This window comes from Comamonas odontotermitis (genome assembly GCF_020080045.1).
GTDB lineage: Bacteria > Pseudomonadota > Gammaproteobacteria > Burkholderiales > Burkholderiaceae_C > Comamonas > Comamonas odontotermitis.
Map to the genome: position 1 here is coordinate 4,380,143 of NZ_CP083451.1, position 42,654 is coordinate 4,422,796.

The window sequence follows — 42,654 nt, forward strand, 5'->3', positions numbered from 1 at the left end:
CGTATCCCACTCCGAAACCAGGACATCCGAGTGCCAATGCACCACCCAGGGAATGCGGCGTGCGCTTGGAATGATCAGCGGCCAGAACGCTGCATTGTTGGGCATGTGCAAATGCAGAGCTTCGGGCTTGAAGCGCTGAATGGCTTTCCACAACGCAAACGGAAAGCCCAGTGCGATGGGCGCGAAAACAAGGGTCACCTGTACCGGCACACGGATCAGCCACTCGGGATCATCAGGCAGCGGATCACCGTGCACCACCGCACGCGCGTCGATACCACTGGCCCGCTGCTGCTCGATCAGGTCTGCCAGGAAGGACTCCATTCCTCCGCGATAGGGCGGGTAGTACTTGCCTACATGCAGAACGCGCAGGGGCGCCTGTTCAATCTTGTCAGGAGTGTTGCGGTTTTTCCCTCGCAGCCATCGGTGCAGCATGTTATTGGCCGGCCTTTGCCTTCATCTGTGCAAGCAGATTTCTGTAGACCGGGTTGGCGGGGTCCATCTCGCTGGCACGCTGCATGGCTGCGTATGCCTTGGCGGCATCGCCTTGCTCCCTGTATGCCAGCGCCTTGCCATAGAACGCAGGCGGATTGGGACGCCGTGCCAAAGAGGCATCGAAGATCTGCATGGCAGCCGCGAAATCCTTTTTACCGATCAAGGCAATCCCCAGGCCCACTTCAAAGCGGGTGTTGTCTGGCGCGCCCTTGAGCAACTGCTGGTAGTTCGCAATGGCGGCGTCATAGTGCCCGGTGGGAATGGCGACCTCGGCTTGCTCCAACCATATCTGGGGAAGCAGTGCAGATTCAGGCTGCAGGCTCAGTGCCTTGGCATAGCTTTGGTAGGCTTGCTCCAGTTGCTGTGTCTGCTTGTAAGCCGTTGCCTGGTGGTAGGCCAGCGCTGCGTTTTGAAAGCCTTGCTTCTCGGCCTCGGCAAATGCCTGCAGCGCTTCCGGATAGCGCTTGAGCAGCTCCAGAGCCATGCCGCGGTTGAACTGCGCAGAACCTAGCGGCTCCTTGAGTGCGACGGCCTTCTCGAAATCCTGCAGCGACTGCTCGTAGTTCAGGTTTTCCAGCAGATACGCACCCCGGTTGTTGAACGGACGCCAGCGACCAAAAGCGTTGAACGGCGCCTGCATGTCCACTTTCTGCGCTGCATCCGTCCAGGCGGTATAGGCGTTCTTGAAGGTGAGGTTGCGCTCCACCGCGAGGCCCGTCAGGCCCATGCCCACGACAAAGGCCACGGCCACCATGGCCTTGCGCGGGAGATGCAGCAGCACCAGCGCCAGCAAGGCTGGCAGGAACATCGCCCAGATGTAGCTGCGATACAGAACAAATGGATCCTGCAGCCAGGCGGTGACGAATTCGGTGCTGAACAGAATCGCGGTGCACAGCAGCACCAGGCCCACCAGGCCCCAGCCATCACGGCGGCGCAGCAGCAAGCACAGACTACCAACCAGCACAGCCAGATAACCCACCGCCCCCAGCCAATGGGGCCAGCTGGAATAGCCAAGCGGGAACACCGGCCGCAGATCAATTGCCATCCACTGCACATTGGGCAGCAGCCACAGCAGCCCGTAATTGAAGAAGAGCGTTGCCTGGTTCATCAGGCTCAGGGGATAGATGGATGGCGTGATACCGGGGTACAGCTTTTCCAGCAGATGCACATAGGCCCACGATGTGTCATCGGTTGCCACTGCGCCCACAAAGGCGCCCAGTCGCGGCCACAGAACTACCGTGAACACGCCCATCACTACGGCGATGGCGACCACGGTACCCGCGATCACTTTCCAGGAGGGTCGCTTCACAAAAATATAGAGCGGCAGGGCCAGGGCGGGCAACACCACGGCATGCTCCTTGCTAAGCAGTGCAAACACGGTGCATAGCAGCGCCAGCAAGGCCCATTTGATGCCTCCGCCGGCAAGCGCCCTGACAAAGGTCCAGCAGGCCAGCGCGGCAAACAGGGTCATCATCACCATGCTGCGCTGAACCAGGTAGCCCACGGCATAGACGGCCATGGGATGCACCGCAAACAAGGCCACCGCCGCAAAGATGGCAATCCGGCGATTGGTATCGAAACCGGGTTCTGCCAGGGTTTCTTCAGAAAAGCGAACGTGCTTGAACAACTCGGTCACCAGCAGCCAGATCGCATAGCAGCTTGCCAGGTGCAGCAGCACGTTGACCGCGCGCTGCACGACAAAGCTGTCTCCGAACAGAGCCTGCACCCACACAAAGCTGCCATAGGACAGCATGCGCACTTTCAACTGTGCCAGGTTGCCATAGGCGCCAAAGATGGTGCCGTCGGTGAAGCGGTTGTCATCGAACACCAGGCCGTTATGGAGCCCGACCCCATAGATGACGCCCACGGCCAGGAGACTCGCCACGATTCCCAGAAACCAGAACAGTTTTGTTTTTTGCATCGTCGATACGGCTAAGAAAATGCCCCATGAGCAAGCCCTGGGGCAGTTTGGACCAGCACCACCATGTGCCTTCAAACCATTTTAGAGGACTTCTGCGCGCGCCTTGCATCCAGGCTGACCGCATGCAAACACAGTCCTAGCCCAGATTTTTGTTACCGTATGCGCAAAAACCCGGCTTGGGACCCTTCTTGGGGTGCAGGCGGCAGGTTTCGGGGCGTTTTTCATACACCGTGCACATGCGCGTGGTGGGGTGCAGAAAATTGCAATCTCCCCCTGCCCGCCGCGCCATGGTGAAAATATTGTGCTTGGGGTTGTAGTGGTCAATCAACCTGGCCTTGAGCAGGCGCTTGGCTATCAGCTTGTGGTCGACATTGTCCACCTCGAACGGGTCCACCAGTTCCAGCCGCACCAGGTCCGGCAGTTGCACTTCCAGCGGCATGGTGCAGCAATTGGCCGCGCAACTGTCACACATACCGGGCTTGTATTTGCTCCAGGTATCCAGCCGGTCCACATCGACTACGCGGATGGAAGATTTCATCGCGCCGCCCCATTCGCCTGCAACCAGATCTGTCCATCCCGCTCCTCCACCGGCACCGCATCAAGGTGCGAGCCACGGCATGGCCCGCCCACGCAAGCGCCGGTGTTGGGCTGGTAGATCGCACCATGGTAGGGGCAGAGAATGAACTGGCGACCGCTTTCGAGCACATCGCCATCAAAATCCATAGGGACGCTGGCGTGCTGGCATTCGTTGATCCAGCCATGCAAGCTGCCCTGCCAACGAATGACAAAGGCCTTCTGGCCATTGGGCAGTTGAAAAAGGATTGGTTTTCCGTTGTCCACCAGATCGGCACTGCTGCCAATCGGGTCGGTGGCGTCAAAAAGAATCGTGGCGTCGCTCATGCTGTTGAGAAGGTGCGGGTCTGATATGGCAAAAAACATCCCGGCCAGGTTCACACTGCGCCGGGAGATGTTGCCTCAAAATAGATAGCAAATTGCGCATACTCTGCCTGCGCCAGCCCGCTATTTTAAGAAAATTCAGCCCTGCACCTCCGCAGGCATGCTGGCAATCACCTGCGCCACTGCGGCCGTCAGTTTTTTGGCATACGGCACATGCAGGAACTCATTGGGGCCGTGGGCATTGCTCTTGGGTCCGAGCACCCCGCACACCATCATCTGCGCCTTGGGGAAACCTGCGCTCAGCATGCCCATCAGGGGAATGGAGCCCCCCTGGCCGATGAAACCGCAGTCAGCGCCAAAGTAGGAGCGGCTGGAGCGGTTGAGCGCGTTCAGGAACCATTCATCGGTACTGGGCGCATTCCAGCCGTTGGCACCGCTGGCACCTTCCCAGGTGACCTTGGCCTGGTACGGCGCATTGTCTTCCAGCAGGCCCTTCAGCTCCTGCATGCACTGCACCGCATCCACCAGTGGAGGCAGGCGCAGGCTGAGCTTGAATGCGGTGTAGGGACGCAGCACATTGCCCGCGTCCTGCAATGCTGGCAGGCCTTCTGCACCGGTGACCGACAGCGTGGGCTCCCAGGTGCGCTTGAGCAGTGCCTGCGTGGGGTCGGTCGTGGTGGGCAGCGCAAACAGGCTGGAGCCATTGCAATCAAAGTGCGCCCAGGGGAAGCGCTTGTACAGTTCATCGCCCAGAATGGCAGCGGTGGCCTGTGCCTGGGCCAGACGCTCGGCAGGTACCTGGCAATGAAAGCTCTCGGGCAGCAGACGCCCGGTCTTGCTGTCTTCCAGACGGTCGAGTACCTGTCGCATGATGCGGAATGACGAGGGCACCACGCCCGACGCGTCTCCCGAGTGCACGCCTTCGGTCAGGATCTCGACCTTCAGAGTACCGGCCACCATGCCGCGCAGGCTGGTGGTGAGCCACAACTGGTCGTAGTTTCCGGCGCCGCTGTCCAGGCAGATCACCAGACCCACATCGCCCAGGCGCGGCTTGAGCATGTCGATATAGGCGGGCAGATCACCCGAGCCGCTTTCTTCGCAGGTCTCGATCAGGCCGACAATGCGCGGGTGCGGCACATTCTGGCGCTTGAGCTCCTGCACCGCAGCAATGCTGGCGTAGGTGGCATAGCCGTCGTCGGCGCCACCTCGGCCGTACAGCTTGCCGTCTTCATACTTTGGTGTCCAGGGGCCCAGATCGCTGCGCCAGCCCGAAAACTCCGGCTGCTTGTCCAGATGACCGTACATCAACACCGTCTGCTGGTTGCCAGCTTGTGTAGCGGGTACTTCGAAGAACAGCACCGGCGTGCGGCCTGGAATGCGAACCACTTCCAGCTTCAGGCCGTCCACCTTCTGTGCCTCGACCCAGGTGGCGGCATTGCGCACCACGGTGTCGAGGAAACCGTGCTTTTCCCATTCGCCGTCGAAACCGGGCGACTTGGCCGGAATGGCGATATAGTCGGTCAGCTGGCGCAGAATATCCTTGTCCCACTGCTCGCTGATATGGCTGAGCGCGGGATCGGCCTGCAGGTTGGAAGCGTCAATGCGGGCATTCATGGGGTGGTCTCCTGATCGTGCTGCGCTTGCTGGCGCATGAAGGCCTCAAGGGTACCAGCCCTGGCGCGGAAAGATCGCTTTTCCCCGGCAAACCCCTGCTTTGGAGGCAAGCAAATGGCGATTGGGGCCACCAGCCCTGGCTCAAGCCCGGCTTTCCCGCCAAAGCGGCGTACTGCTTTCCGCGGGCGGCACCGGCAGCTGGCGGTGCATGACAACGCAATTGCGCCCGGACGCCTTGGCACGGTACATGGCACTGTCCGCCGCCTCCAGCAGTGTCTCCCATGGAGTATGTGCTCCCACGGCGCCTGCAAAACCGCCAATGCTGACCGTCACCTGCAGCGCATGGCCTTTGATGAGCACGCTCGATGAGCGCACGGCCAGAATCAGTCGCTCAGCAAGAATCTGTGCCTCCTCCATGCCTGTGCCGGGGCAGACGATCACGAACTCTTCCCCACCGAAGCGCCCGAGATACACATCCGAGCGCACATTGCTGGCCAGCACCCGGCTGACATGGCGCAGCACCTTGTCGCCGGAGATATGACCATGCGTGTCATTCACCCGCTTGAAATGGTCCACATCGATCAGCAGCAATGCCAGAGGATGGGCCTGGCGGCCAGCATCCTTAATGCAATGCTCCAGCGCCCTCACCAGAGCGCGGCGGTTGAGCATACGGGTGAGAGGGTCCCGCAGCGCAGCGCGGCGGCTTCGGGCTTCGCGCCGATCCTGCACCATGCGCATGAAGCCCAGGGTCAGTAGCAACATCACCACCACGTTCAGCGCCGTGCGCGCCCAGTACCACAGCAGAGGCTGCTCCATGGGCGCCGCCTCCTGCGGCAGACCTTGGCTAGGCCCGCATTGCAGATAGAGCACGCCAGCCAGGAAAACCCCCAGCGCCACACACAGCATGCGGTAACCAGTGCCCAGGCGCAAAGCCCGCATGCGCCACAATTCCAGCGCCAGCCAGCCCAGTTGAATGGCAAACACTGCGTGCATGGCATAGAGCAGCACAGGTGCCAGCTCTGCCCCCAGCGTCAGGCTGCCAAGCGGCAAGACAGCGGCAGGCGCCAGCATGAGCCAGCGCCAATCGGTGTCGAGTTGGCGAAACTGGCGCAGCGCCATGACGAGGCAGCCCAGCACGGCACTGAACAGGCAACTGACCAGCAGGCCGCTCCACCGTGCCGCCGGTGGCGACAGCATCTGCACAGCGGCCAGCAAGCCCACCAGCAGCATGGCCAGCGCCACTGCCCCCAGGCCCTTGCGCCAGCCCTTGCGCCCCAGCACGACAATAGAGGTCACCGCCGACAAGGCGGTCATTCCCACCATCAGCCACATCAGCGCAACACTTACCAAGCCCCAATCCATAAACCAGAACAAATAATTGTCGTTATTAATAAATTGTAGCTATTAATAATTTACCGTGACATTGCTCTCGCTGTGAATCGTGCTAAGCGGCCTCAAAAAAAAATGTCGTATCTCCCTCGCACCGCTGCAATGGCTTTGCGGTACGGGGGACAAGGGGAGTGCATCGCGGTGTAGCGCCAAACCGATAGCTTGTAGTCGGCAAGGGCTGCCACAGCTCAGGCGTGCTCGAAGTGGAACACCGCCGTGCCCGCCAGCGCATTGGGCAGCAGGCGCTGCACATGGCCGTTTTGCAGACCGAAGCTGTCCAGAATGCGCAGCTTGTTCTTGATGGCCAGCACCTCGAAGTCCTTGAAGGTGCCGACGCGGATATTGGGCGTGTCGTACCACTGGTAAGGCAGGCGCTTGGTCACCGGCATGCGGCCCTGCAGAATCGAGAGGCGGTTGGGCCAGTGCGCAAAGTTGGGAAAGGCCACCACGCCCTGCTTGCCGATGCGCGCGGTCTCGCGCAGCATCACTTCGGCATTGCGCAAGTGCTGCAAGGTGTCGATCTGCAGCACCACATCAAAGCTGTTGTCCTCGAAGATGGCCAGGCCGTCTTCCAGATTGAGCTGCAACACATTGACGCCACGGCGCACGCAGGCCAGCACATTGGCATCGTCGTACTCAATGCCGTAGCCGGTGCAACCGCGCTCTGCCTGTAGATGGGCCAGCAGGCTGCCGTCGCCACAACCCAGGTCGAGCACGCGCGAGCCTGGGGGTATCAGTGAGGCAATGGCGCGCAGGGTGGATTTTTCGGTCATGCGGCCTCCTTGGTGGCTGGTGCCGTGTTCAGTTCGTTGGCAATGTTCTCAAAATAGGAGCGCATCACGCCCATGTAGCGGGCGTCATCGAGCAAGAACGCGTCATGGCCGTGCGGGGCGTCGATCTCGGCATAGCTCACGGTACAGCGGTTGTCGAGCAAGGCTTTGACGATTTCTCGGCTGCGCGCAGGCGAAAACCGCCAATCCGTCGTAAAGCTCACCAGCATGAACTTGGCCTTGGCCACGGCGAGCGACTGGGTCAGGTCGCCACCATCTGCCTTGGCGGGGTCGAAATAATCGAGCGCGCGGGTGATCAGCAGGTAGGTGTTGGCGTCGAAGTAGTCGCTGAACTTGTCGCCCTGGTAGCGCAGATAGCTCTCGATCTGAAATTCCACGTCCTGCGTGCTGTACTTCAGGTCCATGCCCTCGCGCAGCTGGCGGCCGAACTTCTGGTTCATCACGTCGTCGCTCAGATACGTGATGTGGCCGATCATGCGTGCAATGCGCAGGCCGCGCTTGGGCACCACGCGGTGCTCGTAGAAGTGGCCGCCGTGAAAATCCGGGTCGGTCACGATGGCGCGGCGCGCCACTTCGTTGAAGGCAATGTTCTCGGCGCTCAGGCACGGCGCACTCGCCACGACCACCGCGTGGCGCATGCGTTCAGGGTGCTGCAGCGTCCACGACAGCGCCTGCATGCCGCCCAGGCTGCCGCCCAGCACGGCTGCCAGCTGCGTGACGCCCAGGCGATCGAGCAGACGCGCCTGGGCGTTGACCCAGTCTTCCACCGTCATCACCGGAAAATCTGCCCCGTACACCTTGCCGGTATCGGGGTTGATGTGCATGGGCCCGGTCGAGCCAAAGCAGGAGCCGAGGTTGTTGACGCCGATGACAAAGAATTTGTTGGTATCGACCGCCTTGCCCGGTCCGATCATGTTGTCCCACCAGCCCTCGCTCTTGGGCTGGCCTTCATAGCTGCCAGCCACGTGGTGCGATGCGTTGAGCGCATGGCACACCAAAATGGCGTTGGACCTGTCGGCATTCAACTCGCCATAGGTCTCGAAAGCCAGGTGGTAATCGCGGATGGAAGCGCCACTTTTGAGGGGGAGCGCCTCCGGGAAATGCATTGATTGAGGTGTCGCAACAAATGACATAAGAAAACCCGGCAACGCTAAAAACGAGGCCGGGTCGATGCTTTTCTGTCGCCTACCGAGTCTTTAGCTGGATTTATAAAGCGCCCGCAAGCTGAAGCAAATCGGCGCCGTGAAGCACAAAGTGTACTACCAATCGCTCGCAAGCGGCACCTGTCAAAACCCGCCCAGGTACAGCCGACTCGAGCTTTTCACCTCTTCCATCACCGCATATGTCCGCGTCTCGCGCACGCCAGGCAACTGCCACAGCACTTCTCCGGCAAAGGTGCGGTAATGGTTCATGTCGGCCACACGGATCTTCACCAGATAGTCGAAGCCGCCCGCCACCATATGGCATTCCATGATTTCGGGCCGCACCTGCACGGCAGCCTTGAACTCCTCGAACACATTGGGGGTGGTGCGGTCGAGCAGGATTTCGATGAACACCAGCATGGCCGCACCCAGCTTTTGCGGGTTCAGGCGCGCTTCGTAACCGGCGATGTAGCCGTCCTTGGTCAGGCGCTGCACCCGCGCCAGCACGGCGGTGGGCGAGAGTGCCACGGCTTCTGCCAGCTTCAGGTTGGAGATGCGGCCATCGCGCTGCAGCACGGCGAGGATACGCAGGTCCATGCGATCAAGGTCTTCGGGCGGGGCGATCATATCGGTCATAAGCGGCCTGGATGCGGAATCTTTCTCTATGAAATAGAGCAATTATGGAGAGAAATTCATCGCACAAACTCGCACACTGGCGATATTCACTACCCCGGTATTCCCAGAGGCCGCCATGACCGCACCCACCCTGTCTGCTGTTCGCTCCATCGATTTTGAGCAAAATACGGCTCCAGCGCACAACCATCAAGCGCAGACAGCTACTGTTTTTGATGATTTCACTCCGGCATTGCAGCCAGCCACGCTACTGCGCGCAGCCATTACCGCCGCCTACCGCAAGCCCGAGCCTGCCGCATTGGCCGACCTGCTGCCCCAGGCCACGCCGCCCGCCGCCATCGCGCAGGCGGGGGACGCGCTGGCGCTGGAGCTGGCCAAAAAGCTGCGCGAGCGCAAGGCGGACGCTGGCCGCGCGGGCCTGGTGCAGGGGCTGCTGCAGGAGTTTGCGCTGTCGTCGCAGGAAGGCATTGCACTGATGTGCCTGGCCGAGGCCCTGCTGCGCATCCCCGACGCAGCGACGCGCGATGTGTTGATCCGCGACAAGATCGCCCACGGTGAATGGAAGGCCCACGTGGGCAAGAGCCCGTCGATGTTCGTCAACGCCGCAGCCTGGGGACTTGTGCTGACCGGCAAGCTGGTGGCCACGCACAGCGAGGGTTCGCTCGGCCAGTCGCTCACGCGCCTGATCGGCCGTGGCGGCGAGCCGCTGATCCGCAAGGGCGTGGATATGGCCATGCGCATGATGGGCGAGCAGTTCGTGACTGGCGAGACCATTGGCGAGGCGCTGCAGAACGCCGAACGCCTGGAGGCCAAGGGCTTCCGCTATTCGTATGACATGCTGGGCGAAGCCGCGATGACGGCTGACGATGCCAAACGCTATCTGCGCGACTACGAAAACGCCATCCACGCCATCGGCAAGGCCAGCAACGGCCGTGGCGTGTACGAAGGCCCGGGCATCTCGATCAAGCTGAGCGCCCTGCACCCGCGCTACAGCCGCGCGCAGCACGACCGCGTGATGGCCGAACTCTACCCCGTGGTGCTGCAGCTCACCTTGCTCGCCCGCCAGTACAACATCGGCCTCAATATCGACGCCGAAGAAGCCGACCGCCTGGAGCTGTCGCTCGATCTGCTGGAAAAACTGTGCTTTGCGCCCGAGCTGGCAGGCTTTGCCGGCATCGGCTTTGTGGTGCAGGCCTACCAGAAGCGCTGCCCCTATGTGCTCGATTTCATCATCGATCTGGCGCGCCGCAGCCAGCACCGCCTGATGGTGCGCCTCGTCAAGGGCGCGTACTGGGACAGCGAGATCAAGCGCGCCCAGGTCGAAGGCCTCGAAGGCTACCCGGTCTACACCCGCAAGGCCTATACCGATGTGTCGTACATCGCCAATGCGCGCAAGCTCCTGGCCGCGCCCGATGCGGTCTACCCCCAGTTTGCCACCCACAACGCGCACACGCTGGCCACCATCTACCACCTGGCCGACCCGGCCACCTACCAGCCGGGCCAGTACGAATTCCAGTGCCTGCACGGCATGGGCGAGCCGCTGTACGAGCAGGTGGTGGGCCGCAATGCCGCAGAAAACCTGGGCCGCCCCTGCCGCATCTACGCGCCCGTCGGCACGCATGAAACGCTGCTGGCCTACCTGGTGCGCCGCTTGCTCGAAAACGGCGCCAACACCAGCTTCGTCAATCGCATCGCCGACCAGGACATTCCGCTCTCCAAACTGGTGGAAAACCCCGTCGCCACCGTGCAGCAATGGGCGCAGAGCGAAGGCCAGCTGGGCCTGCCCAACCCGCACATCGCCCAGCCGCGTGAACTGTATGGTGACAGCCGCGCCAATTCCGCCGGGCTGGATCTGGCCAATGACGACCGCCTGCGCCAACTGCAGGGCGACCTGCAGGCCAGTGCAGCCATGGCGTGGCACGCCGAGCCCATGCTGGCACAAGGTGCACCGGCCACCACCAACGCACCGGAAGCCGTCGTCAACCCGGCCGATCACCGCGACACGGTCGGGCAGGTGACGAACGCCTCGGCCGAGCAGGTCGAGTTCGCCCTGGGCGCCGCCCAGGCCGCCGCTGCCCGCTGGCAGGCCACACCGGTGGCCGAACGCGCCGATTGTCTGGAGCGCGCTGGCGACCTGCTTGAAGCCCATATGCCGACCCTGATGGGCGTTTTGGTACGCGAAGCGGGCAAGACCTGCTCCAACGCCATTGCCGAAGTGCGCGAAGCCGTGGATTTTCTGCGCTTCTACGCCGCCCAGGTGCGCAGCTGGAGCAATGCAGTAGACCCATCTGGCTACCAGGCCCTGGGCCCGGTAGTCTGCATCAGCCCGTGGAACTTTCCACTCGCCATCTTTACCGGCCAGGTGGCTGCGGCACTGGCGGCGGGCAACACCGTGCTGGCCAAGCCTGCCGAGCAGACCCCGCTGATCGCCGCCGCTGCCGTGCAAGCGCTGTGGCAGGCGGGTGTGCCCAGCGATGTGCTGCAACTGCTGCCGGGCACCGGCGAGACCGTGGGCGCACGCCTGACCGCCGACAGCCGCGTGCAGGGCGTGATGTTCACTGGATCAACCGAGGTGGCCCGCATCCTGCAAAAAACGCTGGCCCAGCGCCTCGACGCCCACGGCCAGCCCGTCACCCTGGTGGCCGAAACCGGCGGCCAGAACGCGATGATCGTGGATTCGTCTGCCCTGGCCGAACAAGTGGTGGTCGATGTGCTGTCGTCCGCCTTCGATTCGGCAGGCCAGCGCTGCTCCGCCCTGCGCGTGTTGTGCGTGCAGGAAGAGGCAGCAGACCGGCTCTTTGCCATGCTGCGCGGCGCCATGCAGGAGCTGAACGTAGGTAACCCGGCGCAGCTCCACACCGACGTGGGCCCGGTGATCGACGCGGAGGCGCAAGGCATCATCGACCGCCACATTGCCAGGATGAAGGCCAATGGCCACCAGGTGTGGCAAACCGTTGCACGCCCCGGCAGCGCAGCGCAAGGCACCGCACAGGGCACGTTCGTGCCACCCACGGTGATCGCCATCAACAAGCTGTCGGAGCTACAGCGCGAAGTGTTCGGCCCGGTGCTGCACATCCTGCGCTACAAGCGTGAAAACCTGGCCCAGCTGGTGGCCGACATCAACGCCACCGGCTACGCGCTCACTCTAGGGCTGCACACCCGCATCGACGAAACCATCGCCCAGGTGGTGAATGCCGCCAATGCAGGCAACATCTACGTCAACCGCAACATCGTCGGTGCCGTGGTCGGCGTGCAGCCGTTTGGCGGCGAAGGCCTCTCGGGCACCGGCCCCAAGGCGGGCGGCCCCTTGTACATGCTGCGCCTGCTCGCCCGCATGCCAGCCACTGCCACTGCAGATGCCCTGGCCCACCTGCCCCGCATGAAAGGCAGCGAAGCCCGCGCCGCAGCCGCCACGCCCGTTGCAGGCAAACGCGGCAATGCCCACGGTCTGGAGCTGGCAGATGCCGCACCCGCCCCTGCGCTGGCGGCGCTGCAGGCCTGGGCCCAGCAGCAGGGCCAAACCCAACTCGCCAGCCTGTGCCTTGCCTATGGCGCGCATACCGGCAACGGCTTTGCCGCCGAGTTGCCCGGCCCTACGGGCGAGCGCAACCTCTATGTATTGGGTGGCCGCGAGCGCATTGCCTGTGTGGCGGGCAGCGCCGACAAGTTGCTGGCCCAACTGGCAGCCGTGCTGGCAGTTGGCACCACCGCCGTCTGGCCCCAGACCAGCGCCAATGCCGCCTTGCTTGGCCAGCTGCCTGCCGACGTGCGCGCCCATGTGGTGCTCGCAGGCCACAACACCGAGGAGCTGCTGCAATCCGAAGACTTTGATGCCCTGCTCACCGATGCCGCCAGCGACTGGCTGGCCACCGGAAGCCGCCTGACTGCGCGGCCCGGCGCCATCATTCCCATCACGGCGCAGGCAGTGGACGGCAGCGTTCCCCTGTTCCGCCTGCTTGCCGAGCATGCGATCAGCATCAACACGGCTGCTGCGGGCGGCAACGCCAGCCTGATGACGCTCGGCTAGCCTTGCGGCGAGGCCCTCTCTTTCTGCTTCAGACGAGCGGCAGGCCCACGTAGTTTTCCGCCAATGCGGTGGAAGCTGCGTGGGAGCGGACGATATAATCCAGCTCGGCCTGCTGTACCCGGGCGTCAAAAACCCCCGCCTCGGGAAAGCGGTGCAGCAGCGAGGTCATCCACCACGAAAAGCGCTCGGCCTTCCAGATGCGCGCCAGACACCGGCCGGAATAGCCGTCCAGCCCCGCGTCGCTGCGCTCGCCATAGTGCTGCGCCAGCGCCTGGGCCAGGTAACCCACGTCAGACGCCGCCAGATTGAGCCCCTTGGCACCTGTGGGCGGCACGATGTGGGCGGCGTCGCCCGCGAGAAACATGCGGCCAAAGCGCATGGGCTCGGTCACAAAGCTGCGCAGCGGTGCAATGCTTTTTTCAAGCGAAGGGCCGGTGACGAGCCGCTCGCGCGCCTCGGGGTCGAGGCGCAGGCGCAGCTCCTGCCAGAAGGCCTCGTCGCTCCAGGCTTGCGCCTTCTCGGTCAGGGGCACTTGCAGGTAATAGCGGCTGCGCTGCGCGCTTCTTTGGCTGCACAGCGCAAAGCCGCGCTCGGTATTGGCGTAAATCAATTCGTCGGAAACCGGCGGCGTGTCCGACAGCAGGCCCAGCCAGCCAAAGGGGTAGACCTTCTCGAACGTGCGGATGCGCTCGGCCGGCACACTGGCGCGGCACACGCCGTGAAAGCCGTCGCAACCCGCGATGAAATCGCATGCGATCTCGTGCACCTGGCCGTCCTTTTCGTAGCGCACCCGGGGGCTGGGGCCGTCAAAATCCAGCGGCTGCACCTGGGCTGCCTCGTAGATGGTGGTCAAACCTTCGGCAGCGCGCACTTCCATCAGGTCGCGGGTGACCTCGGTCTGGCCATAGACCACCACGCTCTTGCCGCCCGTCAAGCCATGCAGATCGATGCGGTGGCGCTGGCCGCCAAACAGCAGCTCGATCCCCTGGTGCGGCAGGCCCTCGGCGCGCATGCGCCCGGCAGCGCCCGCCTGCTCCAGCAGATCCACGGTCACCTGCTCCAGCACCCCGGCGCGGATGCGGCCCAGCACGTAGCTGGCGCTGCGCTGCTCCACAATGATGTTGTCGATACCGGCCTTGTGCAGCAACTGGCCGAGCAGCAGGCCCGCCGGGCCAGCGCCGATGATGGCGACTTGGGTTCGCATGGTGTTTGTCTCCTGGTTGGTAATGCCTCTCAGGCTACGAAAGCACCCCGATCAAAGCGAGACGCTGTCGCGTGATTTGCGCGATCACCGCGCAATCTGCACGACAATCGCCCAAAACTCTGTCCGCCCCCCATGCCCCAAGCTGCCTTCCCGATTGCACCTGAAGACTTCATCGCCGGGCTGGCCAAAGGCCTGGCCGTGCTGGAGAGCTTTGACACCGAGCGCCAGCGCCTCAATGCCACGGTGGCAGCGCAGCGGGCCGGTATCACGCGGGCGGCAGCGCGCAGGCACCTGCTGACGCTGACCCACCTGGGCTATCTGGAGACCGATGGCCGCCAGTTCTGGCTGGCGTCGAAGGTGCTGCGCCTCTCGGGCAGCTACCTCGCCACGGCCCGCCTGCCGCGCCTCGTGCAGCCGGTGCTGCACCGGCTGGCGGCGCAGACGGGGTTGTCGTTCTCGTGCGTGGTGCGCGATGGCGGCGAGGTGGTGATCGTGGCGCGCAGCGCGGTGCATGAAAGCGGCCAGCGCGTGCTCGCCCACGGCCTGCACCTGGGCAGCCGCCTGCCGGCCCACGCCACCTCTACCGGCCGGGTGCTGCTGGCGGCCCTGCCCCCGGCCGAGCTGGAGCTGTGGCTGGCCGAGCGCGCGTTGCCGCGCCTCACCGCCCATACCGCCACCGATGCAGCCGCGCTGCGCGCAGTGCTGCAACAGGTGCGAGAGCAGGATTACTGCGTGGCGCGCGAAGAGCATGAGCTGGGCGTACAAGCCCTCGCCGTGCCGCTGCGCAACATGGGCGGCCAGACCCTGGCCGCGCTCAACCTGGTGACCTCGCCCCAGCGCATGGAGCCAGCCACCATGCTGGCCCAGTTGCTGCCGCTGCTGCAGGAGGCGGCGCGCGAGTTGCGCCCGCTGCTGTAAAAATATCAAAAAGAGAGCTGTTTGCGCTTATCACCATTGATCTTCAGATATTTTCTTATCTGAAAATGTCTACCATCAAGCGCCAACAGCTATGTTTTCGGGAGCGACCGCGTTGCACTACACCTGGAGGCTGAGCTCGCGCAGCACTTCGGAGGTACGGCGCACCAGGGGCGTGGCCTTGCGCTTGGCCGACTGCGCCAGGCACAGCGTGATGGGCACATGCGGTGACTCGATGGGTGTCACCGCCAGGTGCGCATCCGCGTCATGGTCGTGGAGCGCGCTGCGGGTGAGCGCGGCGTAGCCATAGCCACCGCGCACCAGATCGAGGATGACGGGCACGCTGGACACTTCCCACACCACCTGGAGCTTGACTTGCGACAAGGTGGCCTGGGCCTCCATGAGCTTGCGAAAGATCTGGCCATGCTGCGGCATGATGAGCGGAAAGTCGGCCAGTTCTTCAAATCGCACCGACGCGCGGCCACCCAGCTCCGCCTTGGGGCCAACCAGACACAGGCGTTCCTCCAGCACCGGTGATACTTCAATGTGCGGCTGCGGCTCGGGCGAATACACCAGGCCCAGGTCCATGCGGCCAGTGGTCAGCCACTCGGCAATGTTCATGGAAAAGCCTTCCACCACCGCCAGCCGTGCCTTGGGCATCTCGCGGCTGAAAATATCGATGAGCGGCAGGGTCAGCCGCCGCGCCAGGCTGGGCGGCAGGCCCACGACGATGCGGCCTACCGGCTCGCCGCGCTGGGCGCCCAGGTCCTCACGGGCCAGCGCCACACGCTGCATGATGGCGTGGCCATGCTCCAGCAGGCGGCGGCCGGCATCGGTCAGCGTTACGCCACGGCCGGTGCGGATCAGGAGCGTCTCGCGCAGCTCGGTCTCCAGCGCACGTACCTGCCGACTCAGCGCGGGCTGCGCGGTATCGAGCAGCACAGCGGCCTTGCTGAAGCTGCCAGTCTCGGCTACAAGCACAAAGGTTTCGATCTGCTGAAGATTCATCGGTACCGCCTCGCCTCCTCGGGACTGGGTTCTGTATTCTTTGAACAGGCTCTCAGAGCCGCTAATACAACTCAGCAAATCGAAGATTTGCGGTTGAGACGAGGCGCGAAGCCGTAGGCAGTACAAACTTACGACAAGGCTGGGCGCCCCCGACGAAGCAACGACGTATCAAGGGATGTGTTAGCGGCTCTTATGCCATTTTGCTATAGCTGCTAGCAGCAATACCACATAGGTGGTTTGCGCCGTCCTCTCCACAATGCGGCCATTACAACGAGATCCAGGAGACAACACATGCAATACGAACCTATCCCTTTGAGCCGCCGCCGCGCAGTCCTCGCTCTGGGCAGTCTGGGCACCCTGGCGGCCTGGCCCGCACTGGCACAAGGACAAGGCAGCGACGCCAAATGGCCGACCAAGCCTTCTCGCATCATCAACCCTTTTCCAGTCGGCGGGGGCCCTGATGGGCTCTCGCGCCTGGTAGCCGACAAGCTCAGCCGCGCCTGGGGCCAGCCGGTGGTGGTGGAAAACCGCCCGGGCGGCAACGGTTTCATCGCCATTGACGCCTTCAAGCGCGGCGCCACCGACGGCACCGACATGATCCAGTTGGACAATGTGCACATCGCCGCCTATCCGCACCTCTTCAAGAAGCTGCCCTACAGCCTGGACAAGGATTTCGACATCCTGATGCCGCTGTTTCGCAACTACTTCTTCGTCTGCGTGCCGGTGAACAGTCCCTACAAGACCATGGGCGACCTGATCGCCGATGCCAAGGCCCGGCCCGGCCAGCTCAACTACGGCTCCTGGTCGGTCGGCAACCCGGTGCACCTGGGATCGGCCCTGCTCGAGAGCATGACCGGTACCCGGATGGAGCACGTGATCTACAAGGAAACCAGCCAGCTCTACCAGGGCGTGGCCACAGGCCAGCTGAGTTTTGCACTCGGCTCGCTGGGCACGGCCGGGCCGCTGATGCGCGGCGGCAAGCTGAGCTTTCTGGCGGTGGCAGCGCCCCAGCGCATTGCGGGTTTCGAGAACGTGCCCACGGTCTCCGAATCCGGTGGCCCGGCTGGTTATGCCGTCACCGGCTGGAACGCGCTGGCCGTGCGCCCCGGCACACCCGTTGCGGTGCAGGACAAGATCCGCACCGACGTGCGCCAGGCGCTGACCGGCAAGGATGTGGACGAGAAGTTTGCAGCCTTCGGCTACGAAAGCTACGCTCCCACGCCTGCCGAATTCAAACAGTTCATCGCCGACGAGAGCAAACGCTTTGGCGATGTGATCCGGCAGGCAGGCATGTCGCTGGACTGAGCTCGGCTCCAGTATCCAACAGCTATTGAGCGCTTACAAAAAAAGCGCCAATAGCTACATTATTGATAGCAAATTCAGACCGTTTCAAACGCATACTTCTCGGTATCCACCTCGCGCTGGGCCGCCAGCGCGTAGCGGTCGCCCACAATGCCTTCGGGTTGGAACAGGTCGTCCAGCTCGGCAAGCACCGCCGCATCGAGGTGAATGGCACCGCCCCGCAGGTTTTCGTGCAAGTGTGCAACGCTGGTCGTGCCCGGCAGCGCAATCACATGCTCGCCCTGGTTCAACACCCAGGCAATCGCCAGTTCGGCCAGGGTACAGCCCGCCCGCTCGGCAATGGCCTGCATGGGCGCCAGCAACTGCAGATTGCGCACATAGGCCTCGGGCTGGAAGCGCGGCATGGAGGCACGGATATCGCCCTGCACCAGGCCGTCCACCTGCTGCAACTTGCCGCTCAGGAATGCCCGGCCCATGGGGCTGAAGGCGACATAGGCAATGCCCAGCTCCTTGCAGGCTGCCAGCGTGCCCAGCTCGGCATTGCGCGACCACAGCGAATATTCACTTTGCAGCGCAGCAATCGGATGCTCCTGGTGTGCGCGGCGCAATGCGTCAACCCCCACCTCGGACAGGCCCAGCGCGCGGATCTTGCCCTCTTCCTGGAGGCGTGCCATTTCGCCCACCGATTCCTCAATGGGCACGCGCTGGTCCCAGCGGTGCAGGTAGTACAGGTCAATCACGTCCGTGCCCAGGCGTTGCAGGCTGTCCTCGCAGTTCTTGCGCAAGGTTCTGGGGTGGCCGTCGATCACCCGGCGCATCACGCCGTCATCGCCGCGCACGCCAGCCATGCCGCCCTTGCTGGCCAGGGTAATGTGGTTGCGGTGGGGCTTGAGCACGGGGCCGATCAGTGACTCGCTGGCGCCAAATCCGTAGAGCGCTGCGGTGTCGAACAATGTCACACCCGCCTCCAGCGCGGCGTGCAGCACGGCATGGGCCTGCTCGGTGGAGACGGGGTTGCCATACGCATGGCAGAAATTCATGCAGCCCAGGGCTACGTTGGCCACGGTAAAGGGGCCGATAGTGCGTTTTTCCATGACTTTTTGGGTATTGAATGCAAAAGCCCGCCGTTGCGGGTGCAACTGGCGGGGCAGTGGGTCGTCAATCCAGGCAGATGCCTGAATCAGCCGACATCCAGCTGCTGCTCCAGATCGTGCAACACCTTATAGCAGTTGAACACTTTCTGCACGCTGGAATTGGGCTCGCGCCCCTCGCGAATGGCGGCGAAGAACTCGCGGTCCTGCAGTTCGATGCCGTTCATCGACACATCGACGTGGGAAACGTCGATCTTCTCTTCCTTGCCTTCCTTGGTCGATTGCGCCAGATCGTCGTAACGCGCGATATAGGTGCCGGTGTCGCCGATGTAGCGAAAGAACGTGCCCAGCGGGCCCTCGTTGTTGAAGCTCAGCGAGAGCGTGCAGATGGCGCCATTGGCCGCCTTGAGCTGGATGCTCATGTCCATGGCGATGCCCAGATCCTTGTGGATGGGGCCCTGAACCGCGTTGGCCTTGATGATCGGGCTGCCCGCCTGGTAGGCAAACAGGTCGACCGTGTGGGCAGCATGGTGCCACAGCAGGTGATCCGTCCAGCTGCGCGGCTGGCCCAGTGCGTTCATGTTGGTGCGGCGGAAGAAATAGGTCTGCACATCCATCTGCTGGATGTTGAACTCGCCCGCCTCGATCTTCTTGTGGATCCACTGGTGGCTGGGGTTGAAGCGGCGGGTATGGCCCGCCATGGCCACAAGGCCACTTTTCCTTTGCAGATCAAGCACCTGCTGCGCCTGCGAAAGGCTGTCAGCCAGTGGAATCTCCACCTGCACATGCTTGCCCGCCTGCATGCATTGGATGGCCTGGGCCGCATGCATCTGCGTGGGCGTGCACAGGATGACGGCATCCACCTCGGGCAGGGCCAGGCTGTCGGCCAGCTCGGTGCTCACATGCCCGATACCGTATTGGGCTGCCACTTCGCGGGTCTTGTCCAGATCGCGGCTGACCAGCGAGACGACTTCCACGCCGTCGATGTTGCGGATACCGTCCAGGTGCTTGATGCCGAAGGCTCCGGCGCCCGCCAGGGCTACTTTGATGGTCATTTTCAGTTCTCCAGAATGAGGTGGCCCACGGCCGTGTTGGACGCAGGGACGTGAAAGAAGCGATGCGCCAGCCGGGGTGCGGGGCCACCGGCCACGTCAGCCATCGCGCCGCGGGCAATCAGCCACATCACCAGCTCGATGCCTTCGCTGCCTGCTTCGCGCACGTAGTCGATGTGCGGCATTTCGGCGAGGTCTGCCGGGTCTGCAATCAGCCGGTCCAGGAAGCGGTTGTCCCACTCGCGGTTGATCAGCCCCGCGCGCGGCCCTTGCAACTGGTGGCTCATGCCACCTGTGCCCCAGATCTGCACCTTGAGCGGTTCGTCAAAGCTCTCGATGGCACGGCGGATGGCCTGCCCCAGCGCAAAGCACCGGCGGCCCGATGGCACAGGGTACTGCACCACGTTGACGTGCAAGGGAATCACCCGACACGGCCACTGGGCCGGGCTGCCGAACATCAGGTTCATCGGCACGGTGAGGCCATGGTCCACCTTGAGTTCATTGACAATGGTCAAGTCAAAATCCTGCTGGATCACCGACTGCGCGATGTGCGAGGCCAGCTCGGGGTGGCCCATGACCTTGGGCACCGGCCTGGGGCCGTAGCCTTCGTCGGCGGGCTCGAACTCCGCCGCCGTGCCGATGGCAAAGGTCGGTATGACGCTCAGGTCGAAATTGGTGGCGTGGTCGTTGTAGACCAGAAACACCACGTCCGGCAGGTTCTCGCGCATCCATTGCTTGGTAGGCTCGAAGCCCGCGAACAGTGGCTGCCAGTAAGGCTCGCCGGTCTTGCCCAGGTCGATGGCCGCTCCAATGGCGGGCACATGCGAGGAATAGACCGATGCCGTGATACGCGCCTGGTTGGCGGAGCCTTTGGCAGGCTGTGCCTCCGACACGTTCTGCGCATTCTCGATCTGCGCGGCCAACGCTTCCTGCGCCTGGCTCTCGCGCCAGCTCTGCCAGTTGCGCCAGGCTTCGGACTGCACCGGCGCGCCCTGCGCGTTGCCGCCTTCGCCCACCACCCGGTTGCCCTCGGCACTGCGCCCGCCGCCCATCATCATGTCGCGGTACTGCTGCTCGGTCATACCGGTCATGCTGCCCGCCATCTGCTGGAACGAAAGGCCGTCGGTGGCGCCGAGCTTGGAGAGAAAGTAGATATTGCCGCCGGTGCGCATCATCCAGTTGAGGTCGCGCGCACGCACCGCCGCTTTTTGCTCGTCGGTCATCGGCCATTCAGCCAGATAAGCGTCTTCATCGGCCTTGAAGCGCTGGCGGTTCTCGGCCTTCATCAGGCTCATGCAGAACTGGTTGAGCCAATAGCCCTTGCGGCTCTGGTCGGCATCGAAGATGGTGGTGCCGGGCACATCGAGATAGGGTTTTTCAAGCGACATGGTTTCTCCTAATCAGACCCCGGTCAATCAACCCAGGGGCTGGCGTATCCGTCTGCGGGACGGCCAGCCAGAGCCGCCCCGCAGCCTAGGCCGTCGTCCCCTGGAGGAAGGCGCCGTAGGCGACTCAAGGGGGTCATATTTCTTCGGGCCAGTACAGGCGCATGGGGTTGTCCACCAGCAGCCTGCGCTGCAGCTCGGCGGTGGGTGCAATGTGCGGGATGAAATCCACCAGCAGGCCGTCGTCGGGCATGTGGTCCTTGAGGTTGGGGTGCGGCCAGTCGGTGCCCCAGAGCACACGGTCGGGAAACTCCTCGACCACCTTGCGCGCAAAGGGCACTACGTCGCGGTAGGCATTGCGCTCTCCATCCAGCGCCTTGGGGCCAGTCAGCGAAAGGCGCTCGGGGCACGATACCTTGCTCCACACATTCGGGTGCTCGCGCATGAATTTGAGGAACAGCGCGAACTCTGCGCTGTCGACGCCCTTGGCAACATCCGGGCGCCCCATGTGGTCCACCACCACGGTGGTGGGCAATGCGGTGAAAAAATCCCACAGCTCGGGCAAATCCACGGCCTCGAAGTAGATCACCACATGCCAGCCCAGCTTGGCGATGCGGCCTGCAATCTCCATCAGCTCATCCTTGGGCGTGAAATCCACCAGGCGCTTGACGAAATTGAAGCGCACGCCGCGCACCCCAGCAGCGTGCAGGGCCTGCAGCGCTTCATCGCTGATGCTGCGCCTGACAGTCGCCACACCGCGTGCGCGCCCGCCGGACGACTGGCAGGCATCGACCATGGCACGGTTGTCTGCCCCATGGCAGGTGGCCTGCACGATCACATTGCGCGCAAAGCCCAGGTGGTCGCGCAGAGCAAACAGCTGCGCCTTGCTCGCGTCGCAGGGCGTGTACTTGCGCTCGGGCGCAAAGGGAAAGGCATCGCCGGGGCCGAACACATGGCAGTGCGCGTCAACGGCGCCCGCAGGCAGCTGGAACCTGGGTTTGCTGGGGCCGGCGTACCAGTCCAGCCAGCCGGGGGTTTTTTCGAATGCGCTCATAGGTGCTCTCCACAATTTTTTCAATGCTCCGTACGCTGTTCGCCATCCATAAGACTGGCGCAACCCACGGGAGTGACAGCAAGCAAGGTCCGCCCCGCAACAAGGCTGTCGTCCCCCTTCTGCGTAGCGACAGAGGGGGAGGCGGCGCAGCCGCTCAGGGGGTGTTAATCCAGATACCGCAAGCCAGCTTTCTCCAGTGGCTCACGCATCTTGTACATGTCGAGGCCCAGAATGCCCGAGGCCAGTTTGGCGCGCTTTTCTCCCTCGAAGCTCTCGCGCTTTTGCGCCGCTTCCAGGGTTTGCACGGCGCGAGCCGCTGGCACGCAGACCACGCCGTCGTCGTCGGCCACGATCACATCGCCAGGCGTCACCCACATGCCAGCGCAGACCACGGGGATATTGACCGAGCCCAGCGTGGCCTTGATCGTGCCTTTGGACGAAATGGCACGGCTCCACACCGGAAAGCCCATCTCCTGCAGCACCCGCACATCGCGCACGCCAGCGTCGATGATGAGCGCACGCGCGCCCCGGGCCTGGAAGCTGGTGGCCAGCAGATCGCCAAAGTAGCCGTCGGTGCATTCGCTGGTGACGGCGGCCACCACGATGTCGCCGGGCTGAATCTGCTCGGCTGCTACATGCATCATCCAGTTGTCGCCAGGCTGCAGCAGCACGGTGACGGCCGTGCCCGAAACCTGCTGGCCCGGGTAGATGGGGCGCATATAGGGTTTGAGCAGCCCGACGCGGCCCATGGCCTCGTGCACCGTGGCTGAGCCAAGGGCTGCGAGCCCATCGGCGGCGGCACGGTCGGCGCGCTGGATGTTACGGTAAACGACTCCGAGTTCGTACATGGAAAGATCTCCGCTGGTATGGCTTCCAAAAAGTGAGCTGTTCGCGCTTTCTGATCCATCAATTCAGATGGTTTTTATATTGAGAGCCGCCAACAGCAAGTGCCAACCGCTCTCTTTTTTGATCAAAGACCCTTGGCCTTCAGCGCCGTGTCCAGACGCGTAAATACGCGGCGCGCGTTGCCTTCATAGACCATGTGCTTCTCCTCCACTGTCAGGTTCTGCGTGGCGTCGATGTAGCGCCGGGTGTCGTCGTAATAGTGGCCGGTCTGCGGGTCGATGCCGCGCACGGCGCCGATCATCTCGCTGGCAAAGAGGATGTTCCGAGTGGGAATCACTTCGGTGAGCAGGTTGATGCCCGGCTGGTGGTAGACGCAGGTGTCGAAGAAGATGTTGTTCAGCAGGTGCTCTTCCAGGAGTGGCTTCTTCAGCTCCTGCGCCAGGCCGCGAAAGCGCCCCCAGTGGTAGGGCACCGCGCCGCCCCCGTGGGGGATGAGGAACTTGAGCGTCGGAAAATCCTTGAACAGATCGCTGGTCAGGCACTGCATGAAGGCCGTGGTGTCGGCGTTCAGGTAGTGAGCGCCCGTGGTGTGAAAACAGGCGTTGCAGCTGGTGGAGACGTGGATCATCGCGGGGATGTCGTACTCCACCATCTTTTCGTAGATGGGGTACCAATGGCGGTCCGACAGCGGCGGCGAAGTCCAGTGGCCGCCCGATGGATCGGGGTTGAGGTTGATGCCGACATTGCCGTACTGCTCCACGCACTTCACCAGCTCCGGAATGCAGGTTCTGGGATCAACGCCGGGCGACTGCGGCAGCATCGCAGCAGGGATGAAGTGGTCGGGGAACAATTCGCTCACGCGGTAGCACAGCTCGTTGCAGATCGCGGCCCAGGTGCTTGATGTCTCGAAATCACCGATGTGGTGGGCCATGAAGCTGGCGCGCGGGCTGAAGATGGTGAGGTCCGAGCCGCGCTGCTTCATCAGCTTGAGCTGGTTGGTCTCGATGGTCTCGCGGATCTCGTCGTCGCTGATCTTCAGTTGGCTGGCCTTGGGGGCCTGGGATGGGTTCTGCAGGCTCGCAATCTGCAATTCGCGCCAGGTACCCAGTGCTGCAGGTGCCGTGGTGTAGTGGCCGTGTACGTCGATGATCATGGTGGGAGCATCCTTTTTGCTAAAGCGAATGAATTCAATGGCTTGCGGAAATACCGGCACCCGCAGCCTGGGGCGAGTTCTGCGGCTCGGCCCCGCCCTGGGGGCTGGCCCACTGCTTGACGATGAGGGCCGCCATGGCGATGAGGCCGGGAATGGCGACCACGGTGAATATCTGGCTGAAACTCAGCTGTCGCGCCGTGAGCTCGGCCACCAGGAATGAGCCCGCAATGCCGCCAAAGCGGCCCACCCCCAGCATCCAGGCCACGCCGGTCGCACGGCCGCTGGTGGGATAGAACGCCGCAGCCAGCGCCGGCATGGAAGACTGGGCGGTATTCATGATGGTGCCCGCAACGAACACCGACACCACCAGCCAGCCCAGGCTTGCGGCCTCCTGCCCGATCCACCAGATGGCCACGGCGGTCAGTGCGTAACCGGCGGCAATGATGCGGTTGGCATTGAAGCGATCCATCAGCCAGCCAAAGAAGACGGCGCCCACGCCGCCCAGCGGAAACAGCGCCGCCACCAGCGTGGCCGTTTTGGGGCTGAGGCCGCCTTCCTTGAACAGCACCGGCATCCAGTTGACCAGCGCGTAAAAGATCACCAGGCCCATGAAATAAGCCAGCCACAGCATGGCCGAGCCCACCCGATACTGGCGCGACAGCACCACGCCCAGGCCGCTCTTGCCATCAACGGCCGCCCGGTTCTCGGTCATCACAAAGCGCTGCACGCCAGCCACCGCACTGCCTGCAATGCGCACCAGCGGCTTGCGGATACGGTCTGCCGCATACCCCTTGGCCACCATGTAGCGCACGGACTCGGGCAGCAGCACCACCAGCAGCGCCACCAGCAACAGCGGGGCAATACCACCCAGGTGCAGCACACTGCGCCACCCAAAGTGCGGAATCATCCATGCCGCCAGAAAGCCACCCAGCGCTGCGCCCAGCGGAAAGCCGCAGAACATGGCATTGGTGAGCATGGCGCGGCGCGAATCGGGGCAGTATTCGCTCATCAGCGTGACGGCATTGGGCATGGCTGCGCCCAGGCCCAGGCCGGTGACGAAGCGCAGCACCGTCAACGTGCGGATGTCATGCGCATAGCCCGAAGCCAGGCAGGCAATGGCAAACACCAGCACCGACCCCACCAGCACGGCCTTGCGGCCAAAGCGGTCGGCCAGCGGCCCCGAGCACATGGCGCCACCGGCCAGGCCAAACAGCGCAGCGCTCAGTACCGGCGCCAGATCGGGCTTGGCCACGCCCCACTCGGCCAGCAGCGAAGGAGCGATGTAGCCGATGGCGGCGGTATCGAAGCCGTCGAGCAGCACGACGAAAAAGCACAGGGCGAAGATCACCCATTGGAAACCGGAGAACGGATGCTCGTTCAGGATGGTCTGCACATTGGCAACCGTGGAATCCGGCGCCTCGGAAGGGGTTGGCGAAATCATGTCGGTGTCTCCGTTGTCTCTCTTGGTGGTTCTGTATTCCTGTCCTGCGGCGGGTACCTGGGCTTTTCATGCCCAGTTTCGGCTCGCCCGCCGCGCCGGTACTCGCATCTGCCCCCAGCATCCATTCACTGGCGAAGCAGCCGGTATCGCATCACACGGGCTCCATGCCCTGGCGGCGTTTGGCCATGGCAGCGCCAGGCGCGGCCATGAAGGCGAGCAAACGACGCGCCGCATCAGCCCGGGCCGAAGCAGCCGCCACACCAGCGGAAAAGACGGTGTCAATGGCAATGGCCTGCGGCAACGTGCCGACGACTGTGATCCCCGGCACATGAAGCAATTCACTCAGTTGCTGAAAACCGAGCGCCGCCTCGCCATTGGCCACCAGGGAGGCCACAGGCACCCCCGGGCGGGCCTGCACGAGGCGCGAGCGAATCTGTTCTGCGATGCCCCAGCGTGCAAACAGCGCCTGCAGTGCCACTCCGCTGGGGCCCGTGGAGTAGCCAATGCCAGACGCGGCCAGCACGGCGGCGCGCACAGCCTCTTCAGAGGAAATATCGGGTGCCGCAGCGCCAGCAAGTACCGCCACGGCCGTGCTGGAGCACATCAGGTCCACCCGGCTGCCGGCCAATACCCGGCCTGCGGCTTCAAGCCCGGCAATGGCGCCCGATGCGAGGAAAACCACATCAAATGCTTCGCCACCATGCACCCGCCGCGCGGCATCGACGCCGCCTACCGACTCGATTGCCACCGGCTCGCCACCCTGCGCGTGCCAGTCAGCCACCAGCTCCGCCAGCAACTGGCGGGTGGCCATCGACGAAATGCCTTTGAGGGCGTTGAAAACGGTGCCCATGTGCTTTGCCTCCTGTTATGCAAAGCATTGTCGGCATGGCTGCACTGGGTGCCAACCTCTGGTGTCCACTATCAGCTATAGCAATCCGGCATAGCTGATCGCCGCACCGGGCCGCGCGGAGCGACGGCTTATCCAGCCACCAGCGCCAGCACGCCGAGCGCTGCAAAGATCACGGCGCAGGCACGGTGGATCCACTGGATCGGCAGTCTCTTGGTAATCTTGTCGCCAAACCAGACCACGGGCGCATTGGCCAGCATCATGCCGATCGTGGTGCCTGCCACCACGCCGTAGTACTGCGCCGGGTACTTGGCAGCCAACCCCACAGTGGCCAGTTGCGTCTTGTCGCCCATCTCGGCCAGGAAGAACAGCAGCAAGGTGGTGCCGAAAACGCCCCAGCGGCCGCTGCTCTTGCCAGCCTCGTCTTCGTCGATCTTGTCGGGAATCAACATCCACCCCGCCATCAGAATGAAGGAAACGCCCAGAATCCAGCGCAGCACATCGGGGCCCAGCATGGTGGTGATCCAGGCACCTACGGCACCTGCCAGGGCATGGTTCACGATGGTGGCAACAAAGATGCCCAGCACGATCGGCCAGGGTTTGCGGTATTTGGCGGCGAGAACAAGCGAGAGCAGCTGCGTCTTGTCGCCCATCTCGGCGAGCGCGACCACGGCGGTCGAGATGAAGAAGGCTTCCATGGTGTGGGGGATCTTTATGTAGCCGGATGGTTGCAAGACAGCATTGACCACATCGCGACTCCGGCAGTTGGATCGCAACATGGTCAATGGTCTCGCCAAGCATCTAAATAGATGCCGTGTACGCCATAGGCCGAAGCCCAAGTTTGTTGACGCACACTCCGCGGCGCATTGCGCGCCCGGCAGGCTACTCCCCAAAGACACGCGCATCATACGCTCAAAACCGATGTTGCGCCGCAACACATATGACCGCCAGGGAAAATACCAGGGTGCGCTTGCGTGAACTGTCAACACGTCGTAAGCTGATTCGCCCATAATAGGGGAGCTTTGTGTCTCACTTGGTACACAGGGCGTGCGCGGTGATCCGTCTTGGAAGTTGTCACAGGTTTTGTTGATTGCATCAGGCTCCATCGCTTTTAATTGTTTTTTTCGGAGTCCTCAAATGGGCAACAAACTCTACGTTGGCAATCTGCCATATACCTTCCGTGACAGCGATCTGGAAAGCACCTTCAGCCAATTCGGCTCTGTTTCCAGCGCCAAGGTCATGATGGAACGCGACACCGGCCGCTCCAAGGGCTTCGGCTTTGTGGAAATGGGCTCGGACGCTGAGGCACAAGCTGCTATCGAAGGCGTGAACGGTCAAAACTTCGGCGGCCGTAACCTGGTCGTGAACGAAGCCCGTCCAATGGAAGCCCGCCCACCTCGCAGCGGCGGCTTCGGTGGCGGCCGTGGCGGCTTTGGCGGTGGTGACCGCGGCGGCTTCGGCGGCGGCGGTGATCGTGGTGGCTTCGGCGGTGGCCGTGGCGGCTACGGCGGCGGCAGCTACTAATCATTGCGCCAGAAACCAACTGCGGTTTTTGGCCGTCAATTCACGGGATCTCCCGATCAAAAGGCCTCTTTGAGGCCTTTTTTGCGTTTTGTTGCAGCTTTCGCACCACACCTAGGGGCATCGACTACACCAAAAGGGTTTTTTATCCCAGAAAATAAAGGATGGAGTACCCCTCCACTGGGCTATTGCGGTGAATGATCAGTTTCGTCGTGACGCATTGGATGATCACATGATTCAGGTATTGCGTTTTACGGGACTCCATCGCGTTATTTAAGAGTTATCAGGAGTCCCTCAATGGGCAACAAGCTTTACGTCGGAAATTTGCCGTACCAAGTGCGCGACAATGATCTGGAACAGGCCTTCGGCCAATTTGGCAGCGTAACCAGCGCCAAGGTGATGATGGAACGCGACACGGGTCGCTCCAAAGGCTTTGGTTTTGTGGAAATGGGCAGCGATGAAGAAGCCCAGGCCGCAATCAACGGCATGAACGGCCAGTCCTTGGGTGGTCGCAACCTCGTCGTAAACGAGGCTCGCCCCATGGAGCCACGTCCTCCCCGCACTGGCGGCGGCGGCTTTGGTGGCCCACGCGGAGGTGGCTTTGGTGGCGGTGGCAACCGTGGCGGCTTTGGCGGTGGTGGTGACCGTGGCGGCTTCGGCGGCGGTGATCGCGGCGGCTACGGCGGTGGCGGTGGCGGCGGTTTTGGTGGCGGTGGTGGCGGCGGCTACGGTGACCGCGGCGGCCGTGGTGATGGTGGCGGCGGCTATGGCCGTGGCGGCAATGACCGCGGCTTTGGCGGCAATGACCGCGGCTTTGGCGGCGGCGACCGTGGCGGTGAACGCGATGGCGGCTTCCGCAGCCCTTACGGCAATGGTTCGCGCAACCGTGGCGGCAACCAAGGCTTCGACAACGACGATTATTGATCTGCGTCCGGCACGCCGCATGGCGTGCCCAGACTCTGGTTCCCAGCCCCGCAAGGGGCTTTTTTATTGCCCGGATGCTGCCTGAGGCGGCCCATGCGCTGCGAAGAACGTACGTCTACCCCTCCGAGCCTCCTGTGCGCTCGGCATGCCGATGCTTGCGTGGCCGGTTGGCCAGCGCCCTGTCGTAGACGGCATTGGGCAGCAGCCGCAGCAGCTTGGCCACCAAGCCCATCTGCCAGGGAATCACGCTGTAGCTGCGGCCTTTGCCGATGGCTGCAAACGCCCGGTCGGCAAAAGCTTCGGGCTGCATCAAAAATGGCATGCCATAGCGGTTCTGGCTGGTGAGCGGCGTGGCGACAAAGCCGGGGCAGATGGTCTGCACCTGCACACCACTGCGCGCCAGTTCCACCCGGAGGCTTTCGCAGTAGCTGATGACGGCGGCCTTGCTGGCGCAGTAGGCACCATGGCCGGGCAGGCCTCGGATGCCGGCAACGCTGGCAATGCCCACCAGCTTGCCAGAGCCGCGCGCCTGCATGGGCCGCACAAAGGCGTGAAAAGTGGCCGCCATGCCGATCACGTTGGTGGCGTAGGTCTGCGCCATCACCTCCAGGTCTTCGCGCTCTGCCGTGTCGATGCCAAAGCTCACTCCGGCATTGGCCACCACCACGTCAGGTACGCCCTGGATAGCGAGGCACTGCTCGCAGGCCGCGATGATCTGGTCACGATCTGCCACATCAGCACTATATATTTGATAGCTATCAGCGCTTATGGAATGTGCGCTAGCCCATTGTTTTATCGCATCTACCCGGCGCGCCACCAGCGCCAGCCGCCAACCGGCCTGGTGGTAGCGCAGTGCCAAGGCTTGACCGATGCCGCTGGAAGCACCCGTGATCAGCACCAACGGCGCGGCTGAGGCTGCCACTGGAGGGGAAGTTCGTTGCAGCGCGCCCATGGCTTACTTGGACGGCACGAGGGTGCCGCGCACCCGGCCTTTGAGCTCGGCCACCTGCGAGAGATTGTTGTAGGTCATGGCGTCGGCGGTGAAGCGGTCATTGCCACGGGTGATTTCCACCGGTTTGTTCGAGCTGACCCGCTCGTCATTGACAAAGGCATGCAGAAAGTCGCCACGGAACTCCATCGGGGGCACGCCTGGCTTGGCCGCCTTGCGCACCACATGCGCATTGCCGAACAGCTGCACTTCGGAGCCATCGGCGTTGGAGAGCGCACGGTCGGCCGTGGCCACGGTTTCCGAGCCGTCCTGCCGCACCGAACGCAGATTGGCCTTGTCGATTTCGAGGGTCTCGGTATCCATGTAGTGGCGCATGGTGGTACCACGGATTTCGCTGGTCAGGGTGCCCGTGTCGTCAAAGCTGCGCACCGAAAAGTCCCGCATGTAGTAGTCCACATCGTGGCCTTTGACCGCCACCTCGGCCTCCACCTGGGCCTTGGGCGCATTACGCACCAGCCACCATGTGCCCAGCGCCAGCAGGCCCATCAGAAGAATGGGCAGGTAGATGGACATCCAGTCCCAGACGCGTCGAAAGCGAAAATTCATTGTCCGTACCGATCCAGCAGTTTGATGTAGGCGCCGGAGGCTGCCAGCAGCACATCGCAGAACTCGCGTGCAGCCCCTGCCCCGCCGCGCTGCACGGTGGTGAAATGGGCCACGCCGCGTGCCTCTGCATGGGCGTTGGCCGGTGCACACGCCAGTTGGCAGCGGCGCAGCACGGGCAGGTCGGGCCAATCATCGCCAATGGCCGCTGCCTGGTGCCAGTCCAGCCCCAGCTCGGCCAACATGTCCTGCGCGGCAGGCAGCTTGTCTTCCGTGCCATAGCGCACGTGTTCCACGCCCAGCGCACCCAGGCGGTGCCGCAGTGCACGCGAATCGCGGCCGGTGATGACGGCGGGTGTGATGCCAGCCTCGCGCAGCATTTTCATGCCATGGCCATCCAGCGTGTGAAAGCGCTTGAGCGTCTCGCCCGCTTCGCTGATATAGAGGCCACCATCGGTGAGCACGCCGTCCACATCAAAAAATGCAATTTTGATGCCTTGCGCACGCAAAAGCAGCTCTGCCGGCCATTGCTGGGCCGGTGTGATCGGGCCTGGGGAAGTCATTGTCACCATCAAATCACCTTCGCACGCATCAGATCGCCAATATGCACGATACCCACCAGATGCTGGCCAGCATCGGTCACCAGAACACTGGTGATGCGGTGGGTCTCCATCATCGCCGCAGCGTCTACAGCCAGGGCATCGGGCGAGATCTGGCGGGGCGACGTGTACATCACCTCGGCTGCCGTCACATGGCGCAAGTCAGCACCCGCTTCAATGCGGCGGCGCAGGTCACCATCGGTAAAGATGCCTTGCAAAACGCCCTGTGCATCCACGATGGCCGCTGCACCCAAGCCTTTGGCACTCATTTGGCGCATCAATTCGCTGAAAGTCGCATTCGGCAGCACGCGAGGCACTTCATCACCGGCCCGCATCACATCGGCCACATGGGTGAGCAGGCGGCGGCCCAGTGCGCCCCCGGGGTGAGAGCGGGCAAAATCCTCAGCCTTGAAGCCGCGCGCCTCCAGCAAAGCCACCGCCAGCGCGTCGCCCATGGCCATCTGCGCTGTAGTGCTGGCCGTGGGCGCCAGATTCAACGGACAGGCTTCCTTATCGACCCGGGTATCGAGCACCCAGTCGGCATGGCGCGCCATGGCCGATTCGCGGTTGCCGGTCATCGCCACGACAGGCACGCCCAGGCGCTTGAGCACGGGCAGCAGCACCGCGATTTCGGCGCTTTCGCCGCTGTTGGAGATGGCCAGCACCACATCATCGCCAGTCACCATGCCCAAATCACCGTGGCTGGCTTCGCCCGGGTGCACAAAGAAAGCGGGCGTACCGGTCGATGCCAGGGTTGCGGCAATCTTGCGGCCCACATGGCCACTTTTGCCCATGCCGGTGACCACCACCCGGCCACGGGTGACCAGCATGCGCTGCACCACTTGGACAAAATCATCATCCAGGCGTTGCGCCATGGCCAGAATGGCCTCTGCCTCGATCGAAAAAGTGGATGCAGCCAGCTGGAGAATCTGCGCCGCCTGGACCGGGCGCATGGCTTGTGGAGTGCTCATTGGGATGATTTTATCGGAGCGTCCCACCCGATTGCAGAGTAAGAGCATGTTCCCGGTCTCCACCTGCTGCGGTACCACGCAGTCGTGAGGCAAGCGCGAGAGAATTGCGAAGGAATTGCGAGGAAATCGTCAACATGTTCTACCCGCAAGCGGCACAAAGGAAGCCTGCCCGACCGTTTGCACTACCATGACAGCCTGGATCGCCCTTCCCCACCTACACACCATGCAAGCCCCAGACGTCAACGCCTTTTTGCGCCACCATGTCCGCACCGTGCCCGACTGGCCAGCGCCGGGCGTGCAGTTCCGCGATATCACGCCCCTGCTGCAGAACCCGCAGGTCTTCCACGTCATGATCGATGCCTTTGTGCATCGCTACATGGGCCGCGACATGCGGCCCGATGTGGTGGCAGGCCTCGATGCTCGCGGCTTCATCATCGGTGCAGTCATCGCCTACCAGTTGAAAGTCGGCTTCGTGCCCATCCGCAAGAAAGGCAAGCTGCCCTTCACTACCGTGGAGGAGACCTACGAGCTGGAATATGGCAGCGCCACCGTTGAGCTGCATGCCGACGCGGTCAAACCCGGCGACCGGGTGTTGCTGGTCGATGACCTGATCGCCACCGGCGGCACGATGATGGCAGGCAAAAAGCTGCTGGAGAAACTGGGGGCCTCGGTGGTGGAAGGCGCGGCCATTGTTGATCTGCCCGAGCTGGGCGGCTCGCAACGCCTCAAGGATGCCGGGCTGCCACTCTTTACCCTGGTCGATTTTGCCGGGCACTGAGGCCCTGAAGAGCCGCACCCGGCTTTGCGTTCGCACGGGCGCAAGAGCTCTGGCAGTCTGCCTGCTTCTTGCGTAGATTTCAGCAATCAATCTGCCTGAAATCCAATACTGGCAAGCGCCATCAGCTCTTCTTTTTTAAAAGATTCAGTTCAGGTCACCGTACTGCGTGGTGCTGAGCCCGCCAAAATTGGTATCAGGTGTCGGCGCAGGAACGCCCCCCTGCCGAGCAGCCTGACGCGCGGCCTCCACCTGCTGGGCAGCGCTTGCGCGTGCCGGCACAATGGGCGCCGGGCGTGTCGCAGCAGGCTCTGGCGGCCTGTCGCCCTCGAGTACAGGAACAGGGCGGGTCGCGGCATCGATCAACGCCTTCTTGAATGCCTCGATCTCGGCTTCTTCAATCGGATCAATGCCGGCAACTGGTGCAGCGGCCATGCCAGCAGTCCCTGCCCGGGCAGGAATCGCACCTGCGCGAGTGCCTGCAGCACCTGCAACAGAGGTGGAGGCTGGTTTGGCCTTGGCCGAAGATGCGCCCAACTGACCATTGAGACGCCAATAGACCGATGTGACCAGAATTTCAAACCGGGTTTTTGCGGAATACGCAATCAGCGCCTCGATCTGGCTGAGTTTTTCTGGGCCGACGGAAAACTGCTCGGCCAGATCGATCATCACGATGAACTGGGTGGCACGCTTGTCCAGCGCCAGCACTTTGAACTTGTAACCTGCCGACAGGATGCCAGAGCGCACCATCGATTCGCGTACGGAGGAGTACACCATTTCGCGCCGTGCAGAGCGCTCACCCGGGCGCGATGCAGTGTCTGCAACATGTGGCGGCGCCAACGGCGCAGCAGCCTGTGGACTGTGCTGAACCGTTCGCAATGATTCAGCAAACACCGACGGCTGCGCGGCTTCAGCGCGCGCAGGCAGCTTGCTGGATTTGCCAAACCATCTGGCAATAAGAGACATGCCGATTCCCTACCCAAATCTGTTTTTTATTCTGAATGATGTTCGCTTCTTTAGGAAACAAACGTTTGCAATTGTAGATGGCTGCGCCGGATCCATCGCAAAAAAATCTACCTGAGCCTTGTTCCACCACCGCCTTTATGTGGTGGCGACGCGTCGTTTGCGATTGCCCAGGCGTTTGGCAAGCACCGAACCCGCAGCCATGGCCAATGCCACAGCCACTGCAGGCTGGCGGTTGCACAGCTCGGTAAAGCGGATGCTGGGCAGCCCCCACAGGCGCGTGGCTGACACCGCCTGCACCGTGGCGCTGCGAGGGCGGTGGGAGAAGAAGGCGCCCTCGCCCACAATGGAGCCAGGCCCCACAATGGCAAGGCGGATGCGCTGCTGTTCGTCTTCAAAGTGCACGCTCAGGCTTCCGCTCTCCACAAAAAACAGCGTGCGCTCCTGGCTGCCCTGCTGAAACAGCACCTGCGAGGCCCCGAGATTGGTAGGCGCCAGATATGGTGCCAAAATCTCCCACTGCGCATTGGTCAGCGGGTTGATCATGCTTTCTTCGTCCTGGCAATTGTTGATGGCGGCAATCAGGCCGCCGATGTCGGTTGGGGTATTCATCATGCACTTTTTCCTCCCAGACCCAAGCATGCCAGGCTCGTGATCTGCAAAACGATTTTTTCTGCTACATCCAATCTAACCGACGCGTCACCTTTTTGATTCGCAGCAGCGAGACAGTTTGTAAAAAATTATCCTTCACAGCCTTTGCGCCATGCAAGCGCCTGTTTGTCTGGCCACGGGCTGTCATCTGATTCATGAATGCTCTATTCGACGCCATCGCCGCCATGCCTGTGTGCAAGGACGCGCAGCGCCTTTTCCATGGCCGCGGCGGCCTGCATCCTGGCTGCGAGCACCTGTCGCTCGACATCTTCCCGCCCGCCATCGTATTGACCAGCTTTGCTCCGCTGGAGGGTAGCGATCTCGAGACCATTGGTGATGCGCTGCAGGCGCGCTGGCAACAGATCCACCCTGGAGAGCCGCTCATCTGGGTCTACCAGTGCCGCGCGCTGGGAGCGGCGCAGACCCGGCTGGTGCAAGGTAGTCTGCCCGATCCGCACACGGTGGAGGAAGATGGCGCTCGCTATCTGGTGCATGTGCTGCGCGGCCAGAACCATGGCCTTTTTTTGGACATGGCCGCAGGCCGGCGGTGGGTGCGACAGTACATTGCCCGCCAGCCCGATCCGGGCAGTTGCAAGGTGTTGAACTTGTTTGCCTATACCTGCGCCTTTTCGGTAGCGGCGTTGCAGGCTGGTGCCGGTCAGGCGATCAATATCGACATGGGCAAGGGGGCGCTTGCCACCGGCCAGCAGAACCACCGGCTCAACCAGCTGGCAGGCGGGCAGTTCTGGCCACACGATATTTTCAGCAGTTGGGGCAAGATCACCCGCACGGGGCCGTACCAGCTCGTCATCATGGATCCGCCCAGCTACCAGAAGGGCAGCTTTGTCGCCACCAAGGACTATGCCCGCCTGATCAAGCGTCTGCCCGACCTGCTGGTGCCCGGCGGCCATGCGCTGCTGTGCCTCAATGCACCGGAATTGCCGCTCTCCTTCTTGACGGAGCAGGTGGCGCAGATCGTGCCCGAGCTGGAATTCATCGAACAGGTCGCCAACCCGCCCGTGTTTGCCGATGTCTCGCCCGACAAGGCGCTGAAAGCACTGGCTTACCGCATGCCGGATTGAGGTTCGTCAGGAGCCAGGTCGACTGGGCGCACATCAGTCCTTGCCCAAGGGCGCGCTCAACAGCAGCGGCGTCGGGTCCGGAAAGATATCGCGCCATACCTCGGCGAATGCCAGCTCGCCCACGCCGGGGGCTTCACTGAAATCCGGCAGCGCCAGCAGGCACAGCTGCAGGTGCAGATGTGGCAGCCACCAGCCGTTTTCGTCAAAATCGCCCAGCTCGGCAAACTGTGTTCCAGCGGCAATGGCATCGCCCGGCCGCCAGCGCCGCGCTGTGCGGTGGCTCAGGTGGCCCCAGATGCTGTAGAAGGCGGCACGGTCATCGCCCTGGGCTGGATCGTGGCGCAGCACCAGCATGCCGCCGTAATCGAGCCGCTCGTCGCGCACCTCGGCTACCACGACTTCTGCAGCCTGCGGCAGGGTCAGCACCGTGCCAGCCGGTGCAAACAGGTCCAGCCCCAGATGGCAATCGCGCATCACGCCGTCCAGCCGGGTCGAACGGTAGTTCTCGCTTTGGTAGACGCAGCGTTGCTCCATCCAGTCACCCACGCCAATGGCAAAACCGGCTTGCTGCTGCAGCGCCGCATAGGCGGCCACCGCGCCTGCGCGGTCCATGGTGGCGCTGGCCCGTGCCACGGGCGATTCTGCGCTGCGCAGGTCGACATAACCCGTTCGCGCCTGCTGCAGGCCCGGCATCAGGCCGCTCCAGCAGCCATGGTGCTGTGCGAGCCATGCATGGAAAGCCACTGCCTGTGGCACGGCGGCCTGGCCCAACTGGTGGCGTGCAATGGCATCGGTAATCGGATCGACGCCCGCAGCCCGCAGGGAGTTGGAAGGAACAGTGGTCATCAGAAGGAAGGGAATGGGTATGGAATAGGTGTGGAATGGCCATCCACCGGCTCTTTGCACATTGTGCTTTCGGCGATCCATGGCGGCAATGCAGCGCTGTCCACTGCGCAACCGGGGCTGCCGTATTGGCTATTTCCCGATGCAGAAACTGCTGAAGATCACGCCTAGCAGATCGTCCGATGTGAATTCGCCGGTGATGGCGTTGAGTGACTGCTGCGCGAGGCGCAGTTCTTCAGCCAGCAGATCGAGCGCGGGGCTGTCCACATGCAACTGCTCGTGGGCGCTGTCCAGGTGTTCCTGCACCTGCTGCAGCGCCTGCACATGGCGCGCGCGGGCAATGTAGGTGCCTTCGGCGGCCGATTGCCAGCCAGCCATGGCCAGCAATTGCTTGCGCAATGTATCCAGCCCGTCGCCGGTCTTGGCCGAAAGAATCAGCGGCTCATCGCCCGCCATATCTGCAGACGAATGAATTGCTACGATCTTTGATGCCTCTGCGCTCATCTGGCGTGCGCTGGCGGCTGAAAATGCATCCGCCTTGTTCCACACCTGCATCACCGGCACGCTGGCGGGCAGCTGTTCGCGCAAGGTGGCGGCGATCTGTACATCGGCGGCGCGGTAGCTGTCTTCCTGCATGCGCGTGAGGTCGTGCAGAAACAGCACGGCATCGGCGCTGGCAATTTCTTCCCAGGCGCGGGCGATACCGATGCGTTCCACCTCGTCATCGCTCTCGCGCAGACCGGCGGTGTCGATCACGTGCAGCGGCACGCCTTCGATCTGAATGGTTTGCGCCACCTTGTCGCGCGTGGTGCCGGCAATTGGGGTGACGATGGCCAGCTCCGCCCCCGCCAGCGCGTTGAGCAGCGAGCTCTTGCCCGCATTGGGCTGCCCGGCGATCACCACCTTGATGCCTTCGCGCAGCAGCGCACCCTGGCGTGTGCGCTGCATCACCCCCTGGAGTGTGCTGCGTAGCTGGTCGAGCTGGCCATAGGCGTCAGCCTTTTGCAGAAAGTCGATCTCTTCTTCTGGAAAATCAAGCGTCGCCTCCACCAGCATGCGCAGGTGGATGAGTGCATCACGCAGGCGATGAATCTCCTGCGAAAAGGCGCCGGTGAGCGAGCGACTGGCGCTGCGCGCGGCCGCTTCGGTGCTGGCATCGATCAGATCGGCAATCGCCTCGGCCTGGGCCAGGTCGATCTTGTCGTTCAGAAAGGCGCGCTCGGTGAACTCGCCCGGCTCGGCCAGGCGCAGGCCCGGCAAGGTCGCCTGGCCGTTGGCAGCGAGGGTCTGCGCGGCCTCCAGGCAGCGCGCCAGCAGCAGCTGCAGCACCACCGGCCCGCCGTGGGCCTGCAGCTCCAGCACGTCTTCGCCGGTATAGCTGTGCGGCGCCGGAAAGTACAGCGCCAGCCCCTGGTCGATAGCCTGGCCGTCGGCCGCCTTGAAGGGCAGATAGCTCGCTTCGCGCGGCTTGAGCGCCTTGCCGCACAACAGCTGCACCAGCGGCGCAATGGCCTTGCCCGACACCCGCACGATGCCCACGGCGCCGCGTCCGGGGGCGGTGGCAATGGCAACAATCGGGTCTTGGTGGCGGGCAAGCATGGGCGGTTCTCGGACAGGTTCAGGCAAATGGCTGCAGCGCAAGGGCTGCACACTACAGATTTAATAGCTATTGGCGCACGTTGGTTGTGCGCCAAAGGCCATTTTCATTCAAAACAGCAGGTTCAATGCCTCTGATTATCAGCGTGCCCGGCCAGCAGCGCTGCACCGAGGGCTCCCCACGGCCCGGTAAAAAGCAAAAAAGCCTGCTCGCGCAGGCTTCCTGGTTGGGTTTGGGTATGCGGCTTGAACCCGCTTACTTGATGGTCGTCCAGGCCGGAATCGGGCGTGCATCGGCGCGGTACACGGTGTCGATGCCCTTGCGCATGGCCCAGGGGAAGATCTGGTGGTGCACAGGGATGGTGTAGAAGTTGTCCTTGGTCATCTTCAACGCATCGTTGATCAGCGCATCACGCTTGGCCGGATCCGTCTCGGTCTTCATCGCGTCGATCTTGGCATCCAGCTCCTTGTCGGCAATACGGCCACCGTTGTAGACGCCGCCGCCCGCGCTGCCCTTGCTGTGGACCAGCGCATCCAGCGTGTAAAGCGCATCGAACGTGGCCACGCCCCAGCCGAACAGGTAGGCGTTGGGGTCGGAGTTCATCACACGCGTCACGTACTGGGCCATTGGCGTGGCCTGCAGGCTGGTCTTGATGCCGATGCGGGTCCACATGGCGGTCACGGCCTGGCAGATCGCCTCGTCGTTCACATAGCGGTCGTTCGGGCATTCCAGCTTCAGGTTGAAGCCATTGGGGTAACCGGCTTCAGCCAGCAGCTTCTTGGCGCCTTCCACGTCGTATTTGGCGGCACGCTGCTCCAGCTCCTTGGTCCAGCCGTGCACCATGGGCGCAATCATGGTGCCCGCAGGGATGGACATGCCACGCATGGTGCGCTTGTGCAGGCCTTCGGTGTCGATCGCCATATACATGGCCTTGCGCACCTTGATGTCCTTGAGCGGGTTCTTGCCCGCCGTGCCGGCGCCCGGCAACTCGTCACGGAATACATCCAGGCCCAGGTAGATGGTGCGGTTTTCCGTACCTTCCAGGAGCTTCAACTCAGGCGTCTTCTTGATGCGGTCCTGGTCCTGGGGTGGTGGGTCAACCATGAAATCGACCTGGTTCGAGATCAGCGCAGCGGTGCGGGTGGCAGCCGATTTAATCGGGGTAAAAACCACCTCATCCACGTTGCCGGTGGGTTTGTCCCACCAGTTGGCGTTTTTCTTGAGGGTCAGCTTCACATCGGGCTGCCAGCCCGTGGCGATGAACGAGCCCGTGCCGTTGGTGTTGCGGCTGGCAAAGGATTCTTCCTTGCCTGCGTAATCCTGGGTCTTGACGGAGTTGTTCTTCTCGGCCCAGGCCTTGTTCATGATGCGGGCCTCGGTCAGTTCGCGCAGCAAAATGGGGTTGGGGCCCTTGAGGATCAGATCAACGGTGAAATCGTCGACCTTCTTGACTTCCTTGATGCTCTGGGTTGAGCTCATCATGTTCGATGGCGGCGTCATGATGCGGGTCAGAGAAAACACCACGTCATCCGCCGTGAACGGCGCGCCGTCGTGGAATTTGACACCCTTGCGCAGTTCGAAGCGCCATTGTGTGGGGCTCACTTCGGTCCATTTGGTAGCCAACGCGGGCTCCAGCTGAAAATCCTTGCCATAGCGCACCAGCGGCTCGTACACCTGCTGCAGGAACGCATGCGTGGTCTGGTGGTTCTGCGCGTGGGGGTCCAGGGTCAGGATGTCATTGGCGCCAGCCCAGCGCAGGGTTGCCGCATGCGATGCGCCTGCGCACACCAACACCGCCAGCGCCAAGGCGCTGCGTTGAAAAACCGAAACTTTTGCCATACATCAACCCCCATGTTGTTTAACAACGATCTGAACAGACCATGCTAACGAAAAAACGGCCGCAAATGCGGCCGTTCCGGGGGCAGATGCGGGAATGCCCGCCTAGGCAATCCCTGCATTGACAAAGCGCTTACTTGAACTTCGGCAGGTTGAACTGCGGCGGCACACCCATGCGCTTGTTGATGATCCATTGCTGGGCAATCGACAGGATGTTGTTGGTGCACCAGTACAGCACCAGGCCTGCCGGGAAGAAGAAGAACATCACGCTGAACATCAGCGGCATGATCCACATCATCTTGGCCTGCATCGGATCAGGCGGCGCGGGGTTCAGCGCCGTCTGCAGCAGCGACGACAGGGTCATCACGATCGGCAGGATGAAGAACGGATCAGGAACCGACAGGTCGTGGATCCAGCCGATCCACGGTGCGTTGCGGATTTCCACGCTCGACTGCAGCACCCAGTACAACGCCATGAACACAGGAATCTGGATCATGATCGGGAAGCACCCGCCCATGGGGTTGACCTTCTCCTCGCGGTAGATGCGCATCATCTCCTGCTGCATCTGCTGCGGCTTGTCCTTGAGGCGCTCGCGCATCTCCATGATGCGTGGGTTGATGGCCTTCATCTTGGCCATCGAGGAGTAGGCCTTGGCGTTGAGCCAGTAGAAGGCGATCTTCAGCAGCACCACGAGCGCCACAATGGACCAGCCCCAGTTGCCAATGAAGGTGTGCAGCTTGGACAGCAGCCAGTACAGCGGCTTGGCCAGAATCGTCAGCCAGCCATAGTCCTTGACCAATTCCAGGCCGGGCGCCATGGATTCGAGCATCTTCTCGACCTGCGGGCCGACAAAGAGGCGCGCCTCCACCGCCTTGCTCTGGCCGGGAGCGATCTGGCCCAGCTGGGTGATCTCGCCCACCGAGTACAGATTGTTGCCAGCCTTGCGGGCGTAGATGTCGCGCTGCGTGCCCTGTGGCAGCAACCAGGCGCTGGCAAAGTAATGCTGCACCATGGCCACGTAGCCATTGTCGGCCTGCTTGTCCAGGCTGTCGGTCTTGCCGTTTTCGATGTCCTTGAAATCCACCTTGTGGAACTTCTTGGCCTCGGTATAGACCGCAGGGCCGGTGAAGGTGGAATAGAACATCGACTCGCCAGAGGGCTTGTTGCCATCACGCGTGAGCTGCAGGTACAGCTGGGGGCTGACTGCCGCACCACTGGTGTTGACCACGTCCTGCTTCAGGCCGATGGCATAGTCACCGCGCTTGATGGTCCAGGTCTTGACCAGCTTGACGCCGCCCTGCTCGGGCGATTCGAACACCACATTCAGGCTGTCCTGGCCTTCTGCCAGCTCGCGCGGGCCCGGCTGCAGCTTCATCACCGTCTTGTGGGTGGGGAAGTTGCCGCCGATCAGGCCGGTCTGCGCCACATACACGCGGGCAGCGCTTTCGTCCAGCAGCTTCACAGGCTTGGTCTTGTCGTCCTGGTCGGCGTACTTGAGCAGTTCGGCACCGATCAGCGAGCCGCCTTCGCCATCAAAAGTCAGGCGGTACAGGTCGGTCGTCACCGTCACCTTTTCGCGCTGCGCAGCAGCAGGTGCAGCACCGCCGGTGGCGGGCACATTGCTGCTGTCAGCCGCAGCTGCCTGGGCCGCAGCAGGTACGCCCGCCTCGGTCTTGGTGGCATCCGCAGGGGTAGCCGCAGTGACTTCGGGCGTCGGGAAGAAGGTGGGCTTGCGGCCATTGTGGATTTGCCACTTGTCCCAGAGCAGGACGAGTGAGAAACCAAATATCACCCACAAAATGGTGCGGCGAATGTCGTTCATGAAGACTTCTCGGAGGGGGAAGAGGATGAATCAGCAGGAGTTACCAAACGGCTGAACCAACGGGGATGCGAGGGAACCGGGTCCAGGCCGCCCTGGCACCACGGATGGCAGCGCGCCAGACGGCGCACAGTCAGATAGCTTCCCATGGCGGCGCCATGCTGCTCCAGCGCTTGCAACGAATAGACCGAGCATGTGGGCTCGAAACGGCAGGCAGAACCCAGCCATGGGCTCAGCAGCAGCCGGTAGCCACGTACCAGTCCGATCAGCAAACGTTGCATCATACGCTATGCCCTGTAGCGGCGCCATCGCGCCCAGGGAGCGCATCACGCGTGTTTTTCTGCGCCCGGGCAAATAGCTGCAGCAACTCGGCACGGACCGCCTTTTTCAGGACATCCGAGGTCGGGCTGATGAATTGCTTGCGGTCGAACGTGCTGCGCAGGCGCACCACATGGGCATGCGCCGGCAGCTGCAAAGCCTGCTCGGCCGCAACGGCATAGATCTGGCGCTTGATGGTGTTGCGCGTGACGGCACGGCGCGCCCAGCGCTTGGGCACCATGGCACCCAGCCAGGTACCAGGCAACGCAAAAAGGGCCTGCGGTGCCGCCTCACTGGAAGGCAAGGCACCGGGCCCTGATGGGGAGGCAGTCTCGCTGCCAGAGGATGCGGCGTTCAGATCCAGTCGGTGCAGCGCAAAATGCGCCGTACGTGCAATGGTTCCGCCCGCCATGGCGGCCTGAAACTGGGGTCGTGTCTTGAGGCGATGCACCGGAGCACTACCTGGCACTCTTCATCAGAGCGCCAAGGCCACCCATTCAGGCTTAGACGGCCAGACGCTTGCGGCCCTTGGCGCGGCGTGCGTTGATCACGGCGCGGCCACCCTTGGTCTTCATACGGACGAGGAAACCGTGGGTACGAGCGCGGCGGACTTTGGAAGGTTGGTAAGTACGTTTCATGATGCAATTCCTAGAGAGGCTTGGTTCCGGTTTGGTGGCAACCGAGCCGCTCACCCACATCCAGAAGGAATGGGAGGCGCTACAGTGACCAAGCTCAAGCCCTGCTCAAGCGCAACACCGGTGAAATAGTGCACGTCACCTGACAAAGATCGGCATGTTGCCACCTCTTTTTCAAATTTCGCGCGCGTAAAAATTCGCCCTGCATGCAGGGAAACCGCAAATTATCGCAGTGTTTGTCAAGCTTGGCAATTGCTTGGGCTTTTTAGGCGGTTTTTCGGTAATATGCCTGCAGTCCCCACATCCCGGCACCGTCCATGCCCGGTCTGCACCGTCAGCGTTTTCATGGATAGGTCACATGATG

At 62.7% G+C, this 42,654-nt stretch carries 40 protein-coding genes, 1 pseudogene and 1 riboswitch (1 of these 42 running past the window's edge); of the genes and pseudogenes, 7 read left to right on the plus strand and 34 right to left on the minus strand.

Annotation, left to right across the window (positions count from 1 at the left end; translation table 11 throughout):
• From LAD35_RS20070 to LAD35_RS20110, 9 genes are all read right to left on the minus strand, one after another.
• On the minus strand, positions 1–432 hold the start of the coding sequence (locus LAD35_RS20070; protein ID WP_224150684.1) for a glycosyltransferase. 1,248 nt of this gene lie to the left of the window's left edge; only the first 432 of its 1,680 coding nucleotides appear in the window; the start codon lies at positions 430–432; its stop codon lies off the left edge, out of view.
• Position 433: 1 nt separating this feature from the next.
• Positions 434–2,413 carry a tetratricopeptide repeat protein gene (locus tag LAD35_RS20075; protein WP_224150685.1) on the minus strand — a complete coding sequence of 660 codons (1,980 nt, stop codon included), beginning with the start codon at positions 2,411–2,413 and terminating at the stop codon, positions 434–436.
• Between the two features lie 136 nt (positions 2,414–2,549).
• Positions 2,550–2,951: a YkgJ family cysteine cluster protein gene (locus tag LAD35_RS20080; RefSeq protein ID WP_224150686.1), complete on the minus strand. Its 402-nt coding sequence runs from the start codon at positions 2,949–2,951 to the stop codon at positions 2,550–2,552.
• Positions 2,948–3,313: a Rieske (2Fe-2S) protein gene (locus LAD35_RS20085; protein WP_224150687.1), complete on the minus strand. Its 366-nt coding sequence runs from the start codon at positions 3,311–3,313 to the stop codon at positions 2,948–2,950. Before LAD35_RS20085 ends, LAD35_RS20080 begins: the two co-directional genes overlap by 4 nt.
• 135 nt (positions 3,314–3,448) lie before the next feature.
• Positions 3,449–4,924 (minus strand): M20 family metallopeptidase, encoded by a 1,476-nt coding sequence (locus tag LAD35_RS20090; protein WP_224150688.1) that lies wholly within the window; start codon positions 4,922–4,924, stop codon positions 3,449–3,451.
• Between the two features lie 141 nt (positions 4,925–5,065).
• A complete protein-coding gene (locus LAD35_RS20095; protein ID WP_224150689.1) occupies positions 5,066–6,274 on the minus strand; it encodes a GGDEF domain-containing protein in 1,209 nt (402 codons plus the stop codon).
• Between the two features lie 227 nt (positions 6,275–6,501).
• Positions 6,502–7,086 carry a methionine biosynthesis protein MetW gene (metW, locus tag LAD35_RS20100; RefSeq protein WP_224150690.1) on the minus strand — a complete coding sequence of 195 codons (585 nt, stop codon included), beginning with the start codon at positions 7,084–7,086 and terminating at the stop codon, positions 6,502–6,504.
• Entirely contained in the window at positions 7,083–8,237 is a 1,155-nt protein-coding gene (gene metX, locus LAD35_RS20105) for a homoserine O-succinyltransferase MetX (RefSeq protein WP_224150691.1), read from the minus strand. The genes metW and metX overlap by 4 nt, the downstream gene beginning before the upstream one ends.
• Before the next feature lie 153 nt (positions 8,238–8,390).
• Positions 8,391–8,882: an Lrp/AsnC ligand binding domain-containing protein gene (locus tag LAD35_RS20110; protein ID WP_396022764.1), complete on the minus strand. Its 492-nt coding sequence runs from the start codon at positions 8,880–8,882 to the stop codon at positions 8,391–8,393.
• A gap of 115 nt (positions 8,883–8,997) precedes the next feature.
• On the opposite strand from LAD35_RS20110, the gene putA reads away from it, so the two are divergent.
• Positions 8,998–12,906, plus strand: coding sequence for a trifunctional transcriptional regulator/proline dehydrogenase/L-glutamate gamma-semialdehyde dehydrogenase (gene putA / locus LAD35_RS20115; RefSeq protein WP_224150692.1), 3,909 nt, complete (start codon positions 8,998–9,000; stop codon positions 12,904–12,906).
• Positions 12,907–12,934: 28 nt separating this feature from the next.
• Here putA and pobA read toward each other — a convergent pair whose 3' ends face one another.
• Positions 12,935–14,110: a 4-hydroxybenzoate 3-monooxygenase gene (gene pobA, locus LAD35_RS20120; protein WP_224150694.1), complete on the minus strand. Its 1,176-nt coding sequence runs from the start codon at positions 14,108–14,110 to the stop codon at positions 12,935–12,937.
• Between the two features lie 132 nt (positions 14,111–14,242).
• Here pobA and LAD35_RS20125 point away from each other — a divergent pair, with 132 nt between their 5' ends.
• Entirely contained in the window at positions 14,243–15,028 is a 786-nt protein-coding gene (locus LAD35_RS20125; protein WP_224150696.1) for an IclR family transcriptional regulator domain-containing protein, read from the plus strand.
• Positions 15,029–15,145: 117 nt separating this feature from the next.
• Here the strand turns inward: LAD35_RS20125 and LAD35_RS20130 are convergent, their stop codons facing one another.
• Positions 15,146–16,033: a LysR family transcriptional regulator gene (locus LAD35_RS20130; RefSeq protein WP_224150697.1), complete on the minus strand. Its 888-nt coding sequence runs from the start codon at positions 16,031–16,033 to the stop codon at positions 15,146–15,148.
• Positions 16,034–16,324: 291 nt separating this feature from the next.
• Here LAD35_RS20130 and LAD35_RS20135 point away from each other — a divergent pair, with 291 nt between their 5' ends.
• Positions 16,325–17,338: a Bug family tripartite tricarboxylate transporter substrate binding protein gene (locus tag LAD35_RS20135; protein WP_224150699.1), complete on the plus strand. Its 1,014-nt coding sequence runs from the start codon at positions 16,325–16,327 to the stop codon at positions 17,336–17,338.
• Between the two features lie 74 nt (positions 17,339–17,412).
• Here the strand turns inward: LAD35_RS20135 and LAD35_RS20140 are convergent, their stop codons facing one another.
• The 10 genes and pseudogenes from LAD35_RS20140 to LAD35_RS20185 form a co-directional block, all read right to left on the minus strand.
• Positions 17,413–18,429: an aldo/keto reductase gene (locus LAD35_RS20140; RefSeq protein ID WP_224150700.1), complete on the minus strand. Its 1,017-nt coding sequence runs from the start codon at positions 18,427–18,429 to the stop codon at positions 17,413–17,415.
• An 86-nt stretch (positions 18,430–18,515) separates the two neighbouring features.
• Positions 18,516–19,481 carry a Gfo/Idh/MocA family oxidoreductase gene (locus tag LAD35_RS20145; protein WP_224150701.1) on the minus strand — a complete coding sequence of 322 codons (966 nt, stop codon included), beginning with the start codon at positions 19,479–19,481 and terminating at the stop codon, positions 18,516–18,518.
• 2 nt (positions 19,482–19,483) lie between these two features.
• Complete coding sequence (locus LAD35_RS20150; RefSeq protein WP_224152842.1) at positions 19,484–20,371, minus strand: class III extradiol dioxygenase subunit beta; 888 nt, start codon at positions 20,369–20,371, stop codon at positions 19,484–19,486.
• 174 nt (positions 20,372–20,545) lie between these two features.
• Positions 20,546–20,866 (minus strand): annotated as a pseudogene (gene ligA / locus LAD35_RS20155) (protocatechuate 4,5-dioxygenase subunit alpha); the annotation flags it as partial.
• A gap of 133 nt (positions 20,867–20,999) precedes the next feature.
• Positions 21,000–21,917: an amidohydrolase family protein gene (locus LAD35_RS20160; protein ID WP_224150702.1), complete on the minus strand. Its 918-nt coding sequence runs from the start codon at positions 21,915–21,917 to the stop codon at positions 21,000–21,002.
• A 164-nt stretch (positions 21,918–22,081) separates the two neighbouring features.
• Positions 22,082–22,765: a 4-carboxy-4-hydroxy-2-oxoadipate aldolase/oxaloacetate decarboxylase gene (ligK, locus tag LAD35_RS20165; RefSeq protein ID WP_224150703.1), complete on the minus strand. Its 684-nt coding sequence runs from the start codon at positions 22,763–22,765 to the stop codon at positions 22,082–22,084.
• 122 nt (positions 22,766–22,887) lie between these two features.
• The gene (locus tag LAD35_RS20170) at positions 22,888–23,916 is read right to left on the minus strand and encodes an amidohydrolase family protein (protein ID WP_224150704.1); all 1,029 of its coding nucleotides are present in this window, start codon (positions 23,914–23,916) and stop codon (positions 22,888–22,890) included.
• Positions 23,917–23,950: 34 nt separating this feature from the next.
• Complete coding sequence (locus LAD35_RS20175) at positions 23,951–25,357, minus strand: MFS transporter (RefSeq protein WP_224150709.1); 1,407 nt, start codon at positions 25,355–25,357, stop codon at positions 23,951–23,953.
• A 151-nt stretch (positions 25,358–25,508) separates the two neighbouring features.
• The gene (locus tag LAD35_RS20180) at positions 25,509–26,207 is read right to left on the minus strand and encodes a substrate-binding domain-containing protein (RefSeq protein ID WP_224150710.1); all 699 of its coding nucleotides are present in this window, start codon (positions 26,205–26,207) and stop codon (positions 25,509–25,511) included.
• A gap of 128 nt (positions 26,208–26,335) precedes the next feature.
• On the minus strand, positions 26,336–26,902 hold the full coding sequence (locus LAD35_RS20185) for a TMEM165/GDT1 family protein (RefSeq protein WP_224150711.1): 567 nt from the start codon (positions 26,900–26,902) through the stop codon (positions 26,336–26,338).
• Positions 26,903–26,999: 97 nt separating this feature from the next.
• Positions 27,000–27,107: riboswitch (yybP-ykoY riboswitch) on the minus strand.
• 234 nt (positions 27,108–27,341) lie between these two features.
• Here LAD35_RS20185 and LAD35_RS20190 point away from each other — a divergent pair.
• Positions 27,342–27,728 (plus strand): RNA recognition motif domain-containing protein, encoded by a 387-nt coding sequence (locus LAD35_RS20190; protein ID WP_224150712.1) that lies wholly within the window; start codon positions 27,342–27,344, stop codon positions 27,726–27,728.
• Positions 27,729–28,022: 294 nt separating this feature from the next.
• The gene (locus LAD35_RS20195) at positions 28,023–28,649 is read left to right on the plus strand and encodes an RNA recognition motif domain-containing protein (protein ID WP_224150714.1); all 627 of its coding nucleotides are present in this window, start codon (positions 28,023–28,025) and stop codon (positions 28,647–28,649) included.
• Between the two features lie 115 nt (positions 28,650–28,764).
• Here the strand turns inward: LAD35_RS20195 and LAD35_RS20200 are convergent, their stop codons facing one another.
• The 4 genes from LAD35_RS20200 to LAD35_RS20215 are packed head-to-tail and all read right to left on the minus strand — an operon-like array spanning position 28,765 to position 31,771.
• On the minus strand, positions 28,765–29,601 hold the full coding sequence (locus LAD35_RS20200; RefSeq protein ID WP_224150715.1) for an SDR family oxidoreductase: 837 nt from the start codon (positions 29,599–29,601) through the stop codon (positions 28,765–28,767).
• Between the two features lie 3 nt (positions 29,602–29,604).
• The gene (gene lptC / locus LAD35_RS20205) at positions 29,605–30,204 is read right to left on the minus strand and encodes an LPS export ABC transporter periplasmic protein LptC (protein ID WP_224150716.1); all 600 of its coding nucleotides are present in this window, start codon (positions 30,202–30,204) and stop codon (positions 29,605–29,607) included.
• Entirely contained in the window at positions 30,201–30,764 is a 564-nt protein-coding gene (locus LAD35_RS20210) for a KdsC family phosphatase (protein WP_224150717.1), read from the minus strand. Before LAD35_RS20210 ends, lptC begins: the two co-directional genes overlap by 4 nt.
• 8 nt (positions 30,765–30,772) lie before the next feature.
• The gene (locus LAD35_RS20215; protein WP_317986721.1) at positions 30,773–31,771 is read right to left on the minus strand and encodes a KpsF/GutQ family sugar-phosphate isomerase; all 999 of its coding nucleotides are present in this window, start codon (positions 31,769–31,771) and stop codon (positions 30,773–30,775) included.
• Between the two features lie 223 nt (positions 31,772–31,994).
• Between LAD35_RS20215 and LAD35_RS20220 the strand changes: the two genes are divergently transcribed.
• A complete protein-coding gene (locus LAD35_RS20220) occupies positions 31,995–32,549 on the plus strand; it encodes an adenine phosphoribosyltransferase (protein ID WP_224150718.1) in 555 nt (184 codons plus the stop codon).
• A 144-nt stretch (positions 32,550–32,693) separates the two neighbouring features.
• On the opposite strand, the gene LAD35_RS20225 is transcribed toward LAD35_RS20220, so the two are convergent.
• Positions 32,694–33,512: a hypothetical protein gene (locus tag LAD35_RS20225; RefSeq protein ID WP_224150719.1), complete on the minus strand. Its 819-nt coding sequence runs from the start codon at positions 33,510–33,512 to the stop codon at positions 32,694–32,696.
• Positions 33,513–33,647: 135 nt separating this feature from the next.
• Positions 33,648–34,124: a Crp/Fnr family transcriptional regulator gene (locus LAD35_RS20230; RefSeq protein ID WP_224150720.1), complete on the minus strand. Its 477-nt coding sequence runs from the start codon at positions 34,122–34,124 to the stop codon at positions 33,648–33,650.
• Positions 34,125–34,315: 191 nt separating this feature from the next.
• Here LAD35_RS20230 and LAD35_RS20235 point away from each other — a divergent pair, with 191 nt between their 5' ends.
• Entirely contained in the window at positions 34,316–35,242 is a 927-nt protein-coding gene (locus LAD35_RS20235; protein WP_224150721.1) for a class I SAM-dependent methyltransferase, read from the plus strand.
• 33 nt (positions 35,243–35,275) lie between these two features.
• Here the strand turns inward: LAD35_RS20235 and LAD35_RS20240 are convergent, their stop codons facing one another.
• The 7 genes from LAD35_RS20240 to rpmH all read right to left on the minus strand — a co-directional run bounded on the left by LAD35_RS20240 (position 35,276) and on the right by rpmH (position 42,293).
• Entirely contained in the window at positions 35,276–36,088 is an 813-nt protein-coding gene (locus LAD35_RS20240) for an aminotransferase class III-fold pyridoxal phosphate-dependent enzyme (protein WP_224150723.1), read from the minus strand.
• A 129-nt stretch (positions 36,089–36,217) separates the two neighbouring features.
• Entirely contained in the window at positions 36,218–37,684 is a 1,467-nt protein-coding gene (gene mnmE / locus LAD35_RS20245; protein ID WP_224150724.1) for a tRNA uridine-5-carboxymethylaminomethyl(34) synthesis GTPase MnmE, read from the minus strand.
• Between the two features lie 253 nt (positions 37,685–37,937).
• The gene (locus tag LAD35_RS20250) at positions 37,938–39,521 is read right to left on the minus strand and encodes an ABC transporter substrate-binding protein (protein WP_224150725.1); all 1,584 of its coding nucleotides are present in this window, start codon (positions 39,519–39,521) and stop codon (positions 37,938–37,940) included.
• Positions 39,522–39,651: 130 nt separating this feature from the next.
• Entirely contained in the window at positions 39,652–41,340 is a 1,689-nt protein-coding gene (yidC, locus tag LAD35_RS20255) for a membrane protein insertase YidC (protein ID WP_224150726.1), read from the minus strand.
• On the minus strand, positions 41,337–41,621 hold the full coding sequence (gene yidD / locus LAD35_RS20260; protein WP_184704648.1) for a membrane protein insertion efficiency factor YidD: 285 nt from the start codon (positions 41,619–41,621) through the stop codon (positions 41,337–41,339). Before yidD ends, yidC begins: the two co-directional genes overlap by 4 nt.
• A complete protein-coding gene (locus LAD35_RS20265) occupies positions 41,618–42,106 on the minus strand; it encodes a ribonuclease P protein component (RefSeq protein WP_224150727.1) in 489 nt (162 codons plus the stop codon). The genes yidD and LAD35_RS20265 overlap by 4 nt, the downstream gene beginning before the upstream one ends.
• A gap of 52 nt (positions 42,107–42,158) precedes the next feature.
• Positions 42,159–42,293: a 50S ribosomal protein L34 gene (gene rpmH, locus LAD35_RS20270; protein WP_184704652.1), complete on the minus strand. Its 135-nt coding sequence runs from the start codon at positions 42,291–42,293 to the stop codon at positions 42,159–42,161.
• Positions 42,294–42,654: the final 361 nt, after the last annotated feature.

Bases quoted from the DNA above. Each gene is read 5' to 3' on its own strand.
- LAD35_RS20075 (WP_224150685.1), bottom strand. From the start codon at position 2,413: ATGCAAAAAACAAAACTGTTCTGGTTTCTGGGAATCGTGGCGAGTCTC.
- LAD35_RS20080 (WP_224150686.1), bottom strand. From the start codon at position 2,951: ATGAAATCTTCCATCCGCGTAGTCGATGTGGACCGGCTGGATACCTGG.
- LAD35_RS20085 (WP_224150687.1), bottom strand. From the start codon at position 3,313: ATGAGCGACGCCACGATTCTTTTTGACGCCACCGACCCGATTGGCAGC.
- LAD35_RS20090 (WP_224150688.1), bottom strand. From the start codon at position 4,924: ATGAATGCCCGCATTGACGCTTCCAACCTGCAGGCCGATCCCGCGCTC.
- metW (WP_224150690.1), bottom strand. From the start codon at position 7,086: ATGACCGAAAAATCCACCCTGCGCGCCATTGCCTCACTGATACCCCCA.
- metX (WP_224150691.1), bottom strand. From the start codon at position 8,237: ATGTCATTTGTTGCGACACCTCAATCAATGCATTTCCCGGAGGCGCTC.
- LAD35_RS20110 (WP_396022764.1), bottom strand. From the start codon at position 8,882: ATGACCGATATGATCGCCCCGCCCGAAGACCTTGATCGCATGGACCTG.
- putA (WP_224150692.1), top strand. From the start codon at position 8,998: ATGACCGCACCCACCCTGTCTGCTGTTCGCTCCATCGATTTTGAGCAA.
- pobA (WP_224150694.1), bottom strand. From the start codon at position 14,110: ATGCGAACCCAAGTCGCCATCATCGGCGCTGGCCCGGCGGGCCTGCTG.
- LAD35_RS20125 (WP_224150696.1), top strand. From the start codon at position 14,243: ATGCCCCAAGCTGCCTTCCCGATTGCACCTGAAGACTTCATCGCCGGG.
- LAD35_RS20130 (WP_224150697.1), bottom strand. From the start codon at position 16,033: ATGAATCTTCAGCAGATCGAAACCTTTGTGCTTGTAGCCGAGACTGGC.
- LAD35_RS20135 (WP_224150699.1), top strand. From the start codon at position 16,325: ATGCAATACGAACCTATCCCTTTGAGCCGCCGCCGCGCAGTCCTCGCT.
- LAD35_RS20140 (WP_224150700.1), bottom strand. From the start codon at position 18,429: ATGGAAAAACGCACTATCGGCCCCTTTACCGTGGCCAACGTAGCCCTG.
- LAD35_RS20145 (WP_224150701.1), bottom strand. From the start codon at position 19,481: ATGACCATCAAAGTAGCCCTGGCGGGCGCCGGAGCCTTCGGCATCAAG.
- LAD35_RS20160 (WP_224150702.1), bottom strand. From the start codon at position 21,917: ATGAGCGCATTCGAAAAAACCCCCGGCTGGCTGGACTGGTACGCCGGC.
- ligK (WP_224150703.1), bottom strand. From the start codon at position 22,765: ATGTACGAACTCGGAGTCGTTTACCGTAACATCCAGCGCGCCGACCGT.
- LAD35_RS20170 (WP_224150704.1), bottom strand. From the start codon at position 23,916: ATGATCATCGACGTACACGGCCACTACACCACGGCACCTGCAGCACTG.
- LAD35_RS20175 (WP_224150709.1), bottom strand. From the start codon at position 25,357: ATGATTTCGCCAACCCCTTCCGAGGCGCCGGATTCCACGGTTGCCAAT.
- LAD35_RS20180 (WP_224150710.1), bottom strand. From the start codon at position 26,207: ATGGGCACCGTTTTCAACGCCCTCAAAGGCATTTCGTCGATGGCCACC.
- LAD35_RS20185 (WP_224150711.1), bottom strand. From the start codon at position 26,902: ATGGAAGCCTTCTTCATCTCGACCGCCGTGGTCGCGCTCGCCGAGATG.
- LAD35_RS20190 (WP_224150712.1), top strand. From the start codon at position 27,342: ATGGGCAACAAACTCTACGTTGGCAATCTGCCATATACCTTCCGTGAC.
- LAD35_RS20195 (WP_224150714.1), top strand. From the start codon at position 28,023: ATGGGCAACAAGCTTTACGTCGGAAATTTGCCGTACCAAGTGCGCGAC.
- LAD35_RS20200 (WP_224150715.1), bottom strand. From the start codon at position 29,601: ATGGGCGCGCTGCAACGAACTTCCCCTCCAGTGGCAGCCTCAGCCGCG.
- lptC (WP_224150716.1), bottom strand. From the start codon at position 30,204: ATGAATTTTCGCTTTCGACGCGTCTGGGACTGGATGTCCATCTACCTG.
- LAD35_RS20210 (WP_224150717.1), bottom strand. From the start codon at position 30,764: ATGACTTCCCCAGGCCCGATCACACCGGCCCAGCAATGGCCGGCAGAG.
- LAD35_RS20215 (WP_317986721.1), bottom strand. From the start codon at position 31,771: ATGAGCACTCCACAAGCCATGCGCCCGGTCCAGGCGGCGCAGATTCTC.
- LAD35_RS20220 (WP_224150718.1), top strand. From the start codon at position 31,995: ATGCAAGCCCCAGACGTCAACGCCTTTTTGCGCCACCATGTCCGCACC.
- LAD35_RS20225 (WP_224150719.1), bottom strand. From the start codon at position 33,512: ATGTCTCTTATTGCCAGATGGTTTGGCAAATCCAGCAAGCTGCCTGCG.
- LAD35_RS20230 (WP_224150720.1), bottom strand. From the start codon at position 34,124: ATGATGAATACCCCAACCGACATCGGCGGCCTGATTGCCGCCATCAAC.
- LAD35_RS20235 (WP_224150721.1), top strand. From the start codon at position 34,316: ATGAATGCTCTATTCGACGCCATCGCCGCCATGCCTGTGTGCAAGGAC.
- LAD35_RS20240 (WP_224150723.1), bottom strand. From the start codon at position 36,088: ATGACCACTGTTCCTTCCAACTCCCTGCGGGCTGCGGGCGTCGATCCG.
- mnmE (WP_224150724.1), bottom strand. From the start codon at position 37,684: ATGCTTGCCCGCCACCAAGACCCGATTGTTGCCATTGCCACCGCCCCC.
- LAD35_RS20250 (WP_224150725.1), bottom strand. From the start codon at position 39,521: ATGGCAAAAGTTTCGGTTTTTCAACGCAGCGCCTTGGCGCTGGCGGTG.
- yidC (WP_224150726.1), bottom strand. From the start codon at position 41,340: ATGAACGACATTCGCCGCACCATTTTGTGGGTGATATTTGGTTTCTCA.
- yidD (WP_184704648.1), bottom strand. From the start codon at position 41,621: ATGATGCAACGTTTGCTGATCGGACTGGTACGTGGCTACCGGCTGCTG.
- rpmH (WP_184704652.1), bottom strand. From the start codon at position 42,293: ATGAAACGTACTTACCAACCTTCCAAAGTCCGCCGCGCTCGTACCCAC.